The organism is Streptomyces sp. NPDC048192, assembly GCF_043202415.1.
Taxonomy (GTDB): domain Bacteria; phylum Actinomycetota; class Actinomycetes; order Streptomycetales; family Streptomycetaceae; genus Streptomyces.
Window position 1 is genome coordinate 170,265 of the sequence record NZ_JBIDAL010000005.1, and the last position, 55,741, is coordinate 226,005.

A 55,741-nucleotide genomic window follows, 5' to 3' on the forward strand; every position below is an offset into this window, starting at 1 on the left:
CCTGGTCTCCCCCGACGTCGACCACCGCACGCTGGCGAAGGCCGCGCGCACGATGTCGGCGAAGACGCAGGCCCAGCTGAAGGACGTCATGCGGTTCACCGCGGACTACGGCACGGCGGCCAAGGCGATGGCGGGCATGAGCGGGGACTACGGCGCCAAGACGGGCTCCGCCGAGGTCGACGGGCAGAAGAAGCCCAACGGCTGGTTCACCGCCTACAAGGGCGACCTCGCGGCCGCGGGCGTGGTGCAGGCGGGCGGCCACGGCGGCGACACGGCCGGTCCGATCGTGGCGGCCCTGCTCAAGATGGGCGGCTGATCAGCTGCTTACGGGTTCGGCGGTGTAGGTGCGGCGCAGGAACCGCAGCAGCGCCTTCGACTCGAACTGGACCACCTCGACACCGTTGTCGGTGTGGAACTCGACGACGGCCTGCACCCGGCCGCAGGGCCACACCCGTACCTTGCCGCTCTCGGCCGGCGCCCGCAGGCCGCGTTCCAGCAGCGCGCGGGAGAAGGTCCACTCGTGCGGGCCGGGCAGGCCGACCCGGACCGACCGTGGATCGGAGTCGGGGTCGTACCGCAGCACGACGGCCACGGCCCCGGGGTCCTCCTCGTCCGTGACGATGTGGGCGCGTGCGTACTGCTCGACCACAGACATCGGACCGCCCTTTCACCCTGAGTGACCTATGCGAAAGCTGTGAATTTGCTTCCGCTTTCTCCCTAATGTCCCATATTTTCCGATTCACGCCTCGCGGAGAGGTCAGGAGAAGCCGTACAGACGTTCACCTTCCCAGCCGTCGCCCGCGCCAAGCGGCCGCGCGCCCCGATGAGGCCGACGTCACCGTGCCGGCGGCGGGGGCGCGTCCGTGACAATGGGCGCGTGACGAACGAGGACCGCGCCGCCGAGGGGTCGCTGCTGCTGGACGACCAGCTGTGCTTCGCGCTGTACGCGGCGCAGCGCGCGGTCACCGCCGCCTACCGTCCGCTCCTGGAGGACCTCGGGCTCACCTACCCCCAGTACCTCGTGCTGCTGGTCCTCTGGGAGCGCGGCGAGACCAGCGTCAAGGATCTGGCCCGCGCCCTGCGGCTGGACTACGGCACCGTCTCCCCGCTGCTGAAGCGGCTGGAGGGCGCGGGGCTGGTGCACCGGGAGCGCGCGGCCGGCGACGAGCGCTCGGTGCTCGTCGCGTGCACGGGGCGCGGGGAGGAACTCAGGGAGCGCGCGGCGCGCATACCCGGCGCGCTCCTCAGCGCGACGGGCCTCGGCGCGGAGCAGGTCGCGATGCTGCGCGAGGCGCTGTGGGACCTGACCCGGCGGGCCGGCACGGCGGCCGACCGGCCCTGATCCGGCGCACACCGATCCGGCGTTACCCCGGGTTGCCGCCCCCTGGCATGGCTCACCGACCTACCGGCCGGTACCTTGTGCGCGATGCACTTGTGCGCAATCTGTTCGCCATCCGTTCCCGGGAGAGGCCGGCCATGACCGAGGGCACCGCCGTCGAGGAGACCCCCGTCGACACCCGTCCGACGAAGATCATGTACGTCGCCGAGGCCACCGCCCACGGCGGCCGCGACGGCCATGTCACCAGCCAGGACGGCCGGATCCAGCTGAAGGTCGCGATGCCCCCGGAGCTGGGCGGCGACGGCAACGGCACCAACCCGGAACAGCTCTTCGCCGCCGGCTACAGCTCCTGCTTCCACAACGCGCTGATCCTCGTCGGCAACCGCGCGGGCTACGACCTCACCGGGTCGACGGTCGCCGCCAAGGTCGGCATCGGCCCGAACAGGCACCAGGGTTACGGCCTCGCGGTCGCCCTCAGCGTCTCCCTGCCGGTGCTGGACCCCGAGGTCGCGGCCCGGCTGGTGGACGCCGCCCACGAGGTGTGCCCGTACTCCAATGCCACCCGCGGCAACATCGATGTAACGATTCTCCTCGGGTAGCGCCACCAAGGAATCCCAGGCCGCCAGTGGCTGTTGGACGCACTGTCGAAGGTGAGCCGAAGGGATGAAGCGGACGTGGACGTGAACGGCACAGTGGCCGAGGGCTTCGAGCCGGTCAGGGAGGCGTTCGCGGCGAACTTCGCGCAGCGTGGGGAACGCGGCGCGGCCGTCGCCGTCTACCGCGACGGGCACAAGGTCGCCGACCTGTGGGCCGGCTCCCGGGACGTGGACGGCACAGCCCCCTGGGAGCCCGGCACCGCGCAGATCGTGCGCTCAGCGACCAAGGGCGTCGCCGCCGCCGCGCTGCTGCTCCTGCACCAGCGCGGCGAGCTGGACCTCGACGCCCCGGTCGGCGCGTACTGGCCCGAGTACAAGGCGGCCGGCAAGGAGCACACCCTCGTACGGCACCTGCTCGCCCACCGCGCGGGCGTGCCCGTGCTGGACCGCCCGCTGACCCCCGCCGAGGCCGCCGACCCGGACCTGGGCGCCGCGGCCGTCGCCGCGCAGGCGCCGGTGTGGGAGCCGGGCACGGACCACGGCTACCACGCCCAGACCTACAGCTGGCTCACCGGCGAGCTGATCCGGCGGATCACCGGCCGCCCGGCCGGTGCGTGGATCGCGGACGAGATCGCCCGCCCCGTCGGCGCGGACCTGTGGCTCGGCCTGCCGGAGTCCGAGCACGCCCGCGTGGGCCGCGTCGGGCCCGTCGAGGCGCCCGAGGCCGCGGGCGCCCTGAAGACCCGCCCCAAGCGTGCGGTGGCCGAGGCGTACGCCGACCCCGGCTCGCTGACCCGGCGGGCCTTCGCGGCGATCACCCCGCTGCCCGACGAGAACGACCCCGCCTACCGCGCGGCCGTCCTGCCCGCGTCCAACGGCATCGCCACCGCCGACGGACTGGCCCGCTTCTACGCCTCGCTCATCGGCGAAGTGGACGGCGGCACGCGGCTGTTCACCCCGGAGACGGTCCGGCTCGCCCGCGCCGAGCAGTCCGCCGGCCCCGACCGGGTCCTGGTGGTCGGCACCCGGTTCGGCCTCGGCTACATGCTGCACGGCGCGGCGTCGCCGCTGCTCTCCCCCGGCTCCTTCGGCCACCCCGGCCGGGGCGGCGCCCTCGCGTTCGCCGACCCGGAGACGGGCATCGCGTTCGGTTACGTCACCAACGGCTTCCGCACGAGCGTGACGGCGGACCCGAGGGCGCAGGCGCTGGTCCGGGCGGTCCGCACGGCGCTCGCGTAGGCGGGCCGCCGCGCGCACGACGGGCGCGGCGGCGTCACACGTTGATCGTGTGCGACGTCCGTCCGGACGCCGCGTCGATCTCGTCGTGTGCCTTGGCCAGCAGTTCCATGGCCAGTTCGTTGAGGGCACGCGCGCCGGCGATCTCCTCGCCGACCCTCGGCTGGTTGGAGTCGACGCGGTGCCGGGTGGCGTGGCCGTGCGCCCGCACCTCGCTTCCGTCGGGCAAGCGCACCAGGGCCGCCGCCTTCGTGTGCTGATCGTCCTCCATGAACTCGAGCTCGACGTGCCATCCCACAGCGGTGTGCATCATGACGATCACCTCCGAAAACCCTTGCTTCCAGGGTGCGCCCCGGCACCCCGGCCCGTCATGTCGACGCCTGGTCGTCGAAGCTGGCGAAGTACGCGGCGGCCATGTCCTCGTCCGCGTGCCCCTGGGCGGCGGCGCGGGCGAGCCGCTCCGCGGTCGCGGCGGCCACGTCCAGCCGCACGCCGCCGCGCTCGCCGGCCCGCACGATGAGCCGGGCGTCCTTCTCGGCGGTGGCGACGGCGAACGACGCCGGCGTCAGCTTGCCGTCGAGGATCAGCGCGGCCTTGGCGCGCAGGTATCCCATGTCGAGCGGGCCGCCCTCGATCAGCTCGAAGAACGCCTGCGGATCCACGTCCAGGGCACGGGCGAGCGCGAGGACCTCACCGGCGGCCGCGGTGGCCGCGAGCACCCAGCTGTTGGCGACCAGCTTCAGCCGGCTGGCGCTGCCCTCGGCGCCGTCGGACCCGGTCCACAGGGTCTTCGCGCCGATCGCCTCGAAGACGGGCCCGACCGTCCTCCGGCCCTTCTCGGGCCCGGCGGCCAGCACGGTCAACTGCCCGGCCTCGGCGGGCTGCTTCGTGCCGAGGACGGGGGCGTCGTAGAAGACGAGCCCGTGCTCGCGGGCGAACGCCGCGAGGTCGCCGATCAGCTCGGTGCCGGCGGTGGTGCACTGCGCCCACACCAGACCGGGGCGCAGGGCCGGCGCGGCCTCGCGCATGACGTCCAGGACGGTGGCGCCGTCGTACAGCATCGTCAGGACGGCGTCGGCGCCCTCGACGGCCTCCGCGGGCGTGCCGGCGATCCGTGCGCCGTCGGCGGCGAGCGGCTCGGCCTTCTCCCGCGTGCGGTTCCACGCGCGCACGTCCAGTCCGGCGCGGCACAGGTTCCGGGCCATCGCGGCCCCCATGATCCCGGTGCCCAGAACGCTGACGGTCGGCTTGTCGGTCATTGACGGCTCCCTGTCGTCCGGTTGCTGCCCGGCGGCTCTGCCCTGCCGGGCTACCCGGCGTGCAGCATCAACCCGATGCCGAGCACCAGCAACCCGGCCGCCGCGATCCTGGGTGCCCCGAAACGCTCTTTGAAGAACACGGCGCCGATCGCGGCCCCGACGAGGATCGAGGACTCGCGCAGCGCGGCGATCGGGGCGAGTTCCGCGCGGGTCTGGGCCCACAGCACCAGGGCGTACGCGGTCACGGACAGGGCGGCGCCGAGCAGGCCGAGGGCGGCGTACGGGCGCAGCAGCCGGACGGTGCCGGCACGCGCGCGTGCGTACGTGTACGCCGGGATGACGACGCCCTGGATCGCCATGAGCCAGGCGATGTACCCGAGCGGCGAGTGCGCGGCGCGCACGCCGAGTCCGTCGGTCACCGTGTACGCGGCGATGGTCAGCCCGGTCGCGAGGGCCGCGCCGATCGCCGCCCAGTCGGGCCGGCTGCCGCGCAGCCCCCACAGGCTGACGCCGGTCAGCCCCACGCAGGACACGGCGATCCCGGCCAGCGCCCAACCGCCGGGCACCTCGTGGGCGAACACGGCGGCCAGCACGGTGACCACGAGCGGGGCGCTGCCGCGCGCGATGGGGTAGGCCTGCCCGAAGTCGCCGAGCCGGAAGGAGGTCATCAGCAGGGCGTAGTAGGCGATGTGGACGACCGCCGAGGTCAGCAGGTACGGCCACGCGGCCCTCGCCGGGAGCGCCACGAACGGCGCGATGGCGAGCCCGATCAGCACCCCGCCCCCGGAGATCAGGGTGAAGCCGACGAGCTTGTCGGTGATCCGGTGCGCGATGGCGTTCCAGCAGGCGTGGGTCACGGCGGCGAGGAGGACGGCGGCCGTGACGAGCGGGGTCACGCGGTCTGCTCGCGCACGTCCACCAGGTCGGCGCCGGCGTGGGCGACCAGTGCCTTCGGCTCGATCGGGAAGACGGTGTGCGGGGTTCCGGCGGCCGCCCACACCACGTCGTGGGCGAGCAGCCCGCGGTCGGCGAGGACGCGGGTGCGCGTGCGGTGCCCGAAGGGCGGCACGCCCCCGATGGCGTACCCGGTGGTCTCGCGGACGACTCCGGCGTCGGCGCGGCCGACCGTGCCCGCGCCCAGTTCCTGCCGCACCCGCTCGGTGTCCACCCGCGAGGCGCCGTCCATGAGGACCAGCACCGGCACCCCGTCGGCGGCGAAGACCAGCGACTTGCAGATCTGGCTCAGCTCGCACCCGATGGCCGCTGCGGCCTCGGCGGCGGTGCGGGTGCCCTCCGGGAACCTCCGGGCCCGTACGAGCACGTCCTGCAGCCCGAGGGCGCGCAGCGCCTCGGCGAACCGGGGGTGGGCTCCGAAGTCGTCGGCGTCAGTGGCGGCTGTCGTCGTCATGCAGGGCACGCTACGACATCGCGGTCGCCGCGCTCATCCGGGTTTCACCGGCGTGCGCGGATCACCGGCGTGCAGGGAGAAGGCCGGTGAGGGTGCGGCCCCGTCCCCACGGGCACCCTCACCGGCCGGTCCGTCGCCGGAGGCGGTACGTCAGACCCGTACCAGCTCCCGCTCCTCGTCCGGGTCGGCGTCCCTGCCGCCGGCCGCGGACCGTGTGCGCAGGCCCTCGCCCTCCACGTCCACGTTGGGCAGCGCCCGGTCGAGCCACGCCGGCAGCCACCAGGCACGCCGGCCGAGCAGGGCGAGGACCGCCGGGACGACGGCCATGCGGACGATGAACGCGTCGAAGAAGACGGCGACGGCGAGACCGAAGCCGATCATCTTGACCATCGCCTCGCTGGAGCCGATGAAGCCGGAGAAGACGGCGATCATGATGACGGCGGCGGCGGTGACGACCCGTGCGCCGTGCTTGAAGCCGGTGACCACGGCCTGGCCCGGCGTCTCGCCGTGGACGAACGCCTCCCGCATCCGGGTGACGAGGAAGACCTCGTAGTCCATGGCGAGGCCGAACACGACGCCCACCATGAAGATCGGCATCATCGACATCACCGGGCCGGTCTGCTCGACGTTCATCAGGCCGGACAGCCAGCCCCACTGGAAGACCGCGACGACCGCGCCGAGCGCCGCGAGCACGCTGAGCAGGAAGCCGAGCGCCGCCTTCAGCGGGACGAGGACCGAGCGGAAGACCACGATCAGCAGCAGGAAGGCCAGGCCCACCACCAGCGCCAGATAGGGCAGGAGGGCGTCGTTCAGCTTCTGCGAGACGTCGATGTTCATCGCCGTCGAGCCGGTGACCAGCACCTTGGAGCCGGTCTTCGCGGTGATGTCCGCGCCCTTGCCGCGGATGGCGTGCACCAGGTCCTCGGTGGTCTGCGACGACGGCTTGGACTTCGGTACGACGGTGATGGTCGCCGTGTCCCCGGCCTTGTTGGCCACGGCCGGGGTGACCGTGACGACGTCCTTCAGCCCCTTGATCTCGTCGCCGACCTCGGTGAACGCCTTCTTGGGGTGCGCGCTGTCCTTGGCGTCGACCACGACCATCAGCGGGCCGTTGAAGCCGGGCCCGAAGCCCTCGGAGAGCAGGTCGTAGGCGCGGCGCTGGGTGGTGGAGACCGGCTGGGAGCCGTCGTCGGGCAGACCCAGCTGCAGGGAGGCGGCCGGGACCGCGGCCGCGCCGAGGCCGAGCACGCCGAGGAGCAGGACGGCGACCGGGCGGCGCACGACGAAGCTCGCCCAGCGGGTGCCCATGTTCGGGCGGCCCGGCCTGCGAGGCGTACGGCCGCCGCCCAGCAGCCTGCTCTTCTCGCCGGCCGGCTTGATCCTGCGGCCCGCGAAGCCGAGCAGCGCCGGGATCAGCGTCAGCGCGATGAGGACGGCGATGGCGACCGTGCCCGCCGCCGCGATGCCCATCTTGGTCAGCATCGGGATGTTGACGACGGACAGGCCGACCAGGGCGATGACCACGGTGAGACCGGCGAAGACCACCGCCGAGCCCGCCGTGCCGACGGCCCGTCCGGCCGCGTCCTCGCGCTCGCGTCCCTCGGCCAGTTCCCCGCGGTAACGGGAGACGATGAAGAGGGCGTAGTCGATGCCGACGGCCAGGCCGATCATCGACGCCAGCGTGGAGGTCGTGGAGCCGAGATCCAGGGCGCTGGCGAGCGCCGTGATCGTGGAGACGCCGATGCCGACCCCGATGATCGCGGTGAGCAGCGGGAATCCGGCCGCGAGCAGCGAGCCGAAGGTGATGACGAGGACGACGGCGGCGATCCCGATGCCGATGACCTCGCTGGAACCGGTCTCCGGGGTGGCGTTCAGCGCGTCACCGCCGACCTCGACGGTCAGCCCGGCGTCCCGCGCGTGCTGCGCGGCCTCCTTCAGGGCGTCGCGGGAGGAGTCCTTCAGCTCCATGCCGGAGACCTTGTACTTCACCGAGGCGTACGCGATCGTGCCGCTCCGGCTGACCGCGTGCCCGGTGTAGGGGTCGGTGACGGAGGCGACCTCGGAGCCGCTCTTCAGCTCCTTCACCGTCTTCTCGACGGCCGCCTTGTTGTCGTGGCCGGTCATCTTCTCGCCGGCCGGCGCCTTGAAGACGACCCGCGCGGTGGCGCCGTCGGCGCTCATGCCGGGGAAGCGCTGCTGCAGCAGGTCGAAGGCCTTCTGCGCCTCGGTGCCGGGGATGGAGAAGGACGTGTTGCCGGCGGCCGGCGCGGAGGCGGCGCCCACCCCGGCGAGGGTGAGCAGCGCGACCCATATCAGGGCGACGAAGTGCCGTCGCCGGAAGGCGAGACGGCCCAGTCTGTAGAGAAACGTGGCCATTTCTGGCGTACTCCCGGTCAGGTCGTGTGGTTCATCAGGGCAGGGGTGATCAGCCCGACGACGTGAGCGGTGACGTCAGACGATGGGCTTGCTCGGGGAGGGGGTGGGGGTGGGGATGGGTTTCAGGGAAGGCGATCGGGTGGTGATCAGCCGGTGGTGACACCGAGGGCGGGGAGGACCACGGCGTCGATGTACGACAGCAGGAAGGCCTGCGTCGGCGGCTGCTCGTCGATGAGCGAGCGGGCGGCGAACCCGCCGATCATCATGTGCATCACATAGCCGATCGCCGGGTTGTCGGCGCGGACCTCACCGCGGTCGATCGCCCGTTGCAGCACACGGCGGAACGCCGCCAGCTCCGGCTCGACGAGATGCTCCTTGGACGCCCGTAGCAGGTCCGGGTTGCCGTGGACGGCCATCGCCAGGCCCCGCATCAGCGCGGAGTTCTGCTCCATCTCGCAGTCGTCGGAGCGCAGGGTGAGGGCGTGCAGGTCGCCTCTGAGCGACCCGGTGTCGACCTCGTCGGCGAGGCCGCCCGGCTTGTTGTGCCGCACCGCCTTGGCGACCAGCTCGGCCTTGCCGCCCCACTGGCGGTAGAGCGTGGCCTTGCTGGAGCGGGTGCGGGCGGCGACGGCGTCCATGGTCAGGGCGTCGTAGCCGACCTCGCGGAGCAGGTCGAGCACGGCCTCGTACAGCTCGGCCTCGCGCTCGGGCGTGATCCGACTGCGGCGCGCCGTTGCGACGGCGTCGGTCATGCCGTCCACCTCCCCACTCCGGAGCCTCCTGCTTGTGTACACCATGAACATACCCTGAGAGAGTTCGAAACGAAACCGTTTCGTACGTGTGCTGGGTCACGGGTGTGAGGACCGTATAAACGGCCCGTGCCGGTCCCGCGCAGGTCGCGGGCGCCGGTCGCGCACGAGTTGCTGTGCTCCTTCGACGGGAAAAGCATGGGAAGGTGAGCTATCTGCGCCATCCCCACCTCAGCGGCGACCTGCTGTGCTTCGTGGCCGAGGACGACCTCTGGCTGGCCCCGCTCGACACCCCGCGCCGGGCCTGGCGGCTCACGGCGGACCGCACCAAGGCCGGGCACCCCCGCTTCTCGCCGGACGGCAGCCGCATCGCCTACACCAACTGGCACACCCTCGAACCCGAGATCCACCTCGTCGGGGTCGACGGCGGGCCGGAGCGGCAGCTGACGTACTGGGGCAGTTCCGACACCCAGGTCTGCGGCTGGACACCGGAGGGCGACATCCTCGCCGTCGCCTCCCACGGCCAGCCCTTCTCCTACTTCACCTGGGCCTACAAGGTGTCCACCGACGGCGACCCCGGCCGCAAGCTGCCCTGGGGGCCGGTCGCCGACATCCAGGTCGCCGACGTCGACGGCGTGCACAAGACGCTGCTGCTCACCGGCACCCCGCCGCACGAACCGGCCTCCTGGAAGCGCTACCGGGGCGGCGCCATGGGCCGCCTCTGGCTGCACGGGCAGCAGCTCGTGCCCGACATCGGCGGCCATCTGGCCTGCCCGATGTTCGTCGCCGGCCGGATCGCCTTCCTCTCCGACCACGAGGGCGTGGGCAACCTCTACTCCTGCGCCCACGACGGCACCGACCTGCGCCGCCACACCGACCACGACGCCTTCTACGCCCGGCACGCCTCCAGCGACGGCACCCGGGTCGTCTACCAGTGCGCGGGCGACCTGTGGCTCGTCGACGACTTCTCCCCCGGCGCCGTACCGCGCAGGCTGGACGTCCGCCTCGCCGGTCCGGCCAACGGGCGCCGCCGCTACCAGGTGCCCGCCGCGCAGAACGTCGACGGCATCTCCGTGGACGAGACGGGCCGGGCCAGCGCCGTCGTGGTCCGCGGCAGCCTGTACTGGCTCACCCACCGCGACGGGCCCGCCCGCACGATCAGCGACACGCCCGGCGTACGGGTACGGCTCCCGGAGATGCTGGGCACGACCGGGCAGGTCGCGTACGTCACCGACGCGGAGGGCGAGGACGCCGTCGAGATCGCCCACCTGCCCCGAGCGACCGGCGACCGCACCCTGCGCCGCCTGGCCTCCGGCCGCCTGGGCCGCGTCCTGGAGATGGTCTCCGACCCCCTGGGCGAACGGCTCGCCGTCGCCTCGCACGACGGCCGGCTGCTCCTGATCGACGTGACGGAGGTGGGGGGCGAAGAGGCGCTGGAGGCGGGGGAGATCGCGGAGGCCGGGGAAGCCACGGGGACCACCGGAGACGAGCCCGCCGAACCCACCGGAGCCCAGGCCGCGGAGCCCGCCGGCGCCCAGACCACCGAACCCACCGAGCCGGCCGAACCCACCGGAGCCCAGCCCACGGAGCCCAGCGAAGCGACGCGGGCCACGGGCACCCGGCCCACGGAGCCCACCGAAGCCACGGGGACCACCGGCACCCGGCCCACCGAGCCCACCGGTGCGCAGGCCGGCGCCCCGACCGACGCCCCCGAAGACCAGCCCACCGCCCCCACCGAACCCGCCGCCCCCACCGAACCCGCCGCCCCCGCCGCCCCCACCGAACCCGCCGCCCCCGTCCAACCCGGCGGAGGCCAGGTCACCGAGTTGATCCGGTCCATCAACGGGCCCGTGCGCGACCTCGCCTTCTCCCCGGACGGGGCCTGGCTCACCTGGTCCCACCCGGGCATCGGCCGCTCGCTGCGCCAGATCAAGCTGGCCCGGATCAAGGACCGGCTGATCGTGGACGTGACCAACGGCCGTTTCGAGGACGAGAACCCGGTGTTCACCCGGGACGGCCGCTATCTCGCCTTCCTCTCCTGGCGCGGCTTCGACCCGGTGTACGACGTCCACACCGGCGACCTGTCGTTCCCGCTCGGCTGCCGCCCGTACCTCGTGCCGCTGAACTCCGCGACCCCTTCCCCCTTCGCGCTGAGCCCCGAGGGGCGTCCGGCGGCCGGCGGGCTCGACCCGGTCGAGGACGAGGAGACGGGCGAGGCGGGCACGGTGACCGTGGAGGTGGAGGGCCTGGCCAACCGGGTCACGCCGTTCCCGGTGATCGCCTCCAAGTACTCCGCGCTGCACCCGGTGGCGGGCGGCGGACTGGTCTGGCTGCGCTGGCCGATCTCCGGAGCGCTCGGCGAGACCTTCGCCAACCCCTCCGACATCAGCGGCCGCCCCACCCTGGAGTACTTCAACATCACCAAGGCGAAGAAGTCCGAACTGGTCGACCACCTGGACTGGTTCGCGGTCAGCGGCGACAGCACCCGGCTGGTCGTGGTGGACGAGGGCGATCTGCGCGCGGTGCCCGCGACGGAGCTGGGCGACAGCGACACGACCGTCTGGATCGACCTGCGCCGCATCCTGCACGTGGTCGACCCGCCCGCCGAGTGGCGCCAGGCCTTCGACGAGGCCGGCCGGATCATCCGCGCCTACTTCTGGGACCCCGGGATGTGCGGCATCGACTGGGACGGGGTGCTCGACCAGTACCGGCCCCTCGTCGAACGGGTCGCCTCTCCGGACGAGTTCGCGGACCTGCTCCGCGAGGTCCTCGGTGAACTGGGCACCTCGCACGCCTACGTCACCGCCGCCCGCCGCAACGAGGGCCCGCCCCACTACCAGCGCTGGCAGGGCCTGCTCGGCGCCAACCTCGTCCGCCGGGACGGCGGTTGGACGATCAAGCGCATCCTGCCGGGTGACTCCTCGGACTCCAGGGCCCGTTCACCGCTGGCCGGCACGGGCATCCGTGACGGCTCGGTGCTCACCCATGTCAACGGTTCCCCGGTCGACCCGGTGACCGGGCCGTTCCCGCTGCTCGCCGGTTCCGGCGGTACGACCGTGGAGCTGACGTTCCTCCCGCCGGAGGGCGAGCCGGGCCGGGCCCGCCGGGTCGCCGTCGTCCCGCTCATCGACGAACGCCCGCTGCGCTACCAGGACTGGGTCGCCAAACGCCGGGAGGTCGTACGCGAGCTGAGCGGCGGCAAGTGCGGCTATCTGCACATCCCCGACATGGGCGGCTCGGGCTGGGCCCAGTTCAACCGCGACCTGCGCATGGAGGTGTCCCGGCCCGCCCTGATCGTGGACGTGCGCGGCAACGCGGGCGGCCACATCAGCGAACTCGTCATCGAGAAGCTGACCCGGACGATCCTGGGCTGGGACCTGACCAGGGACGCGCAGCCGGTGTCGTACACCTCGAACGCGCCCCGGGGCCCGATCGTCGCCCTCGCCGACGAGGCGACCTCGTCGGACGGCGACATGATCACCGCCGCCTTCAAACTGCTGAAGCTCGGCCCGGTGGTCGGCACGCGCACCTGGGGCGGTGTGGTCGGCATGACCGGCCGGCACCGGCTGGGCGACGGCACGGTCATCACGGTCCCGATGAACGCGGCCTGGTTCGACGCCTACGGCTGGTCCGTGGAGAACCACGGCGTCACCCCCGACCTGGAGATCATGCGCACTCCCCTGGACTGGGCCGAGGGCAGGCACGCCCAGATGGACGACGCGATCCAACTCGCCCTGGAACTCCTGGAGTCCAACCCCGCCGCCATCCCTCCCGACTACAGCGAGGTCCCCGACCGAACCCGCCCCAAGCTCCCGCCGCGGACCTGAAGAGAAAAAGACGCAGGGCACCCTCCGCGAAGAAGGGCGCCCCACGCCAACCGGCCAAAGCCGAGCGCAGCGACTAGGCGTCGTAGTCCCGGTCGAAGCGGTCTTCCATCTCCGACTCGGTGTCCTCGATGTCGCGCAGGTTCTCGCGGCCGCGCTGCGGCTGCTGCCCGCCACGCTGGGGCTGCTGCTGGCCGCCGCGCTGGGGCTGCTGGCCGGCACGCTCGCGCGCCTCACCGAGCTTCTGCTTGCCCTGTTCCTGCCACTCGTTGGCCTTGTCCTTCATACCCATGTGGGTTCACTCCCGTGGTGGGTGAGGTGGGGAATCGGCCCCTCAGTTCCTCAGTGGGGCCTCACCCAGATTCACACGGGCGACCACGGAGCGCATGTGGATCAGTCACGCTGAGTAGCGCGGGCTGCCTCGTCGGCCGCCCCACCTGCACCGACGAGTCCTGAGCGCATCCCCTGCAGCCGCGGTGCGAACCGCTTCATCTCGCGCTGCCCGACCGTCCCGATGAGCGCCGGCAGATAGCCGCGCACGCCCTGCATGCCGCGCAGCCACCACTGCCCGTACACATGCGCCGAGCGCCGCTCGATCCCGGCGACCAGCCGGTCCACCGCCGGACCCAGCGGATAGGTCTTGTTGGACGGCCACGGCAGCCGCTGCCGCAGCTCCCGCATGACGTCGTCCTGGTCGGCGCCGCGCACCATGTCGGTGTCGGTCCAGGACAGGTACGCGACGCCGACCCGCACGCCCTGGTAGCCGACCTCGGCGCGCAGGCTGTGCGCGTACGCCTCCACGCCCGACTTGGACGCGCAGTACGCCGACATCATGGGCGCCGGGGTGATCGCGGCGAGGGAGGCGATCTGCAGCAGATAGCCCCGGCTCTCCACCAGCACCGGCAGGAAGGCCCGCGCGGTCACCGCCGATCCGATCAGGTTGACCTCGATCACCCGCCGCCAGGCCTGCGGATCGGAGTCGATGAACGGACCGCCCGTCGCCACCCCGGCGTTGGCGACCACGATGTCGACCTTCCCGAACCGCGCCTTGACCTCCTGCGCGACCCGGCTCATGGCCTCGTGGTCGGTGACGTCGGCGTACCAGTGGGCGCTCTCGCTGTGCAGCCGCGAGGAGACGTCCTTGAGGGCGTCCTCCTCCAGACCGACCAGCGCGACCTTCGCGCCGCGCGCGGAGAGCTTGCGGGCCAGCAGCTCACCGACGCCGCGCGCCGCCCCGGTGACGACCGCGACCTGTCCTTCGAGGCTCACCCTGCTCATGCGCCCTCCTTGATCTGTGCGGGGCCGGCCCCCGTGGCTTCGGACGTGGTGTGTGCGGTGACGTACGTGGTGACGAGTTCCCGGATCCGGCCGGTCACCCGGTCGGGGGCCTCGATCGGGGTCATGTGGCCGACGCCCGCCAGTTCGGTCAGGCCGACGCACTGCGGCAGCGCGGCGACCAGCGCGTGGGCGTGCACCACGGGCGTGAGCCGGTCGGACGCGCCGTGCACGATCGCGGTGGGCGTGTGCAACTCCCGTACGCCGTGGTCGAGATCGAGCGACTCGAGGACGGCGGCCCAGGCGTGGCGTACGGCGCGCGGGCAGGCGTGCACGATCCGGGCGCACGCCTCCACCATGTGCGGGGCCGAACCGGCGCCCATGGTGGCGTACTTGAGGATGCGCTTGGCGACCGGCGTGACCGGCCCGAGGGGGGCGCGCGAGCCGAGGATGCGCCCGGTGATCCAGGTGCGCACCCGCCCGGCGCCCAGCGGCAGCACCCGCGACTGGGCGACCAGCCGCGAGCTGCCGGTGCTGCACAGCAGGACGGCGGCGGCGTGCTCCCGGAAGCGGGGGCGCGCGGCGGCGGCCATGACCGTCATCCCGCCCATGGAGTGGCCGACGATCAGCGCCTTCTCGCCGGGCGCGAGCGTCTGCGCGAGCACCGCTTCGAGGTCGTCCGCCAGCGCCTCGGTGGTGCACGCGGGGCTCACGGGGCTGCGCCCGTGCCCCCGCTGGTCGTATGCGATCACCCGGTGGTCGGCGGCGAGGTCCCGTATCTGCGCGGCCCAGAAGGCCGTCGAGCAGGTCCAGCCGTGGGAGAGGACGACGGGCGGCGCGTCCTCGGGGCCGTGCACCTCGACGTGCAGCGGGGCGCCGTCGGCGGAGACGACGGTGAGTTCGCGGGCGGGAGCGGGCGGGGCGTACGGCCCGGAGGTGACCCAGGCGGCGGGGGCGGGCCGGCTCATGCGGCGCCCTCGCTCTGCCCGGCGGCGGCCACCGTCTTCGGCGCGGCCGTGCCGGACGGCTCGGCGCTCGGTGCGGTGGTGCCCGACGGCTCGGCGCTCGGTGGGGTGGTGCCCGACGGCTCGGCAGTCGATGCGGCCGGGCCCGACGACCGGGCGGCGGACCCGCGGACGACCTCGTACTCGGCCAGGTCCACCCGGCGGGTCGCGCGCCGGAACTCCGACGTCGTACCGGGCCAGATGGTGGTGTTGCGGCCGCTGTCGTCGAGGTACCAGCTGGTGCAGCCGCCGGTGTTCCACACCGTGCGCTTCATCCGCTCCTGGACCCTGCGGTTCCAGTCCTCGACGGCCGCCGGCCGGGCATCGAGGGCCGTACGGCCGCCGAGGACGTTCAGTTGGCGCAGATAGTCGGCCATGTAGTTCAGCTGCGACTCGATCATGAGGATCATCGAGGAGTTCCCGAGGCCGGTGTTGGGCCCGATGATCGTCATCCAGTTGGGGAACCCGGCGGCCGCGGCGCCGCGCAGCGCCTGCATGCCGTTCTTCCAGGACTCGGCGAGGGTGATCCCCTCGGCGCCGACCACCCGCTCGGCGATCGGCATGTCCGTGACGTGGAAGCCCGTACCGAAGATGATCGCGTCGACCTCGGCCTCGGTGCCGTCGGCGGCCACGACGGTCGAGCCGCGGATCTCGCTGAGTCCGCTGGCCACGACGTCCACGTTCGGCCGGGCCAGCGCCGGGTAGTACTCGCTGGACAGCAGGATCCGCTTGCAGCCGATCCGGTAGTCGGGGGTGAGCTTGGCGCGCAGGGCCGGGTCCTTGATGGCGCGGGCCATGTTGCGCTTGGCGAGCTGTTCGACCAGGCCGAGTTCCTCGGGGTGCTTGGTGAACGCCTGCACCTGCAGCTCGCGGATGCCCCACAGCAGCCCGCGCCGCAGCTGGGTGGTGAAGGGGAGCATCCGGTGCAGCCGGCGCTCGGCGCCGCTGATGGCCCGGTCCATGCGGGGCATCACCCACGGCGGGGTCCGCTGGAAGAGGGTGAGCCGGCCGACCTTGGGCTGGATGGAGGGCACGATCTGGATGGCGGAGGCGCCGGTGCCGACCATGGCGACGCGCTTGCCGGCGAGGTCGTAGTCGTGGTCCCAGCGGGCGGAGTGGAACACCTTGCCGGGGAAGGTCTCCAGGCCCGGGATCTCGGGGATCTTCGGGTCGGACAGCGGCCCGGTGGCGGAGACGACGACGTCGGCGGTGAGCGTGCCCCGCACGGTCTCGATCTCCCACCACAGCTTCTCGGTGTCCCAGGTCATCAGCTTGACCTCGGAGTCGAAGCGGATGTGCGGGCGCAGCCCGAACAGGTCGGTGACGTGCTCCAGATAGGCGCGGATGTGCCGCTGCCCGGAGAAGGTGCGCGGCCAGTCGGGGTTGGGCGCGAAGGAGAAGGAGTAGAGGTGGGAGGGCACGTCGCAGGCGCACCCGGGGTAGCTGTTGTCCCGCCAGGTGCCGCCCACGCTGTCCGCCCGCTCCAGGACGACGAAGTCGGTGATCCCTTCGCGGCGCAGCCGCACGGCGGCTCCCAGACCGCCGAACCCGGACCCGATCACCGCCACCCGTACATGCTCGTGCTGGGCCATCCCGAAGCCTCCACGCATCGCCTTCGACTCTGCCAGTGAACACTGGCGCAATGGGACTGTAGAGCAGCTCCGTACTGAGCGGTAGGGGTCGGGGAAGGAAAGTTACCGGCGGTACAACATAGGCTTCGGGCGTGGCAGAGGACACGGAGCACCCGGAGGCACGGCCGCCAGGACGGCGCGAGTACCGCATGGAGGAGCTGGCGCGGCTCGCCGGCATCACCGTGCGCACCCTGCGCTTCTACCGTGAGCGCAAGCTGATCCCGCCGCCCCGCCGCGAGGGCCGCATCGCCTGGTACGACGACCACCACCTGGCCCGTCTGCGCACCATCGCCGCCCTGCTGGAGCGCGGCCACACCCTCAGCGGCATCGCCGAACTCGCCGAGGCCCTCGACCAGGGCCGCGACGTCGCCGACCTGCTCGGCGTCGGCACGCCCACGGAGGAGGAGCCGGTCCGCCTCACCCCGGAGGAACTCGCCGCCCGCTTCGAGGGCGAGGTCACCCCGGAGAACCTCGCCGCCGCCATGGAGCTGGGCTATCTCGGCACCGACGGCGACGAGATCGTCCACATCAGCCGCCGTCTGCTGGACGTGTCCTCCGCGCTGGTCCGCGAGGGCATCCCGCTCGCCGAGGTCCTCGCGGCCGGCGCCCGCGTCCGCGAACACGCCGACGCCCTGGCCGGACTCTTCACCGACCTGATCCTGCGCCACGCCCCCGAGGAGGACCTCCACCGCCTGCGCCCCCTGGCCCGCAACGTGGTGGAGGCGGAACTGTCCCTGGCCCTGGACCGGCGGATCAGCAAGCGGGACTGAGGGTCCGGAACTACAGGTCGTAGACGACCGTCACCGGCGCGTGGTCCGACCAGCGCTCGGCGTGCGTGGCCGCGCGCTCGACGAAGCCCTTAACGGCCTTCCCGGCGAGCTTGGGCGTGGCGACGTGGTAGTCGATGCGCCACCCGGAATCGTTGTCGAACGCCCTCCCCCGGTACGACCACCAGGTGTACGGCCCCTCCGTCCCGGGATGCAGGGCGCGCACGACGTCCACGTAGCCGCCCTCCTCGGCGGCGAACACGCGGCCGAGCCAGGCGCGTTCCTCGGGCAGGAAGCCGGAGTTCTTCGTGTTGCCGCGCCAGTTCTTCAGGTCGGCCTGCTGGTGGGCGATGTTCCAGTCGCCGCAGACGACGACCTCGCGGCCCTCGGCGGCGGCCCGCTCGCGCAGCGCCCTGAGGTGGGCGAGGAACTCGTCCATGAACCGGATCTTCTCGTCCTGCCGCTCGGTGCCGGCCTCGCCGGAGGGCAGATAGAGGGAGGCGACCGTGACGCCGGGCAGATCGGCCTCGGCGTAGCGCCCGCTGCCGTCGAACTCGGCCGAGCCGAAGCCGACGCGGACGGCGTCGGGTTCGCGCCGGGTGTAGAGGGAGACGCCCGCGCGGCCCTTGGCGGCGGCCGGGGCGTGCAGGACGTGCCAGCCGTCGGGCCGGCGCACCTCCTCGGGCAGCTGGTGCGGCTCGGCACGCACCTCCTGCAGGCAGACGACGTCCGCGTCCGTCTGCGCGAGCCACTCCACGAAGCCCTTCCTGGCGGCGGCTCGCAGCCCGTTCACGTTCACCGAGGTCACAGTCAGCACCCGGGCACGATACCGGCACACTGGTCGGAGCCCGCACCAGCCCGGGGCCCACCGACTGCATAGAAGTACGATGCCCAGCATGATTATTCGCCGAGTCCGTTTCGATCACCCCGACGCCGTGAAGCTCAACGACGAGGTCCAGGCCGAGTACGCCGAGCGGTACGGCGACGAGGGGGACGCCACCGTCCTCGCCCCGACGGACTTCGACCCGCCGAACGGCGTCTACCTGATCGTCTACGACGAGTTCGACCGCCCCGTGGCCACCGGCGGCTGGCGCAGCCAGGACCGCAACGAGGAGGGCAACGAGGACGGCGACGCGGAGCTGAAGCGCATGTTCGTCGTCGCCGAGATGCGCGGCCGGGGCCTCGCCCGCCGCATCCTCGCGGCCCTGGAGGAGGACGCCCGGGCGGCCGGGCGGGTCCGGATGGTGCTGGAGACGGGCACCAAGCAGCCGGAGGCCATCGCGTTGTACACCTCCAGCGGCTACGAACCGTGCGCAAAGTTCGGCTACTACCGCCACCACGCGGACAGCCTCTGCTTCGCCAAGCGGCTGTAGAGACGATGAAGCCCCGGTCGGCTTTCGCCGACCGGGGCTTCATGCTGCGTGGACCTGAGGGGATTTGAACCCCTGGCCCCCTCGATGCGAACGAGGTGCGCTACCGGACTGCGCCACAGGCCCTTGCAACGAGTGAAACTTTAGCATCCCGATCCGGGTGCTTGGAAATCCGTTCCCGGACTGGTCAGCGCGGCTTCGGGAAGTGTGGCGGGCGTCACTCGTTCGCCGCGCGCGGGCGGTCGCGGTCCTCGTACTGGTCGAACAGGGGCGTGCGGCCGCGCTCGCGCGACCGGCGCGCGGAGGCGCCGGGGCCCTGCCCGCGGGAGCGGTTGCGGGCCGGGGGAAGCGCGTCCTTGCGGCCACCGGCCGGCGCGTCCGGGGAGGCGGACGCCTGCTCGCCGGCCTCCGCCTGCGGCGCGTGGTCCGGCTCCTGCTCCGGCGCGACCGAGCTGGAACGCGCCGAGCTCCAGGTGTCGGGCGCGCCGAGATCCACGTCGGACGTGGCGCGCGGCGCGACCGGCGCGGTCACGTACGTCGGCAGGGGCACCGGCACCGGGTCCCAGCTGTCGCCGCCGGGCCGCCGCTGCCGCTCCCGCTGCTGGTCGACCCACTCGGCGTGGTCCGTCTGCTCGACCAGGGCGCGCCGGTCGGCGGCGAGCGCGGCGAGTCCGGGGTCCGTCGCCGTCTCGGGGGCCTCCTCCGGTTCGTCGGCGCCGGGGCCGGCGTCCAGGGGGGCACGGCGGCGCGGCTGGCGCTCCCGCTCGCGCAGCCGCTGGGCGGCGACCTCCGCGCGGCGGCGGTCCATCTGGTAGGCGAAGCGGCGGCGCTCCTGGGAGCGCAGATAGGCGATGTAGGCGCTGAGCAGCACGGCCGGTACGGCGGGCGCCCACAGGAAGGCGAGTCCGCCGACGGCGGCGACGATCGCGCCCAGGGTGAAGGCGAGGAAGAGCACCACGGTGGTACGCCGGCGGCGCGCGAGAACCTTCGAGCGCCGGGCGCGTGCCGCGGCCGCCTGCGCGGAGGGCGTCGGCCGCGCGGATCCCGTCCGTTCCCGCGGGGGCGGGGAAGAGGACTTGGGCGAGGGCGCGGCGGCCTGCTCGTGCGCCGGTTCCGCCCTCTGGGGTGACTCGGGCTCGACGCCGGCGTCGGGCTGACGGCGGGTGGGAGGCACGGCGAAGGCCCGGACGTCCACCGAGTCGGTGACGGCGTCCGGTTCGCCGGTGTCCGGCTCCCCCTCCTGGGCGGAGCGTGCCCGCAGGTCCCTGGCGTACCGGCGCTCCATTCCCGCCCGTCCGGACAGCAGCCGGATGGCGGTGCTGAAGCGTTCCGTCGGACGGGCCTCGTTCAGCTCGTCCTGCCTACGGAGCCACATCGGCACCAAGTAGGCGGCCCAGGCCCCGACAATGACTGCGTAGATGAGGCCGCTGCTGCTCACGTCTCACACCGTAGAGGGGTTTACGCGAGGCCATCCGCCAATTGGGCCGGTGTGTCGCACGATCTGGCTGATATTTCCAGCTTTTTTTGCGACCGATGCGATCAGTGGACCAGCGCAGACGGGAATTCAATGCCCCTGAGACGGTCAACAACCGATCAATTTCGAACACACATTCAATTACGTCCGCCGGTGCGCGGCTAGGCGCGATTCTCCGGCGTGTTCTGCGGATTGCGGCGCTCCGCCTGAGAGCGTGCCCGCTTCCACCGCGCCAGCAAACCGTCGGGCACCTCTTCGGCGGTGAGCGCGAACACCAGGTGGTCCCGCCAGGCGCCGTCGATGTGCAGATAGCGCGGCCGGAGCCCCTCCTCGCGGAATCCGAGTTTCTCCACGACCCGGCGGCTCGGCCGGTTCTCGGGGCGAATGCAGACCTCGACGCGGTGCAGCCCGACCGTGCGGAAGCAGTGGTCCACCACGAGCGCGACCGCCGTCGGCATCACCCCGCGCCCGGCCACCGCCTCATCCACCCAGTAGCCCACGTGGCCCGAGCACATCGATCCCCAGGTGATCCCGGCGACCGTCAGCTGCCCGACGAGCCGGCCCTGGTACTCGATGACGAACGGCAGCATCCGGCCGGCGCTCGCCTCGGACCGCAGGTGCCGGACCATCTGCCGGTAGGTCGGCCGGTGCGCTATCGGCCCGCTCGGCGTGGGCGGCGGGATGGTCGCCTCCCAGGGGCGCAGCCAGTCGCGGTTGCGCCGGTTCACCTCGCGCCAGGCCCGCTGGTCGCGCAGCCGTATCGGCCGGAGGACGACATCGCCGTCCGCCAGCACGACGGGCCAGGATGGGCTGTTCAGCTCGCACCCCCGCTTCCGGATCCGGCGTGGTCGCCGCCGCGGATCTGGTCGACGGCGTGCACCAGCAGAGTCTCCAGCACGGCGAGGCCGTCCTTCACGCCGCCCGTGGAACCGGGCAGGTTGACGATCAGGGTCCGGCCCGCCACCCCGGCCAGTCCCCGGGACAGCGCCGCGGTCGGCACCTTCTGCAGGCCGAACGCCCGGATGGCCTCCGCTATGCCCGGCACCTCGCGGTCGATCACCGCGCGGGTCGCCTCCGGCGTGCGGTCCGTCGGGGAGATGCCGGTGCCGCCGGTGGTGACGATCGCGTCGTAGCCGGCGTCGACCCCCGCGCGCAGGGCCGCCTCGACGGGCTCCCCGTCCGGGACGACCCGGGGGCCGTCGACGGCGAACCCGAAGCGCTTCAGGCCGTCGGCGACCAAGGGGCCGCCCCTGTCCTCGTAGACACCCGCGGCGGCCCTGTTGGACGCGGTGACCACCAGAGCCCGGTAGCTCATGCCCGGCTCCAGTCGCCCGACTTGCCGCCCGTCTTCTCCTCCACGCGCACGTCCGTGATGACCGCCTTCTTGTCGACCGCCTTGACCATGTCGATCACGGTGAGCGCGGCGACCGTCACGGCGGTGAGGGCCTCCATCTCGACGCCCGTACGGTCCGTGGTCTTCACGGTGGCCTGGATCTCCACGGCGTCGTCCGCGACCGACAGGTCCAGTTTCACACCCGACACCGACAACGGGTGGCACAGCGGGATCAGGTCCGGGGTGCGCTTGGCGCCCATGATCCCGGCGATACGGGCGGTGGCGAGGGCGTCGCCCTTGGGCATCCCCTCGCCGCGCAGCAGCTCCACCACGCGCGGGGAGACGAGGACGCGGCCGCTGGCGCGGGCGGTGCGCGCGGTCACGTCCTTGCCGGAGACGTCGACCATGCGGGCGGCGCCCGCCTCGTCGATGTGCGTCAGGCCGTCCTGCACAGAGGGTCCGGGGGTCTCCCCCCGGAAAGACTCAGTCATGCTGTGTGCCGCTCCCGGTCCGGGCCCGGCGCACTGCGCTGCGCGGGCCTGTTGTGCGCGACACGCTACCGCCCTGTCCGCACGCGCACCGGTCCAGGGACCCCGGCCGGCCGCACGTACGCGCGCGTGCCTCAGCCGAGCAGCACGACCTCCACCTCGGCGCCGGGCTCGACGGACTCCACGTCCTCGGGGACCACGATCAGCGCGTCGGCGTGCGCCAGGGCCGCGATCAGGTGCGAGCCGGCGCCGCCGACGGGGGTCACCTCGCCGTCGCCGTAGGCGCCGCGCAGGAACTGCCGGCGCCCCTTGGGCGAGCGCAGCGCCTCGCCGGCTGTCAGGGTGGCCCGGGTGCGGGGCCGGTGCACGTCCGGCAGGCCCATCAGGGTGCGGATGGCGGGGCGGACGAACAGCTCGAAGGAGACGTACGACGACACGGGGTTGCCCGGCAGGGCCAGCAGCGGCGTGTGGTCGGGGCCGATGGTGCCGAAGCCCTGGGGCTTTCCGGGCTGCATGGCGAGCTTGCGGAACTCCACCCCGCCGCCCGCCTCGTCCTCGTCGCCGGCGTGCGACAGCGCCTCCTTGACGACGTCGTACGCCCCGACGCTGACCCCGCCGGTGGTCACCAGCAGGTCGGCGCGGACGAGCTGGTCCTCGATGGTGGAGCGGAGGGTCTCGGCGTCGTCGGCGACGGCGCCGACCCGGTAGGCGATGGCGCCCGCGTCCCTGGCGGCGGCGGTGAGCGCGAAGCTGTTGGAGTCGTAGATCTGGCCGCGGCGCAGCTCCTCGCCGGGCTGGACGAGTTCGCTGCCGGTGGACAGGACGACCACGCGCGGGCGCGGGCGCACGCGCACCGTGCCGCGGCCGATCGCGGCGAGCAGCGCGATCTGCGACGGGCCGAGGATCGTCCCGGCCTCGAGGGCGCGGTCGCCGGCCCGCACGTCGCTGCCCGCCGCCCGCACGTGTGCGCGCGGCTCGGCGGTGCGGTGCACACGCACCTGCCCCTGAGCGCCCTCGGGCGCCAGGCTGCGGGCCCGCATGCCGCTCACCGGACCCGCGCCGAGTCCGCCGTCGGTCCACTCCACCGGGACGACGGCCTCGGCGCCGGGCGGCAGCGGGGCGCCGGTCATGATGCGGGCGGCCTGGCCGGGACCGACCCGCACCGGGTCGGCCGCACCCGCCGCGACGTCGCCGACGACCTCCAGGGCGGCCGGGAACTCCTCGCTGGCGCCCGCCACGTCCGCGACCCGTACCGCGTACCCGTCCATGGAGCTGTTGTCGAACGGCGGCAGGGACACCTGCACCGTGACGTCTTCGACCAGGACGCAGCCCTGGGCGTCGAGCAGGTGCAACTCGATGGGTTCCAGGGGGCGGACGGTGGAGAGGACGTCCTCCAGGTGCTCGTCCACCGACCACAGGTGGTCCGGGCCGGCGGGGCGGGTCGCGGCGGTGCTCAACGTTGCTGCATCTCCTCGGCTACGTAACTGCGAAGCCAGGTCCGGAAGTCCGGGCCCAGGTCTTCACGTTCGCACGCGAGTCTGACAATGGCACGCAGATAGTCGCCACGGTCGCCGGTGTCGTAGCGGCGGCCCTTGAAGACGACGCCGTGCACCGGGCCGCCGACCTTCTCGTCGTCCGCGAGCTGCTGCAGGGCGTCGGTGAGCTGGATCTCCCCGCCGCGGCCGGGTTCGGTCTTGCGGAGTATGTCGAAGATGTGCGGGTCGAGGACGTACCGGCCGATGACCGCGTAGTTCGACGGGGCGTCCGCCGGGTCCGGCTTCTCGACCAGCCCGGTCACCCGCACCACGTCGCCGTCGGCGGTCGCCTCCACGGCCGCGCAGCCGTAGAGGTGGATCTGCTCGGGCGCGACCTCCATGAGGGCGATCACGGAGCCGCCGTGGTTCTCCTGGACCTCGATCATGCGCTGGAGCAGCGGGTCGCGCGGGTCGATCAGGTCGTCGCCCAGGAGCACCGCGAAGGGCTCGTGGCCGACGTGCGGGGCGGCGCACAGCACGGCGTGGCCGAGGCCCCTGGGGTCGCCCTGGCGGACGTAGTGCATGGTCGCCAGGTCGCTGGACTCCCGCACCTTCGCGAGCCGTTCGGCGTCGCCCTTCTTCTCGAGGGCCGACTCCAGCTCGTAGTTGCGGTCGAAGTGGTCCTCGAGGGGGCGCTTGTTGCGTCCGGTGACCATGAGAACATCATCGAGCCCCGCCGATACGGCTTCCTCGACCACGTACTGGATCGCGGGCTTGTCGACGACCGGCAGCATCTCCTTGGGAGTGGCCTTGGTGGCCGGCAGGAAGCGGGTGCCGAGGCCGGCCGCGGGAATGACGGCCTTGCTGATCCTGGGGTGCGACTGAGTCATGCCCGCAACCATATCCGGTGCCTTTGTGCGCAATCTGTGGCTCGGCTTGGTTGACCCTTTATGACTGCATTCAAGAAGGGTGCGAGGACGACCCGTGGAACACGACGGACGCGCGAGAGAGCCTGACAAGCGAACGTTGCGGCGCGAGTTCCTCTCGGTGAGGAACAGGTTGACGGACGATGACGTCGCCGCGACGTCCCGCGCCCTGGCCGAGCGCGCCCTGGAGCTGCCCGAACTGGCGCGGGCGCGCACGGTGGCGGCGTACGTCTCCGTGGGGACCGAGCCGGGCACCCCCGCCCTGCTGGACGCGCTGCGCGCGCGGGGCGCACGGGTGCTGCTGCCCGCGCTGCTGCCCGACAACGACCTCGACTGGGGCGAGTACGCCGGCCCGGACTCCCTCGCCCGGGTCCGGCGCGGCGGAAAAATGGCGCTCCTCGAGCCGTCCGGCGCGCGGCTCGGCCCGGACGCGGTGGCGGCGGCGGACGTCGTCCTGCTGCCCGGGCTCGCTGTCGACGCGCGCGGGATGCGGCTGGGGCGGGGCGGAGGGTCGTACGACCGCGTGCTCGCCCGGCTGGAGCGCGCGGGCGCCCGTCCCCGGCTCGTGGTGCTGCTGTACGACACGGAAGTGGTCGCGCACGTCCCGGCGGAGGCGCACGACAAGCCCGTGCACGCCGTGGTGACCCCGTCCGGTGTGCGCCGCTTCCCGGACGCCTGACGGCCCGTACGGCGAAAACGGCCCTCCACGCGCGCGTGGAGGGCCGTTTTCCGATTCCGTCAGCCGGTCACGGCTTGAGGACGAGGGTGTCGCTGGTGCTGTCGTCGACCGCCTTGGCCGTGAACGACCAGGGCAGCAGCTCGCCCTTGGCCCACAGGCTGGTCTGGTCCGTGTAGTGCGCGCTGAACGCGTGCCCGGAGGCGCCGGTCAGGTTGATCCACCTGGACTTGTCGAGGTCGGCGAGGTTGACGACCATCCGCATGGACGGCACCCACACGACGCCGTAGCCGCCGGCGGCGTTCCAGCCGGTCGCGTTCACCGTGGCCTCGCCGCCGCTGAGCTTCCAGGGGCCGCGGTTGAGGATGTACTGCAGCGCCTCGGGGCCGTCGGTGCCGAGCGTCTGGTTCTTCAGGAACAGGCGGTGCAGCCGGCCCCAGCTCCAGGTGTCGATGTCCTTGCCGAGCTTGGCGGTCAGCTCCCAGCGGGCGTCGATCATGGCCCGGGCGAAGAGCTGGTCCATGTTGTTCGCCGCGGGGCGGGTGCCCGACCGGGGGGTCTTCCACCAGTCGCTGTCCGGCTTGTCCATCAGCTTCCGCACCACCTCGAACCAGCGGTCGCCGCCGTCCGGCTGCGCCTGGTCGGCGTCGCGCTGGCCGCACTCACGCACCTTGGTGTCGTCGTCGACCGGGCCGGTGCTGTCGATCTTGTCGACCCACAGGCACTGGCCCTGGACGCGCAGCTCCTTGGGGAGCTTGTTGCCGAACGCGAGCTTGAGGATGTTGCGCCAGACCGCGTTGAAGTAGGCGGCCGCCGCGGAGTCGGACTCCTGGGTGTAGTCCCAGCCCTCCAGCAGCTTCTGCGCGTCGCGCACGTCCTTGTCGCCGAGGTTGATCTTCAGCAGCTTGGGCACCAGGAGCTTGGCGATCTCGCTGCTGTTGTCCAGCTGCATCTGGCGCATGTCGTCGGTCGAGATCTTGCCGCCGTCCTTGATCTTGGACTCGATCAGGTCGGTGATGCGCTGGCTGCGGGTGCCGTAGCCCCAGTCGGTGGTGAGGGTGTACGGGTACGCGTCCTTGCCGACCACGGCCTGGTTGGCGGTGACGATGTAGCCGCGCTCGGGGTTGTACTCGTAGGGCAGCTCGTCCTGCTTGATGAAGCCGGTCCAGCGGTACTTGGAGTCCCAGCCCGGCGCCGGGATGGAGCCGTCGTCCGCCGAGGAGCGGGTCGGGATCTTCCCGGGCAGGGTGTAGCCGATGTTGTTCTCGGTGTCGGCGTAGATCAGGTTCTGCGAGGGCACGTCGAACAGGGCGGCCGCCTGGCGGAAGCCGTGCCAGTCCGCCGCCTTGTCGAGGGCGAAGACGGCGTCCATGGAGGTGCCGGGGTCGAGCGCGGTCCACCGCAGCGCGATGCCGTAGCCGTCGCCGCGGTCGGGGGCGGCGGTGTTGACGGTGGCCCGCTTGCCGACCTGGACGAGTTCGTCGTCGCGGTCGGACAGCAGGGGCATCCCGTCCTGGGTCTGGCGCACGACGATCTTCTTGGCGGAGCCGCCGGCGACCTTGATGGTCTCCTCGCGCGTCCTGAAGGGCCGGATCTTGCCGTCGTACAGGTAGCCGTTCGCGGTCACCTTCTCCAGGTAGAGGTCGGTGACGTCGACGCCGGAGTTCGTCATGCCCCAGGCGATGTTCGCGTTGTGGCCGATGACCACGCCGGGCATGCCGGCGAAGGTGTAGCCGCTCACGTCGTACTGGCAGGTGCTGGAGACGGTGCGGCAGTGCAGGCCCATCTGGTACCAGACGCCCGGCAGGGACGCCTCCAGGTGCGGGTCGTTGGCGAGCAGCGGCTTGCCGGTGATGGTGTACTTCCCGGCCACCACCCAGGAGTTGGAGCCGATGCCCTGGCCGTTCACGCCGACGGCGGTCGGGAGACCGTCCAGGACGTCGTGCAGGCCCGCCAGCTGGCTCGTGAGCGACGATCCGGTCGTGCCCGAGGCGGAGGAGCCGGTCGTGCCCGTCGTGGTCCCGGAGGCGCCCGTGGCGCCGCCGGTCGTCCCGGCCGTGCCCGTCGTTCCTGCCGTGCCCGTGCCCGTCGTGCCGGCGGTTCCGGTGGCGCCGCCCTGCTCGAAGGCCTTGGTCACCGCGTTGTACTGGCCTTCCTGCACGATCGGCTTGTTGCGGCCGTACGGGTACTGCGGGTACAGGTCCGCGATCTGCTGGGGGCCGAGACGGCTGGTCATCAGGGCGCGGTCGATCTCGTCCTGCATGTTGCCGCGAAGGTCCCAGGCCATCGCCTTCAGCCAGGCCAGGGAGTCGACCGGGGTCCACGGCTGCGGCTTGTAGTCGTTGGTGAAGCCCAGGGCGGCGTACTCCAGGGAGATGTCCTTGCCGTCCTTGCCCTTCAGGTAGGCGTTGACACCCTTGGCGTACGCCTGGAGGTACTTCTTCGTGGAGGCCGACAGCTTGGTGTCGTACTCCTGCTTCGCGACCCGGTCCCAGCCGAGGGTGCGCAGGAACTCGTCGTTCTTGACCTGGCTCTTGCCGAACATCTCCGACAGGCGCCCGGAGGTCATGTGCCGGCGCACGTCCATCTCCCAGAACCGGTCCTGCGCCTGGACGTAGCCCTGCGCCATGAACAGGTCCGCGTCGGAGGACGCGTAGATCTGCGGGATGCCGTTGCCGTCCCGCTTGACGTCGACCGGCCCCGACAGGCCCGGGAGCGCGATCGTCCCCTTGGTCTGCGGGAAGGAGGCACGGACGGTGCTGACCGACCAGTAGGCGCTGAAGGCGATGCCGGCGACGACGGCCAGGACCAGCACGAGCACGATCAGTCGGGCTTTGCGCCCCTTCTTCCTGCCGGACTTGGCGGGCGCGGCACCGGCGGTGGCGGTGTCTCCCGTTGTGGCGGTGGTGTTGGGGGGCATCGCTGTCCTTGCTGTCCTAACGCGAGCGGCAGGTCGGGCTGTGACTTTGAATGAGCGCTGGAGCAACCATAGGCGCAGGGCCCTGTGCCGCTTGACGCGGAGTCGGGAACCGGCGCGCACGGGCGTTCGATCTTGCCCCGTCGAGCGTCAAGAAAGCGTCAAGAGTTAGGTAAGGTAACGAAGTACTTGGATGCGGTGCGCCGCAGCCCCGGGTCTTGTGCACGTGAGCTCGCGCCCCCGGTGCGCGAGCCGAGGAAGGGAGTCGCCGCTGACCGTTCACCACCTCAACCAGCTCCTGCTCGTCTGCTCCGTGGTCCTGCTCGTCGCCGTAGCGGCCGTGCGCATCTCCTCCCGCAGCGGGCTCCCCAGCCTGCTCGTCTACCTGGCCATCGGCACCCTCATGGGCCAGGACGGCATCGGCCACATCCACTTCAACAGCGCCGCGCTGACCCAGGTCATGGGGTACGCGGCCCTGGTCGTGATCCTCGCCGAGGGCGGTCTCGGCACGAAGTGGAAGGAGATCAGGCCGGTCCTGTCGTCCGCCTCCGTCCTGGCGACCCTCGGAGTCGCCGTCAGCGTGGGCGTCACCGCGGCGGGCGCGCACTACCTGGTCGGTCTGGGGTGGCGGCAGGCGCTCATCATCGGCGCCGTGGTGTCCTCGACGGACGCGGCGGCCGTCTTCTCCGTCCTGCGCCGCATCCCCCTCCCCGCGCGCGTGACGGGCACGCTGGAGGCGGAGTCCGGCTTCAACGACGCCCCGGTGGTCATCCTGGTCGTCGCCTTCTCCACGGCCGGCCCGGTCGAGCACTGGTACGTCCTGCTCGGCGAGATCGTCCTGGAACTCGCCATCGGCGCCGCCGTGGGCCTCGCGGTCGGCTGGTTCGGCTCCTGGGGCCTGAAGCACGTGGCCCTGCCCGCGTCCGGCCTGTACCCCATCGCCGTGATGGCGATCGCCGTCACCGCCTACGCCACCGGCGCGCTGGGGCACGGCAGCGGCTTCCTGGCCGTCTACCTGGCCTCGATGATGCTCGGCAACGCCAGGCTCCCGCACTGGCCGGCCACCCGCGGTTTCGCCGAGGGGCTGGGCTGGATCGCCCAGATCGGCATGTTCGTCCTGCTCGGCCTGCTGGTCACCCCGCACGAACTCGGCGACGACGTCTGGCCCGCGCTGGTCATCGGCCTGGTGCTGACCATGGTGGCCCGCCCGCTGAGCGTGGTGCTCAGCCTGGCGCCGTTCCGCGTGCCCTGGCGGGAGCAGACGCTGATGTCCTGGGCGGGGCTGCGCGGCGCGGTGCCCATCATCCTGGCGACCATCCCGATGGTGAACGGCGTTCCCGCCAGCCGCCGCATCTTCAACATCGTCTTCGTCCTGGTCGTCGTCTACACCCTCGTGCAGGGACCGACCCTGCCCTGGCTGGCGCGCACGCTGCGGCTGGGCGAGAAGGGCGAGGCGGCCGACCTCGGCATCGAGTCGGCGCCTCTGGAGCGGCTGCGCGGCCACCTGCTGTCCGTGGCGATCCCCGAGGGCTCCCGGATGCACGGCGTGGAGGTCAGCGAGCTGCGCCTGCCGCCCGGAGCCGCCGTCACCCTCGTCGTACGCGAAGGAAAATCGTTTGTTCCGCTGCCCTCGACCGTGCTGCGCCGGGGCGACGAACTGCTCGTCGTCGCCACCGACCCGGTCCGCGACGCGGCGGAACGGCGCCTGCGCGCGGTCGCCCACGGCGGCAAGCTGGCGGGCTGGCTCGGCACGAACGGCACGGCGAGCGGGCGGTGACGGCACGCGTGGACGGCACCGGTGCGCTCGACCGTGGATTGCCAGGCGGCCACGCGCGCGGTGCTCGTTTTCACAGCCGGGACAGCAGGTGATCCCTGTACGATGAAGCCGCACCCTGATCGAACCAACTCTGCCTGACGCAGAGCTGGCGCGACCGTATGGCGGCCGGGTCGCCCCCACCCGCAGTGGGCGCCGGTATCTACCGCAGTCCGCGCAAGAGGACAGCTCTCGGCGCCCGGCCCCACACACGGCCCGCGCGCTACCAGGCGGCAGAAAGGCACGGGCCGTGGGATCCACGGTCACCACCACCGAACCGGAGAAGACCTCGCCGGCTCCGTCCCGCCCGGGATACGGGCCGCTGCTGCGCACCCGCGGCGCCTGGACCTTCCTGCTCCCCGGCTTCGCGGCACGCCAGCCGTTCGCGATGCTCACCCTCTCCATCGTGCTGCTCGTGCAGCACACCACCGGCTCGTACGGCGCCGCGGGCGCCACCGCCGCCGTCACCGGTGTCTCCATGGCGCTGTTCGCGCCCTACAGCGGCCGCCTCGCCGACCGCCACGGCCAGCGCGCCGTGCTGATCCCCGGCGTGCTCGCGCACACCCTGGCGGGCCTGTCGCTGACGGCGCTCGCCCTGGCCCACGCGCCCCTGTGGGCGCTGTTCCTGGCGGCCGTGCCCACCGGCGCCTCGGTCCCCCAGGTCGGCCCCATGGTGCGCGCCCGCTGGGGCGTGAAGCTGCAGGGATCGCCGCTGATGGCCACGGCGGCGGCGTTCGAGTCGGTCACCGACGAGCTGACCTTCGTGGTCGGCCCGCTGCTCGCGACGGCGCTGTGCACCGCCGTGACACCGGCGGCCGGCCTGGTCACGGAGGGCGCGCTGACCCTCGTCGGCGGGCTGCTGTTCGCCGCCCAGAAGAGCACGCAGCCACCGGTGAGGCGGGACGGCGGGCACGCGCGCGCGGGGCAGACCTCCGCCCTGCGCGTGCCGGGCGTGCGCGTGCTGATCGTGACCTTCCTGGGCATCGGCTCCGTCTTCGGCGGGATGCAGGTCTCCCTGGCGGCGTTCACCGAGTCGATCGGCGAGCCGGGCCTGAACGGCGTCCTGTACGGCGTCTTCGCCGCCGGCAACATGCTCTCCGGCGTCGTCTGCGGCGCCGTCGCCTGGAAGGCCGCCCCGCAGCGCCGCCTGGCCGTCGGCTACACGGCGCTCGCGGTCGTCGCGTCGGCCCTGTGGACGGCGCACTCCGTGCTGCTGCTCGCCGGGCTCGGCCTGCTCGTCGGCATGTGCATCGCACCGGCGCTGATCACCGGCTACACGCTGGTCGAGGGCCTGGTCCCGGCCGGCGCCCGCACGGAGGCCTTCACCTGGCTGACCGGCGCGGTCGCCCTCGGCCAGGCGGCCGCCGTCACGGTCGCCGGGCAGCTGGAGGACCGGCTGTGGGGCGGCGCGGGCTTCCTGGTGCCGATGGCCGGCACGCTGCTCGCCCTGGCGACCCTGCTGGCGCTGCGGTCGCGGCTGGCGCCGAGGCCGCAGCACCGCACCGTCGCACGTGGCGTCCATCACCGCGTGCCGATGACGGTGGACTGATCCGAGGGAATGCGTCACTATGGATGGTCGTTAGCACTCATCGAGTGAGAGTGCCAGGAGGAAGACAGTGCCGACCTACCAGTACCAGTGCACCGAGTGCGGCGAGGGCCTCGAGGCGGTGCAGAAGTTCACCGACGACGCCCTGACCGACTGCCCGAGCTGCGGTGGCCGCCTGAAGAAGGTGTTCTCCGCGGTCGGCATCGTCTTCAAGGGCTCCGGCTTCTACCGCAACGACTCCCGCGGCTCCACGTCGAGCAGCAGCCCGGCGTCGAAGTCGTCGAGCGCGTCGTCGTCCGACTCGAAGTCGTCGAGCTCCTCGTCCGACTCCGGGTCGTCCGCGTCGAGCTCCGCCAGCAGCTCCGCGGCCTGACCGCTTTCCCCACCGGGCCCTGCCGTCGTACGACGGCGGGGTCCCGGGCGTATCCCGGCGCCACTCCCCCGCGGTCCCGCCGCCCGCTAGTGTGCTGGTCATGGCGAACGCAGAGATCGGCGTAATCGGCGGCTCGGGTTTCTACTCGTTCCTCGACGACGTGACCGAGGTGCAGGTGGAGACCCCCTACGGGCCGCCCAGCGACTCTCTCTTCCTCGGCGAGGTCGCCGGCCGGCGGGTCGCCTTCCTGCCCCGGCACGGCCGCGGCCACCATCTGCCGCCGCACCGCATCAACTACCGCGCCAACCTGTGGGCGCTGCGCTCCGTCGGCGTCCGCCAGGTGCTCGCCCCCTGCGCGGTGGGCGGCCTGCAGCCCGAGTACGGCCCCGGCACCCTGCTCGTGCCGGACCAGTTCGTGGACCGCACGAAGTCCCGGATGCAGACGTACTTCGACGGGCTGCCGCTGCCGGACGGCACCGTGCCGAACGTCGTGCACGTCTCCATGGCCGACCCCTACTGCCCCACCGGACGCGCCGTCGCCCTGAAGGCGGCCCGGGGGCGGGACTGGGAGCCGGTGGACGGCGGCACGCTGGTCGTGGTCGAGGGACCGCGCTTCTCGACGCGTGCCGAATCGTTGTGGCACCGGGCGCAGGGCTGGTCGGTCGTGGGCATGACCGGCCACCCGGAAGCGGCGCTCGCCCGGGAACTGGAGCTCTGCTTCACCTCGCTGACCCTCGTCACCGACCTGGACGCCGGCGCGGAGACCGGCGAGGGCGTCTCGCACGAGGAGGTGCTGCGGGTGTTCGCCGCCAACGTGGACCGACTGCGCGGCGTGCTGTTCGACGCGGTGGCCGCACTGCCGGAGAACGCCGACCGCGACTGCCTGTGCGTGAACGCGCTCGGCGGGATGGACCCCGGGTTCACGCTGCCGTAGGGCCGGGCCGGCCGGGCTTGCGGTGCGGGCCGGGTTTCTTGCGGTGGCGGCGCCGGCTCCGAGGGGGCGCGGGCAGTGAGCGAGGGGGCGGTGCGGTCACCTCGGGCGCTGTGGACGACGCCGAGGGCGCGCCGGGGTCAGTCGGTACGGAACTCCCCGTTCGGGTGACCGAGTTGTCCACAGTCCGCCCGTGATCCACCGGCTCCCGCGGAATCCGGCGCGAGGCCTCATCGTGGCATCGCAAGCCGAACTCCTCGTCGCAGGCGGTGATCTCCGTGCCGTGGCCCTCGTCGTCCCCGAACCCGTCTCCCCGTCCTTCCCCGTCGCCTGGGGAGGCGTCCCCTCGCCAGTCCTCTTCGTTCCCGTCGTCGTCGTTCACGTCCTCACCGTTCACGTCCTCGCCGATCCCTGACGCGTCCGCTCCCCCCTCCCCGCCCTCGCCCGCTCTCCCGCCTCCCCTCCGGCTTCCGCGTCCGCTGGGCACGGACGCCCCGGCGACCTGCGGGGTCCCGCAGTTCCCGCCGGTGCGGGTGCGCGGCGGGCGGTACCGGCTGCAGCGGCTCGTACGGCACCGCAGGCGGGCCGTCGCGGCGGGCCTCGCGGTGACCGCGGCCGCGCTGGTCGCCGCGGGGCCGCGCACCGGGTCCGCGCCGCACCGCCTGGACCAGGCCCGAGACCACCCGGTGACGGCGCCCGTACGCCGGCACACGCGCGTGGACGTGGTGACGGCGCCGGTGCGGATCTCCGACGCGGCCACGGTCCGGCTGCTCCGGCCCGGCGACCGTGTCGACGTGATCGCCGCCGAGGATCCGTCGGCCGGAGGCGGTGCCCGGGTGCTCGCGCGAGGTGTGCGGGTGACCGAGGTGCCCGAGCCGCTGGAGGGCGGCGCCGAGAGCGGGGCGCTGGTCGTGCTGTCGGTGCCGCGCGCCACGGCGACCCGTCTCGTCGGCGCGAGCGCCACGGCGCGCCTGGCGGTGACGCTGTGCTGAACGGACTCGTACGCGTTCCCGGCGGCTCGCCGTCGAGCCCCTCGATCGATGGACGGGATTGGACAGGATGGCCGCACCGTGCCGTAGGTTGCGGAGCGTTTTGTTCCACAGCCTGTGTATACGAGGAGAGTCCCCGAGGTGAGCGAGAAGAGGGAACCGAGCGTCTGGCAGGGCTTCAAGGCCTTCCTGATGCGCGGCAACGTCGTCGATCTGGCAGTCGCGGTGGTCATCGGCGCGGCCTTCACGAACATCGTCAACTCAGTGGTGAAGGGGATCATCAATCCGCTGGTCGGCGCGATCGGAACGCAGAACCTGGACAACTACAGCTCGTGTCTGAGCAGCTCCTGCCACGGGACGCACGGCATCCGGCTGATGTGGGGCTCCGTCCTCGGAGCGACGCTGACCTTCCTGATCACCGCGACGGTCGTCTACTTCCTGATGGTCCTGCCGATGTCGAAGTACCTGGCGCGCCAGGCGGCCCGCAAGGCGGCGCGGGAGGGCACCAAGGAGGTCGTCGAGGTGAGCGAGCTGGAGGTGCTCAAGGAGATCCGCGACGCGCTGGTCGCGCAGCGCGGGTCGGGCCACGACCGCTAGCGGCGCCGCCGGGGGCGGCTCACAGGTGGTGGGGCGGCTTCTCGTCGAGGAAGCGCTTGAGGTCGGCGGCGCTGTCTCCGTCCGCGCGCTCGCCCCACCCGCGGTCGGTGTCGTCCGAGGTCTGCTGGTCCAGCGGGTCGTCGAAGACCAGCGCGGGCTTCGGGTCGCGGGGCTCGGATGCGGGGGCGGTGCTCATGCCTCAAGAGTACGGCCCGGGTGAACGCCGCCCGCCGACGCCACCGGGGCCGGCGGAGGGCCCCGGGGAGCGCCGTACGCCCTCCCCATCGCGTGAGGGATCTTGTGAAGGCATTCACAAGATTTCGGGGCGGTTTTCTGCTGTGCTGGGAGGCATGACGTCGAGTCCCGCTCCGGCGCCCTCCTCTCCGGGCGCACCCCAGCCCCCGGGACCGCTGCGGCGGCTCACCGCGCGCGGACGCGACGAGGCCCACCGGGTCTCCTCGCCGCTGGAACTCTTCTTCGATCTGTGCTTCGTCGTGGCGATCGCGCAGGCCGGCGTCCAACTGGTGCACGCCGTCTCCCAGGGGCACGCGGGCGACGGGATCCTCAACTACGCCATGCAGTTCTTCGCGATCTGGTGGGCGTGGATGAACTTCACCTGGTTCGCCTCGGCGTACGACAACGACGACGTGCTCTACCGGGTGGTCACCCTCGTGCAGATCGCGGGCGTCCTGGTGCTGGCCGCCGGTGTCTCCCGGGCGTTCCAGCACCACGACTACCTGGTGGTCTGGCTCGGCTATCTGATCATGCGGCTGGCGATGGCCGCGCAGTGGCTGAGAGCCGCGAGATCGGCCGAGGGCGCCGAAAGGACCATGGCGGTGCGGTACGCGTCCGGCGTGCTGGCGTGCCTGGTCGGCTGGCTCGGACTGGTGCTGCTGCCCGGACCCGCCCGGCCGTGGGTGTTCCTGGTGATGGCCATGGCGGAGATGTGTGTGCCGCTGTTCGCCGAGAAGGACTACGAGACCTCCTGGCATCCGCACCACATCGCCGAACGCTACGGCCTGTTCACCATCATCGTGCTCGGCGAGACGATCGCCTCGGCCACGGCCGCCGTGAAGGGCGGCTTCGACGAGCACGGCGCGCTGGGCGAGCTGCTGCCGATCGCGGCGGGCGGGCTGCTGATCGTCTTCTCCGCGTGGTGGATCTACTTCGTGGTGCCCATCCACGGCCATCTGCGCGCCAACGGGCAGGCCTTCCTGTGGGGTTACGGCCACTACCTGATCTTCGCCTCCGCCGCCGCGATCGGCGCGGGCCTGGAAGTGGCCCTGGAGCACGCGGTCGGCAAGAGCCACATCTCCACGCTGTCCGCGTCCGCGGCCGTGACGCTGCCCACGGCGCTGTATCTGCTCACCGTCTGGGCGCTGCACTCGCGGCACTTCAAGGTCGGCATCGCCCAGCAGCTGGTGCTGCCGGTCACGGCGCTGCTGGTGATCTGCTGCACCTTCCTCGGCGGCTGGGCGGTGCTCGCGGCGGGGCTGGTGTGCGCGGCCGCGGTGGCGACCGGGGTGACGCTGACGGCGCGCACGGCAGGCCGGGAGCGCACGGCGGGCGCCACCGCGCCGGCCGGCTGACCCCTGACGGGCGCGGGGTCCGGTCCAGACTGTCCCCCATGACAGTTGACGCGATCACGGACGTCGCCGGCCTGCGCGTGGGTCACGCCACCCGCAGCGGGGGCGGCCTGCTCACCGGCACCACGGTCGTCCTCGCTCCGGAGGGCGGCATGACCGCCGCCGTGGACGTGCGCGGCGGCGGCCCCGGCACCAAGGAGACCGACGCGCTCGATCCGCGCAACGTGGTGGAGCGGGTCGACGCGGTCGTGCTGACCGGCGGCAGCGCCTACGGGCTCGACGCGGCGTCCGGGGTGATGGCCTGGCTGGAGGAGCAGCGGCGCGGCGTGCGGGTGGGGCCGGACCCCGCGCATGTGGTGCCGGTCGTGCCCGCCGCGTGCGTCTTCGACCTGGGCCGCGGAGGCGACTTCCGTGCCCGGCCCGACGCGGCGACGGGCCGGGCCGCGGTGGAGGCGGCCGCGGCGAGCCCGCCCGGCGCCCCGGTGCCGCAGGGGTGTGTCGGGGCGGGCACGGGCGCCGTGGCGGGGCGGCTCAAGGGCGGGGTGGGCACGGCGAGCACGGTGCTCGAGTCGGGGATCACCGTGGCCGCGCTGGTGGTCGTGAACGCCGCGGGCTCGGTGCTCGAGCCCGACACCGGCGCGCTGTACGGGGAGTTGTGCCAGGGGCGCGTGACGTATCCGGAGACGCGCGTGCACCAGGCCGCGCGCCGGCGCCTGGACGAGACCGCCGCCAGGAACGCGCCACCCCCGCTGAACACGACGCTGGCGGTGGTCGCGACCGACGCGGACCTCTCCAGGGCGCAGGCGCAGAAGCTGGCGGGCACGGCGCACGACGGGATCGCGCGCGCCGTACGGCCGGTGCACCTCATGAACGACGGGGACACGGTGTTCGCGGTGGCGACCGGCGAACGGGCCCTTGCCGGGCATCCGCTGGAGATGAACGGCGTTCTCGCGGCCGGCGCGGATGTGGTGACCCGCGCGATCGTCCGGGGGGTGCGCGCCGCCGAGTCGGTCGACGGGGCGGGCGGAGTGTGGCCGTCGTACGGGGAGTTGTACGGGCGAGTGTGAGGCGGGGCCGGCTCGTCGGGCCTCGATTGTCGCGGTTCTGTCACGTGACGGCGTCAACGGGAGCCGGCGGGAACCTTCGAGGTCGCCCGCGCACTCCTTCTTCCCGTACGGAACGGATCACGCACATCACACGAACTGGGAGCAGCCCGTGACAACGCCGGACATTGCAGCGCGGCGCGTACTGGGGGCCTGTGCCGCCCTGATGGTCGGCAGCCTCACCCTGACCGCTTGCGGTGGCAGCGCGAACGCCACCGACGACGGCAGGGGCGGCAAGGACTCCCCCAAGGCGTCGGCGGCACGGATCGTGATCTCGGCCAAGGACGGTTCCACCGGCGCGTCCATCAACGCGACCGGGGTGAAGGTCAGCGGCGGCAGGCTGACCGACGTGAAGATGACCGTCGCCGGGACGGGGCAGGCCGTGGCCGGGGCGATATCGGCGGACGGCGGCAGCTGGAAGCCGAAGCAGCAGCTGGAGCGGGGGACGAAGTACGAGATCGACGCGACCGCGAAGGACGCGGCCGGGCGCGCCACCGTGACCAGGTCGGTCTTCACCACGGTCACGTCGGCGAACAGTTTCATCGGCACCTACACCCCGGACAACGGCACCACGGTCGGGGTGGGCATGCCGGTGTCGTTCACCTTCGACAAGTCGATCACCGACAAGAAGGCCGTGCAGTCGCACATCTCGGTCGACTCCAGCAGCGGTCAGCAGGTGGCCGGGCACTGGTTCGGGGACCGCCGGCTGGACTTCCGGCCGCAGCAGTACTGGAAGTCGGGCTCCAAGGTCAGTGTGAAGATCGACCTGGACGGCGTCCAGGGCGCGCGGGGCGTCTACGGGGTGCAGAAGAAGACCGTCTCCTTCACCATCGGACGCTCGCAGGTCTCCACGGTCGACGCCGGCACCCAGACCATGACCGTGGTGCGGGACGGCACGACGATCAAGACGGTCCCGATCTCCACCGGCGACCCGCAGCACACCACGTACAACGGGCAGATGGTGATCTCGGAGAAGTTCACGCAGACGCCCATGGACAGCCGGACGGTCGGCCTCGGCAACGCCTACAACATCCCGGACGTGCCGCACGCGATGCGCCTGACCGGCTCGGGCACCTTCATCCACGGCAACTACTGGTACAACAAGGGCAATCCGCCCTTCGGCCGCGAGGGCACCAGCCACGGCTGCGTCGGGCTGGCGGACGTCCAGGGCGGGCAGAGCGCCACCCCGGCCAAGTGGTTCTTCGACAACTCCCTCATCGGCGACGTGGTGATCGTGAAGAACTCGCCGGACTCGACGGTCGCCCCGGACAACGGGCTCAACGGCTGGAACATGTCGTGGAGCGCCTGGACCGCGGGAAGCGCCCTCTGAGCGGCAGGTTTTGACGGCACGTGGGGCCGCGCGGGAACTTTTCGCGCGGCCCGCGCGTTTTCCCGGCGTACGTTTTCTCGGTTCCCGGACATGATGTCCGACCGAGGGGCTACGGTATGCACCCACAAGGTGACATGCAGCAACGCCGGGAGAAACCTTGAGCGTTCCGTACGAGACGGCAGCGTACGAACCAGCCGAGTCGCCCGAGTCTCCGGAGGAGCATCTCGCGCGGCTCCTCGGCCGCGCCCTGAACTCCTTCGAGCTGCCCGACGAGGTGATACGGCGGCTCGACTGCGCCCTGGCGCACGACAGTTCGCTGCACTCGGCGTACCACAGCGCGGGGCTGCACCGGGAGACGTACCGGCACACCTGGCTGCTCGCCGACGGCTCCGCGCTCACGCTGTGGGAGCTGGTGCACAATTCCACGCCGGGCGCCGCCCCGGAGAGCGAGGTGTACGTCGACGAGGAGGAGCTGCAGGCGGCCACGGCGCGGCTCGGGGTGCCGCCGCAGACGCCGGAGTTCGAGCTGCCCGCGCTGATGCGTCTGTGGGCGATCCCCGAGCCGAGGCACGTGTTCGCCTCGGAGGACTCGGCGGACCACGCGCGCCGGCTTCTGCGGCGTGCGGAGAACCCGGACCGGCCCGGCGCCGAGACGGCGGCGCTGCTGGCCACCGCCACGGCGTACGAGATCACGCAGGCCTTCGGCCGCCCGGGACGCGCCGGACGCGTGGGACTGAGCTACGCGCTGTACGAGCACGCGTTCCTGCTGCCGGACGGCGGCCAGATCTCCCTGTGGGAGGTGGAGCACACGGCGACGCCCGACGGGCGGCACATGTGCGAGGTGTACTTGTCGGAGGACGCGGCCCGCGACGCCATGGAACGGCGCGCGGCACGGCAGGGCTAGCGCCCGCGACGGCGTGCGCGCGGCTCGCGAGACCGCGCCACGCGACCAGGGGATCGCGGCCAGGGGGTCGCAGCCAGGGGACCGCGGCCACGGGACGGTGGCTCGTGGGACGTCCGGGCGCCCCGGCGCCCTGCGCCGTCAGCCGCTCGTGAACCGCCGGGCCAGGCCCGCGAAGGCGTCCTGTTCGGCGGGCGTCAGCTCGACGGACTCCAGCTCGGGACCCGTACTCCGCTGCCGCGGCAGGGCCGTGAGGAGCGGCGCGGTGGCACGGCGGGGCGGGGTCAGGGGGCCCATGCGGCGCAGCAGGCGGATCAGGACGACGGCCCACGCGACGGCCGCCACAGCGAGGACGGCCACGCCGGTCAACTGGAGAGTCGGGACGTGCTCAGGCATGCGTCCCAGTACACATCACGGTCCGGGACTTTGGTCCCGGACCGTGACGTATCTCGCAGGTGGCGTGAACAACTCACAGCGAACTAAAGGGACAAGACGCGGCGGTGCGGCGGTCAGGCCGCGACCGGCTGCTTGGGCTCCTTCGCCGTGGCGGCCGCGTTCGCGGCGGGGTCGGTGGACGCGGACTCCGGGGCCTGCTTGCGCATGCCCTTGAGCAGGACGACCAGGGCCGTGGTGGCGCAGACGCCGGCGGCGATGGCGATGAGGTACAGCAGGGGGTTGCCGATCAGCGGGACCACGAAGATGCCGCCGTGCGGGGCGCGCAGGGTGGCGCCGAAGGCCATCGACAGGGCGCCGGTGAGCGCGCCGCCGACCATGGACGACGGGATCACCCGCAGCGGGTCGGCCGCCGCGAACGGGATCGCGCCCTCGGAGATGAAGGAGGCGCCCAGGACCCAGGCGGCCTTGCCGTTCTCGCGCTCGGCCCGGGTGAAGAGCCTGCCGCGCACGGTGGTGGCCAGGGCCATCGCCAGCGGCGGGACCATGCCGGCCGCCATCACCGCGGCCATGATCTTCATCGCGGAGTCGCTGGGATTGGAGACCGCGATGCCGGCGGTGGCGAAGGTGTAGGCGACCTTGTTGACCGGGCCGCCCAGGTCGAAGCACATCATCAGGCCGAGCAGGGCGCCGAGCAGGATCGCGTTGGTGCCGGTGAGGCCGTTCAGCCAGTCGGTGAGGGCGCGTTGGGCGGTGGCGATGGGCTTGCCGATGACGACGAACATCAGGAAGCCGACGACCGCCGAGGAGATCAGCGGGATCACCACCACCGGCATGATGCCGCGCAGGGCCGGCGGGATGGTGACCTTCTGGATGGCCATCACCACGCCACCGGCGATCAGGCCGGCCGCCAGGCCGCCGAGGAAGCCGGCGTTGATGGTCAGGGAGATCGCTCCGCCCACGAAACCGGGGACGAGGCCGGGCCGGTCCGCCATGCCGTACGCGATGTATCCGGCCAGGACCGGGACGAGGAAGCCGAAGGCGACGCCGCCGATCTGGAACAGCAGGGCGCCCCAGCTGTCGGCCTGGGTCCATATGAAGTGGTCCATCACCGACGGCGCTTTGTTGATCTTGTAGCCGCCGATCGCGAAGCCCAGGGCGATGAGGAGGCCGCCTGCGGCGACGAACGGGACCATGTAGCTCACGCCGCTCATCAGCCACTTGCGGAGCTTGGTGCCGTACCCCTCGGTGGAGTCTCCGGCCCGCTCGACCGGCGTGCCGGCCGACGCGGACGCCGGCGCGCTCGTCTCTCCGCGCGCCGCCTTCTCGCGCACCTCCGCGATGAGCTGGGCGGGGCGGTTGATGCCCGCCTTCACGCCCACGTCGACGGTCGGCTTGCCGGCGAAGCGGTCCTTGTCACGGACCGGGACGTCGTGCGCGAAGATCACGGCGTCGGCCGCCGCGATCACCGCCGGGTCCAGCCGGGTGAAGCCGGCCGAGCCCTGCGTCTCGACGACCAGTTCGACGCCCGCCTCACGGCCCGCGTTCTCCAGGGACTCGGCCGCCATGTAGGTGTGGGCGATGCCGGTCGGGCAGGAGGTCACGGCGACGATACGGAAGGGGCGCTCGGCGGAGTCCCCACCGGAGCCGGCGCCGGTGTCCGCGGGGGCGGCCTGGGCGGGGGCGGATGCGCCCGGCGCCTGCGCGGTGGTGCCCGCTGCGGCGCCGGCGGAGGCCGCCACCGGCGCCGCAGCGGTGTCTTCGGAGCCGTTCCCGGCGTCCACGGCGCCCCCGACGGCCTGCGCGGAGGCGCCCTGAGCAGCGCCCGCGGAAGCGTCCGCGCCCGTACCCGCGCCCCCAGCGCTCGCCGTGTCATCCGTGCCGGTGTGCGCGCCCGCGCCTTCCTCGGGCGAAGCCGCCTGCGCCGCGCTCGGCGTCTCCTCCCCGCGGATCAGCGCCGCCGCCCTCTCCGCGTCGGTCACCGCGCGCAGCGCCGACGTGAACTCGGTGTTCATCAGCTGGCGGGCGAGCGAGGAGAGGATCGTCAGGTGGGCGTCGTCGGCGCCGGCCGGGGCCGCGATCAGGAAGATCAGGTCGGCCGGGCCGTCCGGGGCGCCGAAGTCGATGCCGGCCGTGCTGCGGCCGAAGGCGAGCGTCGGCTCGGTGGCGTGGGCGCTGCGGCAGTGCGGGATGCCGATACCGCCGTCCAGGCCGGTCGGCATCTGGGCCTCGCGGGCCGCCACGTCGGCGAGGAAGCCCTCCAGGTCGGTCACCCGGCCCTGGGCCACCATGCGCTCGGCGAGGGCGCGCGCCGCCGCTTCCTTGGTGTCGGCGGACAGGTCGAGATCGACCAGGTCCGCGGTGATCATGTCACTCATCGCGGGCTCCTCTGCACGCGTATCGCCCGGGGAGAGGGGTGGGCGGAGGTGGGGACGGGGGTGCGGTGGGGGGAGACGGTGGAAGTCGGGACGGTGACCGCGGCGGAGGACGGGGAGTTCCGCGACGGCCGGTGGGGAGAGACGGTGCCGGCCGGGGCGGTGACCGTGGCCGAGGACGGGGAATCCCGCCACAGCCGGTAGGGAGAGACGGTGCCGGCCGGGGCGGTGACCGAGGACGGGGGCTCCCGCCACGGCCGGTAGGGGAAGGCGGCCGGGGCGATGACCCCGGCGTACGACAGGGACTCCCGCCACGGCCCGTGGGCAGCGGTCGTGCGACGACGGCCCAGGGGGTTCACGGCACCGGCTCCGTCAGCTCGCGGTCGAGGGGGATCTCGGCCGTGACGGTCACCGCCGACGGGTCCAGGTCGGCGGGGGTCGGCATGACGCTGCCGGGCAGTTGTACGGCGGCGGCGCCGTGGGCGACGGCGGAGGCGAGGGCCTCGGGGCCGCTGCCGCCGGCGATCAGGAAACCGGCGAGGGAGGAGTCGCCGGCGCCGACGTTGCTGCGGACGGCGTCCACGCGCGCGGTGGCGTACCAGGCGCCCGTGTCCTCGACGAGGAGCTGCCCGTCCGCGCCCAGGCTCGCGAGGACGGCGCGCGCGCCCATGGCGCGTACCTCCTCGGCCGCCTTCAGGGCGTCGCCCACGGTCGCCAGGGGGCGCCCGACGACTTCGGCGAGTTCCTCGGCGTTGGGCTTGACCACATCGGGCCGGGCGCGCAGCGCCTCCAGCAGCGCGCGCCCCGAGGTGTCCAGGGCAATGCGCGCGCCCCCGGCGTGCGCCTCCGTGACGACATCGGCGTACCAGGAGGGCGCGAGCCCCCGGGGCAGGCTGCCGCAGCACGCGATCCAGTCGGCGTCGCGCGAGTGCTCGCGGATGGCGGCCAGGAGCAGGGCCTGCTCGGGCGCCGACAGTTCCGGCCCCGGCGCGTTGATCTTGGTGAGGATGCCGTCGGACTCGGCGAGCGCGATGTTGGAGCGGGTGTCTCCGGCGACCGGTACCGGCGCGACCTCGATGCCCTGCGCGTCGAGCAGGTCGGCGACGAGCGCGCCCGGCGCACCACCCAGGGGCAGAACGGCGACCGTGCGCCGCCCGGCGGCCGCGACCGCGCGCGAGACGTTCACGCCCTTGCCGCCGGGATCCATGCGCTCGGTCTCGGCACGGACGACCTCGCCGCGCTTGAGGGCCAGGACCTCGTAGGTGCGGTCCAGCGAGGGGTTGGGGGTGACGGTGAGGATCATGCGCGCACTACTTCCGTGCCGCCGCGCTCGATGACGGCGGCGTCTTCAGGGCTCAGTCCGGTGTCGGTGATCAGCAGATCCACGTCGCCCAGGTCGCCGAACCGGGCGAAGTGCTCCTGGCCGTGCTTGGCGGAGTCGGCCAGCAGGACCACGCGGCGGGCGGCGGCGACCGCGGCCCGCTTGACCGCGGCCTCGGCGAGGTCCGGGGTGGTCAGCCCGTGCTCGGCGGAGAAGCCGTTCGCGGCCACGAACAGCACGTCGGCGCGGATCTCGCCGTACGCGCGCAGCGCCCAGGCGTCCACGGCGGCGCGCGTACGGTGCCGTACGCGCCCCCCGACCAGGTGGAGCTGGATGCCCGGGTGGTCGGCGAGGCGGGCGGCGATCGGCAGGCTGTGCGTGACCACGGTCAGGGAGGCCTCCAGCGGGATCGCGGCGGCGACCCGGGCGACCGTCGTGCCGGCGTCGAGGATCATCGTGCCCTCGGCCGGCAGTTCGGCGAGGGCCGCCTTGGCGATGCGGTCCTTCTCGTCGGCCGCGGTGGACTCGCGCTCGGCGAGGTCCGGTTCGAAGTCGAGCCGGCCGACCGGTATGGCGCCGCCGTGCACCCGGCGGACGAGGCCGGCGCGGTCGAGGGCCTTCAGATCGCGGCGGATCGTCTCAGCGGTGACCTGGAACTCCTCGGCGAGCGACAGGACGTCCACCCGGCCGCCGTCACGCGCGAGCCGGAGGATCTCCTGCTGCCGTTCCGGTGCGTACATCTCGCTGGCCTCCGACTCGGTGTCCGTTCGCTTCTGAGTGATGCCCGAACGTGTGGTTTCAGTTGGGAGGCTACGCCGGGATTTCCGGAAAGTAAACAGGTTCGGGCTTCAGTCGGACATGATCGGGCGTCCGGCCGGACACAGCGGCACGCGAAGGGCCCGGCACCCCGCGGGTGCCGGGCCCGGGTGGGCGCGGTTCTCAGTGCACCAGTTCCGGCTCCCGCGCCGGGGCCGGGGCGTCCGCTCCCTCCACGTGCTGCGCCGGCCGCTTCGGCAGGGCGGACATCAGCAGGAAGATCGCGGCCATGATGCCGGCGACCCACCACAGCGCGTGCTGGAAGGCGTGCACGAAGGCCGGGCCGACCTGGGCCGGGGCGAGCCGGTCGCCGATCTCGCCGAAGAACACCACCGACACCAGGCCCAGGCCGAGCGCGTTGCCCATCTGCTGCACCGTGTTGATCAGCCCGGACGCGGACCCGGCGTGCTCACGCGGCACCTCCGAGAGCACCGCATCCGTCAGCGGGGCGACGATCAGCCCCATCCCCGCGCCCATCACGACCAGCGGCAGGGCCATCTGCCAGGACGCGATGGCGAGGCCGTACCGGTGCGCCTCCCACAGATAGAGCAGGACGCCCACGGCCATGATCAGCGCCCCCGCCCGGAGCACCTTCCGCCCGAACCTGGGGACCAGCTTCTGCACCGACATCCCGGCCGCCGTGGACACCGCCAGCGAGAACGGCACGCCGGTCAGCCCCGCGCGCAGCGGGCTCCAGCCCAGACCGATCTGCATGTACAGCGTCCAGACCAGGAAGAAGATGCCGAGCGCGACCCCGAAGACGGTCTGCACGGCGATGCCCGCGGCGAAGCTCTTCACCCGGAAGAGGGACAACTCGACGAGCGGGGAACCGTCCTTGGCCGCCTTCCGTTTTTCGTACGACACCAGCGCGGCGAAGACCACGAGTGCACCGGCCATGCAGAGGTGGCCCCACAGCGGCCAGCCCAGCTCGCGCCCGCGGGTGAGGGGGTACAGCAGCATCAGCAGGCCCAGCGAGACCAGGGCGACACCGACCAGGTCCAGCTTCAGCGCCTTGGGGGCCTTCGATTCGGTGATGAAACGGCGTCCGAGCAGCCAGGCGACGACGCCCACGGGGAGGTTGATGAGGAAGATGGGCCGCCACTCGAGTCCGAACAGGTTCCACTCCGTCAGCAGCGCGCCCAGCAGCGGTCCGGAGACCGCGCCGAGGCCGACGATCGCGCCGAACAGGCCGAAGACCTTGCCGCGTTCGTGCGCCGGGAAGGTGGCGTGCACGATCGACAGCACCTGCGGCACCATCATCGCCGCCATGCCGCCCTGCAGCACCCGCGAGGCGACCAGCATCTCCGGGTTCACGGCGAAGCCGCACAGGGCGGAGGCGAGGGTGAAGCCACCGACCCCGATCAGGAACAGCCGCTTGCGGCCGTGGATGTCGCCGAGACGGCCGCCGGTGACGAGACCCGCGGCGAAGGCCAGCGCGTAACCGGCCGTTATCCACTGGATCTGGCTGACCGAGGCGTGGGCGGTCCGCTCGATGGACGGGATGGCGATGTTGACGATCGTGACGTCGACGAGGTCCATGAAGGCGGCGGCCATGACGATCGCCAGCGCGAACCAGCGGCGGCGGTCACCAGGCTCCTGCCGAGCGCTGAGGGTCTGTTCCGTGGAGGTCATGCCGTCACGCTAGGACCCCATTAGGTCAGATCATGTCCTAGAGGTACGGCATCCTCGACAGCATGACGACGGACACACCGGCACGGCTGCTGCAGCTCCTCTCACTCCTCCAGACGCCCCGCGAGTGGCCCGGCGGCGAGCTGGCCGAGCGGCTGGGGGTGTCTCGCCGGACCGTGCGGCGGGACATCGACCGGCTGCGGGAGCTGGGCTACCCCGTACAGGCCACGAAGGGCTCCGACGGCGGGTACCGGCTGGTGGCGGGCAAGGCGCTGCCGCCGCTGGTGCTGGACGACGAGGAGGCGGTGGCGATCGCGGTGGGGCTGCGGGCCGGCGCCGGACATGCCGTGGAGGGGGTGGACGAGGCCTCGGTGCGGGCCCTGGCCAAGCTGGAGCAGGTGCTGCCGTCCCGGCTGCGCCACCGGGTGTCCACGCTGCAGGCGGCGACCACGGCACTGACCAGCGGCGACGGACCGAGCATCGCCCCGGAGACGCTGACCGTGATGGCCTCGACGGTGGCGGGGCACGAGCGGCTGCGGTTCGCCTACCGCGACAAGGACGGCGGCGAGTCGCGGCGGCTGACCGAGCCGCACCGGCTGGTGTCGACCGGGCGGCGCTGGTACCTCGTCGCCTACGACCTCGACCGCGCCGACTGGCGGACCTTCCGGGTGGACCGGGTGAGCGAGCCGTTCGCGACCGGAGCCCGGTTCACACCACGGGAGTTGCCGACGGGAAGCGCCGCGGAGTATCTGCGGCAGTCCATCCAGGGCCGGCACGACACCTACGAGTTCGCGGTGCGGTTCGCCGCACCTTCGGAGCAGGTCTCCGCGCGGGTGCCGGCCTGGCTCGGAGCGCCGGAGGACGACGGGAAGGGAGGCTGCGTCCTACGGGGCGCCTTCGGCGGCCCCTTGGAGTGGCTGGCTGTGCGGCTGGCGATGACGGGGTACGACTTTACGGTGTGGGGGCCGGACGAACTTGCTGAGTGTGTACGGGAGTTGGGCGGGCGGTTGAGCCGGGCGGGGGGTGGGTGAACTGACAGGATGTGTGGCAGCCTGGTTCTGTTCGGGGTGACGGCCTGACACGGCTCGTCGGTGACGGCCCGGTCCTGTCCGCGGGTGACGGCCCGACACGACTCGTCGGTGACGGCCCGGTCCTGTCCGCTGTCCGTGGGGCGGCCAAGCGCTGTCCGTGAAGGACGGCTGGCGGTGTCCGTGAGGGGACGGCTAGTGCTGTTCGCCGGCCTGCTCGCCGCCCCAGCGGAAGTTGCGCAGGGAGGCGAGGTTGCGCAGCGCGAGGGCCGCGGGGCCGTCCGGTCCCGTGGGCGGGGCGGTGGTGGTGGCCCAGGACTCCACGGCCACGCGGACGGCGGCCCCGGCGACGGCGGCGGCGAAGCGGAGGTCGGGGGTGACCGGCGTCGACGGGGCATCGCCGCCGTTTGACGCCATGCGGCTCGCGAGGATCTCGGCCAGGGTGCGCTCCGAGGCCTGGCACACCTCGGCCCAGACCTTGCGCAGGGCGGGGCCGGCCTCGGCGAGGCGGATCAGGGTGCGGACCCATTCCCAGGACGCCGTGGAGACTCCGGCGCCCGGGGTGAGGGTGTGACGGACGGCGTGCTCCAGGGCCTCGGGGACGCCGAGGCCGGCCGGGGCCGAGCGGACCGCCTCCGCCCAGCGCTGGGCGCCCGCCGCGTAGAGGGGGGCGACCGCTTCCTCCTTGGTGGCGAAGTAGCGGTAGAACGTGCGCGGTGCGATGCCCGCGGCCTGCGCGATGTCCTCGGCGCGGGTAGCGCGCAGGCCCTGGCGGACGAACAGGGCGGCCGCCGCCCGTGCGATCTCCATCCGGGTCTCGGCCTTCCGGCGTTCGGTCAGCGAGACCGGTGCGGGAGCGGAATGCGGCTGGTCGGAGGTGCCTGAGAGGGGACCGCGGGCGGGATCGGGGGTGGTGCTCATCCCGGCAGGCTATGCCTCTGTGGCAGAATCTGCCATCCGACGGTCCACCCCGGGGTTCAGGTACGGGGTGGACCGTCGTCTCCAGGATGCGGACGCCTTCGCGCTGCTCCCCCATGCGCTGGCCAGATGTGGACGCTCGGGCAGCGCCCCCGTTGGCCCAGGCATGCGGCACGCGATCAGTGAGGCCCAGGTACTGGCCGCCGAGCGGTAGTTGGCAGCGGATGCACGATGAAGCCGGGCCTCGGCACCCGGGGGGGATAGATGCCGAGGCCCGGCTGGGAAGGTCCCGGCGCCGGGGGGTGTGCGTCGGGACCTGGCTCTGTGGCCTGGGTGGTGCGGTGTGGGCCCGTGGGGTCGGCCCGGTCGGCGTGCTGCGTGGGGAGTGCGGTTCCCGGGCCCGGCTGCTGTGGGGCCCGGAAGGGTTTTTCCCGTGGGCCCGGGAGTTGAAGCGACGGGACAGCGCCATGTTTGCGCCGTCTTCTGCCCCCGGCGTGCGCTCCCCCCAGGCACCGTACGCCCAAGGGCAACACCCGCCCCGAGCGGCGTACCCGACAGGTCACGCACCCCGAGGGGCATGCCTGCAGCCGCCCCTGCCCCGCTACGCCGCCGCGTCGAAGCCGGTCTGGCGGGCCAGCTTCTTCAGTTCCAGGAGGGCGTGCTTCTCGATCTGGCGGATGCGTTCGCGGGTGAGGCCGTGCTCCTTGCCGACCTCGGTCAGAGTGCGCTCGCGGCCGTCCTCGATGCCGTACCGCATCTTGATGATGGAGGCCGTGCGCTGGTCGAGGCGGCCGATCAGGTCGTCCAGCTCCTCGCTGCGCAGGAGGGTGAGGACGGACTGCTCGGGGCTGACCGCGGACGTGTCCTCCAGCAGGTCGCCGAACTGGGTCTCGCCCTCGTCGTCCACCGACATGTTGAGCGAGACCGGGTCGCGGGCCCAGTCCAGGACGTCGATGACGCGCTCAGCCGTCGCGCCCAGCTCCTTGGCGATCTCCGCGGGCTCCGGGTCGCGGCCGTGCTCGCGGTTGAACTCGCGCTGCACGCGGCGGATGCGGCCCAGCTCCTCCACCAGGTGGACGGGGAGCCGGATGGTGCGGGACTGGTCGGCGATGGAGCGGGTGATGGCCTGGCGGATCCACCAGGTGGCGTACGTGGAGAACTTGAAGCCCTTGCGGTAGTCGAACTTCTCCACCGCGCGCACCAGGCCGGCGTTGCCCTCCTGGATCAGGTCGAGCAGGGGCAGGCCGCTGCGCGGGTAGCGCCGGGCCACGGCCACGACCAGCCGGAGGTTGGAGCGGATGAAGACGTCCTTGGCCCGCTCACCGGCGGCCACCAGCGCCTCCAGCTCCTCGCGGGAGGCGTTCGTCGCCGACTCCTCCTCGCCGTCGAGGATCTGCTGCGCGAACACACCCGCCTCGATGGTCTGGGACAGCTCGACTTCCTTTGCGGCGTCGAGCAGCGGCGTACGCGCGATCTCGTCGAGGTACATGCCGACCAGGTCGCGGTCCGCGATCTCGCCGCCATGAGCGCGAACACTGCTTGCCGAGTCGGCCGTCTCGCCGGTGGCGGACTGACGACGGGCGACGGCACGGGTTGCCATGCGTGCTCCCTTGCGATGGTGGGCTGGCGGGTGGTCCTGATGAACGCTCGGCACCGAGGGAAGGGTCTGTGGGACCCTCTCCGAGTGCCCTGCATCCGTGGGAAACAACGACTGGAATCCGGACAGAATTCCCAACCCGCCCCCCAATTTTTCTGATCATGCAGTATCCTGTCCGCCCGATCTCCTCCCACACGGGGGACGTGATGCCGACGCGACGTTCAGAAGTGCAGGTCAGGCCGGGAGCCGAGGAGGATCTCGGCGCCCTCACGGCGATCTACAACCACTACGTGCGTGAGACGGCCATCACTTTCGATACCGCGATCTTCACTCCGGAAGAGCGCCGCCCTTGGCTGCTCTCCCACCCGGAAGACGGCCCGCACCGCCTGATGGTTGCCACGGACGCGGAGTCACAGGAGATCCTGGGGTACGCCACATCCAGCCCTTACCGGCCGAAGCCCGCGTACGCCACCTCCGTGGAGACGTCGGTGTACGTCGCCCCGGACACGGGCCGGCGCGGCGTCGGCACGCTGCTCTACGACGCCCTCTTCAAGGCGCTCGCGGACGAGGACGTGCATCGCGCCTACGCCGGGATCGCCCAGCCGAACGAGGCCTCCGAGCGGCTGCACGCCGGCTTCGGCTTCCGGCACGTGGGCACGTACCGCGAGGTGGGCCGCAAGTTCGGCCGCTACTGGGACGTGGCCTGGTACGAGAAGGAGCTGTGAGGCGCCTCCGGCCCGCACGGGGACCGTGAAAGGCCCCCCGGCTCAGCCGAACTGCACGGACCGCTTCGCCATGCCCATCCAGAACCCGTCGATCACGGACTTCTGCGCGGCCGGCTCGCCGCCCGCGTCCGCAGCGCCCATGGTGACGAAGAGCGGGGCGAAGTGCTCGGTGCGCGGATGGGCGTAACGGCCGGCCGGGGCCTTGTCCAGGAAGTCCAGCAGGGCGTCCCAGTCGCGGGCCTCCAGGGCGCGCCGGCCCCAGTCGTCGAACTCGGAGGACCAGCTGGGCACGCCGCCGCCCGTGTGGCGCAGGGCGGCCAGGTTGTGGGTGAAGAAGCCGGAGCCGATGATCAGCACGCCCTCGTCGCGGAGCGGGGCGAGCCTGCGGCCGATGTCCATCAGGCGCACCGGGTCGAGGGTGGGCATGGAGATCTGCAGCACCGGGATGTCGGCGTCGGGGAACATCTCGACGAGGGGGACGTAGGCGCCGTGGTCGAGGCCGCGGTCGGGGATGTCCTGGACGGGGGTGCCGGGGGCGCGCAGCAGCTTGCGCACGGACTCGGCGAGCTCGGGGGCGCCCGGGGCGGGGTAGCGGACCCGGTAGTAGTGCTCGGGGAAGCCCCAGAAGTCGTAGACGAGCGGGACGGTCTCCACGGCGCCCAGCGCGAGCGGGGCCTCCTCCCAGTGGGCGGAGACCATGAGGACGGCCTTCGGCCGGGGCAGCCCTGCCGACCAGGCGGCGAGCTGGCCGGGCCAGACGGGGTCGTCGGCGAGCGGCGGGGCGCCGTGGCTGAGGTAGAGGGCGGGCATGCGCTCCTTGGCGGTGGTCATGACGGCTCCCCTGCTCTCCTGTCCATTGCTTTCATTTCACTGCCTGAACTGCTTTAACTCTCAAGCTCTCATCACGAGAGTACGCCCCACTTGGTTCAATTTTCAAGGAGCTGCCTCGTACAGTGGAACACATGAACACGGCACCGGACTCCGCCGCACGGCACCGCTGGCTCACCGACGAGGAACAGCGCGTCTGGCGCGCCTATCTGCACGCCACCACCCTGCTGGAGGACCACCTCGACCGGCAGTTGCAGCGGGACGCGGGCATGCCGCACATCTACTACGGCCTGCTCGTCGGCCTCGCCGAGGCGCCCCGGCGCCGGCTGCGGATGACCGAGCTGGCGATGCAGGCGAAGATCACCCGCTCCCGGCTGTCGCACGCGATCGCCCGGCTGGAGAAGAACGGCTGGGTGCGGCGTGAGGACTGCCCGTCCGACAAGCGCGGCCAGTTCGCGGTGCTGACCGACGAGGGTGCCGAGGTGCTGCGGCGCACCGCGCCCGGCCATGTGGCCGCCGTACGCCAGGCGCTGTTCGAGCGGCTGTCCCCGGAGCAGCAGAAGGCCCTCGGCGAGATCATGGAGATCGTCGCCGAGGGCCTCCAGCCCGACGAAGCGGGTGCGGACCTTCCCTGGCTCCGCTAGGTCCGCCAGGTCACCGTACGGCCGCTCAGTGGGCCACCACCGGCACCGGCACCTCGTCCTCGATGCCCTCGCCCTGTCCGGAGGCGACCGGGGTGGAGCCCGGACGGCCGGCGTTGACGAAGGTGAAGGCGATCAGGGAGGCGAGGGCGAGGATGCCCACGGCGAACCAGATCGCGGTGCTGTAGCCGTGCACCATGCCCTGGAGCCCGACCAGCTGCTGCTGCGGCTTGGAGGCGGCCTGGGCGATGTGGTCCTTGACGTACGAGGTGGTCGCCGAGGCGGCGATGGTGTTCAGCAGGGCGGTGCCGATCGCGCCGCCCACCTGCTGCGAGGTGTTGACCATCGCGGAGGCGACACCGGCGTCCCGGGGCTGGACACCCGCGGTGGCCAGGGACATCGCCGGCATGAAGGCCGTACCCATGCCGAGGCCGAGCAGCACCATCGCGGGCAGCAGCTGGGTGCCGTACGAGGAGTCGATCTTCAGCTGGGTCAGGATCAGCATGCCGAGCGCGGCGACCAGGAAGCCGGGGCCCATCAGGAAGCGGGCCGGGATCCGGGTCATCAGCCGGGTGCCGATCTGGGTGGAACCGGTGATCATGCCGGCCACCATGGGGAGGAACGCGAAGCCGGTCTTGACCGGCGAGTAGCCCTTCACGACCTGCAGGTAGTAGGTCAGGAAGAGGAACAGGCCGAACATGCCGATGATCGCGAGGCCGAGGGAGAGGTAGATCCCGCCGCGGTTGCGGTCGGTCACCACGCGCAGCGGCAGCAGCGGGGCCTTGACCCGGGCCTCGACGAAGGCGAAGGCGCTCAGCAGCACCGCGGAGGCCACGAACATCGCGATGGTGACGCCGTCGCCCCAGCCGTCGGACTCGGCGCGGGTGAAGCCGTAGACCAGGGCGATCAGGCCGAGGGAGGACAGGACCACACCGGGGATGTCGAGCGGGGAGCGGTTGCGGCCGCCCTCGGGCTCACGGATGACGAAGTAGGCGCCGGCCGCGGCGACGACGGCGAACGGGACGTTGACGAAGAAGGTCCAGCGCCAGTTCAGGTACTCGGTGAGGAAACCGCCGAGGATCAGGCCGACGGCACCGCCGCCGCCCGCGATCGCGCCGTAGATGCCGAAGGCCTTGGCGCGCTCCTTGGCGTCGGTGAACATCACCGCCAGCAGCGACAGGGCGGCCGGGGCGAGCAGCGCGCCGAAGACGCCCTGCAGGGCGCGGGCGCCGAACATCATCGGGCCGGTGGTGGCGGCGCCGCCCAGCGCGGAGGCGAGGGCGAAGCCGGCCAGGCCGGTGACGAAGGCGCGCTTGCGGCCCCACTTGTCGGCGATACGGCCGCCGAAGAGCAGCAGACCGCCGAAGGCGAGGGCGTAGGCGGTGACGACCCACTGCCGGTTGCCGTCGGATATCCCGAGGTCGGTCTGGGCGGAGGGCAGGGCGATGTTCACGATGGTGGCGTCGAGGACGACCATCAGCTGGGCGAGCGCGATGAAGACGAGCGCCTTCCAGCGGTTGGCGTCGCCGCCCGGGGCGACGGCGCCGGGAGCCTTGAGGGCTGTTTCGGACATGGAGGTACCCACTTCGGGACTTCGTGACGGAAAAGTCGGATCAGGATGCGATGACGAAAGATCGGGGTGTGGTGCGGGAAAGCCAGGATGTGGTGGTGGAACGGTCGGAGTAGGCGGATAAAACGGCCGGTGAGCAATCGGCGAATGCCGGCGGCGGACGACCGTCTGCGAACGACGACGGACGAACCACCGACGAACAACGACGGTCGAACCGCCTTCGAACGGCGGCGGAGCAGCAGGGCACCGGCCCGGCGGCTCGTCGACGCTGACGGCCGGCAGTCGGGTGCAGTGATGGACTCGGGTCGGGGGCCGAACTAATCGGTCAGCACGCGCGCAGCTCCTGGACGGTGACGGCCCTGCCCGGCAGGGCGGAGCGGGCGGGCGCCCGCAGGCCGTCGAGGAAGATCTGAAGGTGGCGGTGGACGAAGCGGTCGCCGCGCAGGCAGTCCGTGCCGGCCGGGGGCCGGCTCAGCTGGGCCACGGCGATCAGCAGGTCGCCGACGCCCACGTCGGCCCGCAGCTGACCGGCCGCCACGGCCCGGCGCATGACCTCCTCGACGAGCTGCTCCACGCGCCGGCGCGAGGCCTCCAGGTCGGGGTGGTGCTGGTCGAAGGTGCTGGAGATCATCGGGCACAGCGCGCTGATCCGCTCGTCGGCGGCGGTGTGCACGAAGTGCTCCAGCGCGGAGAAGGCGTCCCCGCTCTCCGCGAGGGCGACCTCGGCCGCCTCGGCCGTACGGTCCATCACGGAGCAGACGACCTCGCGGACGAGGGCCTCGCGGTCGGGGAAGTTGCGGTACACCGTGGCGTTGCCGACCCCGGCGCGGCGGGCGATCTCGTCCAGCGGCACGTCCGGGCCGTGCTCGACGAACATCTCCCGGGCGGCGGCGACGATCCGCTCCCGGTTGCGCACGGCGTCGGCACGGGGCCGGGACACCTTGCGCGGTGCGGGGCTGGTCGCGGTCGGCACGTCGTACTCCTCGTGGTGTGGAACTGGGTCGACTGGTCCTTAGCTCGTACGCCCTGAGGATCCGGGGAAGCAGTCCCCGTTTCGCTCGGACACAGGTCTAAACGGGGAGAGGATCCCCGGTTATTTCCCCTACCGGAAAAGAGTCGCTGTGACCTGAGACACACTCACATCCCGCCAGGATTCACTCCGGTGCAGGCCCGCATTCCCACGATCGGTCTCCTCCAGCGCGCGACCCGCACACCGCCGACACAGGGTGAGCGCAAGGGTGCAGCCGGAGACCTGCGGCTGCCGTGGAGCGAAGGGTCCATGCATGCCGCCGCAGCCGCCCCGCCGCATATCCCTTCCCGCAGGAGCCCCCAGGGGCGGTTTCCGGCGCGCCGCGCGGAACGTGCGCGCCGACGGCATGAGCACGGTGGACGGAGTCACCGAGACGGACGGCGCCGCCGAGACGGGCAGCGCCGCCGAGACGGGCGGCCGGAGCGGAAGGGGCGAGGTGCGCCGGCGCGCACGCCGTCGCATACGCCCGCGCCGGGTGGCCGCCCTGGCCGTGGTGACCGCACTGACCCTCACGGTCAGCACCTCGGCCGGGACCGGACACCTGATGGCGCCCACCACCGCGGGCCCCGTCGGCTCGGCCCGCTCCCTCCTCGTCCCCTGCGCCGTCCACGGCGGTGTCGACGTGCAGATGACCGAGGGCATGCCAACCCCGCACGGCTACGCCCGCTCCACGGGCACGCTCCGCGCCCTGACCCTGATGATCGACTTCTCCGACGCGCCCGGTGAGGGCAGCGCCATGGACCGCTTCCACGAGTTCTTCCCGCAGACCCAGCAGTGGTTCCGGACCGCGTCGTACGGCCGTCTGGACTACCGGCCGCAGACACCCATCCCCACCTGGCTGCGAATGCCCAGGCCCTTCAAGGAGTACGGCATAGACCGGGGCGCGCCCTTCGACCCCGGTTACCGGCAGCTGGTGCAGGACATCGTGGCCGCCGCCGACCCGAGGGTGAACTTCCGCGACTACGACATCCTCAACGTCCTGGTCACCCCGAACGCCGGTCCCTCCGCCCTGGACACGGTCCTGTCCGTCACGTTCGCCGGCAACGGCGACGCCCCGGTCGCCGACGGGGTCCCCGTCGCCAACGCGTCCTTCGTCTACTCCCGGCAGGACGACGGCTCCGGCTCCTACTCCCGCACCGGCTACCGGGTGCTGCCGCACGAGAACGGCCACACCTTCGGCCTGCCCGACCTGTACACCCAGGACGGCGGGGGCGCGGTCGGGCACTGGGACATCATGAGCGAGGACTGGGGGGCCGACAACGATCTCCTCGGCTGGCACAAGTGGAAGCTGGGCTGGCTGGACGGCTCCCAGGTGGGCTGCGTGGCGGGCCGGGGCACCGTGGAGTACCAGCTGACACCGCTGTACAAGCCGGGCGGCGGCAAGCTGGTCCTCGTCCCCCTCAGCTCCCGGAGCACCTACGCCCTCGAGGTGCGGGAGCAGGGCGGCAACGACGAAGTGGTCTGCCGGCCGGGCCTGCTCGTCTACAAGGTGGACGGCGGCATCGACACCGGCCGCGGCCCGATCACGGTCTACGACAGCCACCCGCACAGCACCGGCTGCACCCACAGCCCCAACGT

General features: G+C 72.3%; 53 protein-coding genes, 1 tRNA gene and 1 pseudogene (2 of these 55 only partly in view). 23 read left to right on the plus strand and 32 right to left on the minus strand.

From position 1 onward, the window contains the following. Positions 1-316: the final stretch of a penicillin-binding transpeptidase domain-containing protein gene (locus ACGFZN_RS11550; RefSeq protein ID WP_393858249.1), read on the plus strand. The gene continues 1,352 nt to the left of window position 1, outside the view; the window shows 316 of its 1,668 coding nt (coding positions 1,353-1,668); the start codon falls outside the window, past its left edge; the stop codon is at positions 314-316. Here ACGFZN_RS11550 and ACGFZN_RS11555 read toward each other — a convergent pair whose 3' ends face one another. Continuing rightward, the gene (locus ACGFZN_RS11555) at positions 317-655 is read right to left on the minus strand and encodes an SsgA family sporulation/cell division regulator (protein ID WP_393858250.1); all 339 of its coding nucleotides are present in this window, start codon (positions 653-655) and stop codon (positions 317-319) included. 222 nt (positions 656-877) lie between these two features. Between ACGFZN_RS11555 and ACGFZN_RS11560 the strand changes: the two genes are divergently transcribed. The 3 genes from ACGFZN_RS11560 to ACGFZN_RS11570 all read left to right on the plus strand — a co-directional run bounded on the left by ACGFZN_RS11560 (position 878) and on the right by ACGFZN_RS11570 (position 3,174). Beyond that, a complete protein-coding gene (locus ACGFZN_RS11560) occupies positions 878-1,342 on the plus strand; it encodes a MarR family winged helix-turn-helix transcriptional regulator (RefSeq protein WP_393858251.1) in 465 nt (154 codons plus the stop codon). Positions 1,343-1,476: 134 nt separating this feature from the next. Beyond that, positions 1,477-1,938: an organic hydroperoxide resistance protein gene (locus tag ACGFZN_RS11565; RefSeq protein WP_393858252.1), complete on the plus strand. Its 462-nt coding sequence runs from the start codon at positions 1,477-1,479 to the stop codon at positions 1,936-1,938. A gap of 75 nt (positions 1,939-2,013) precedes the next feature. Further along, the gene (locus ACGFZN_RS11570) at positions 2,014-3,174 is read left to right on the plus strand and encodes a serine hydrolase domain-containing protein (protein ID WP_393858569.1); all 1,161 of its coding nucleotides are present in this window, start codon (positions 2,014-2,016) and stop codon (positions 3,172-3,174) included. Positions 3,175-3,208: 34 nt separating this feature from the next. Here the strand turns inward: ACGFZN_RS11570 and ACGFZN_RS11575 are convergent, their stop codons facing one another. The 6 genes and pseudogenes from ACGFZN_RS11575 to ACGFZN_RS11600 all read right to left on the minus strand — a co-directional run bounded on the left by ACGFZN_RS11575 (position 3,209) and on the right by ACGFZN_RS11600 (position 8,966). Next, positions 3,209-3,484: a DUF1876 domain-containing protein gene (locus ACGFZN_RS11575; RefSeq protein ID WP_393858253.1), complete on the minus strand. Its 276-nt coding sequence runs from the start codon at positions 3,482-3,484 to the stop codon at positions 3,209-3,211. Positions 3,485-3,539: 55 nt separating this feature from the next. Continuing rightward, positions 3,540-4,517, minus strand: a pseudogene (locus tag ACGFZN_RS11580) (NAD(P)-dependent oxidoreductase); the annotation flags it as partial. Next, a complete protein-coding gene (locus ACGFZN_RS11585; protein WP_393858254.1) occupies positions 4,481-5,326 on the minus strand; it encodes an EamA family transporter in 846 nt (281 codons plus the stop codon). The gene ACGFZN_RS11585 and the pseudogene ACGFZN_RS11580, both read right to left, overlap by 37 nt. After that, positions 5,323-5,838, minus strand: coding sequence for a YbaK/EbsC family protein (locus ACGFZN_RS11590; protein ID WP_393858255.1), 516 nt, complete (start codon positions 5,836-5,838; stop codon positions 5,323-5,325). The genes ACGFZN_RS11585 and ACGFZN_RS11590 overlap by 4 nt, the downstream gene beginning before the upstream one ends. Before the next feature lie 150 nt (positions 5,839-5,988). Continuing rightward, a complete protein-coding gene (locus ACGFZN_RS11595; protein ID WP_393858256.1) occupies positions 5,989-8,214 on the minus strand; it encodes an MMPL family transporter in 2,226 nt (741 codons plus the stop codon). A gap of 146 nt (positions 8,215-8,360) precedes the next feature. Continuing rightward, positions 8,361-8,966 carry a TetR/AcrR family transcriptional regulator gene (locus ACGFZN_RS11600; RefSeq protein WP_393858257.1) on the minus strand — a complete coding sequence of 202 codons (606 nt, stop codon included), beginning with the start codon at positions 8,964-8,966 and terminating at the stop codon, positions 8,361-8,363. A 203-nt stretch (positions 8,967-9,169) separates the two neighbouring features. On the opposite strand from ACGFZN_RS11600, the gene ACGFZN_RS11605 reads away from it, so the two are divergent. After that, the gene (locus ACGFZN_RS11605; protein ID WP_393858258.1) at positions 9,170-12,790 is read left to right on the plus strand and encodes a S41 family peptidase; all 3,621 of its coding nucleotides are present in this window, start codon (positions 9,170-9,172) and stop codon (positions 12,788-12,790) included. 73 nt (positions 12,791-12,863) lie between these two features. Here ACGFZN_RS11605 and ACGFZN_RS11610 read toward each other — a convergent pair whose 3' ends face one another. The 4 genes from ACGFZN_RS11610 to ACGFZN_RS11625 all read right to left on the minus strand — a co-directional run bounded on the left by ACGFZN_RS11610 (position 12,864) and on the right by ACGFZN_RS11625 (position 16,658). Then, positions 12,864-13,079, minus strand: a complete 216-nt coding sequence (locus tag ACGFZN_RS11610) for a hypothetical protein (protein ID WP_393858259.1) — start codon at positions 13,077-13,079, stop codon at positions 12,864-12,866. Positions 13,080-13,180: 101 nt separating this feature from the next. After that, complete coding sequence (locus ACGFZN_RS11615; RefSeq protein WP_393858260.1) at positions 13,181-14,065, minus strand: SDR family oxidoreductase; 885 nt, start codon at positions 14,063-14,065, stop codon at positions 13,181-13,183. Further along, positions 14,062-15,030, minus strand: a complete 969-nt coding sequence (locus tag ACGFZN_RS11620; RefSeq protein WP_393858261.1) for an alpha/beta fold hydrolase — start codon at positions 15,028-15,030, stop codon at positions 14,062-14,064. Before ACGFZN_RS11620 ends, ACGFZN_RS11615 begins: the two co-directional genes overlap by 4 nt. After that, positions 15,027-16,658: an NAD(P)-binding domain-containing protein gene (locus tag ACGFZN_RS11625; RefSeq protein ID WP_393858262.1), complete on the minus strand. Its 1,632-nt coding sequence runs from the start codon at positions 16,656-16,658 to the stop codon at positions 15,027-15,029. The genes ACGFZN_RS11620 and ACGFZN_RS11625 overlap by 4 nt, the downstream gene beginning before the upstream one ends. Positions 16,659-16,846: 188 nt before the next feature. On the opposite strand from ACGFZN_RS11625, the gene ACGFZN_RS11630 reads away from it, so the two are divergent. Continuing rightward, complete coding sequence (locus tag ACGFZN_RS11630; protein WP_393858570.1) at positions 16,847-17,467, plus strand: MerR family transcriptional regulator; 621 nt, start codon at positions 16,847-16,849, stop codon at positions 17,465-17,467. A 10-nt stretch (positions 17,468-17,477) separates the two neighbouring features. Here ACGFZN_RS11630 and ACGFZN_RS11635 read toward each other — a convergent pair whose 3' ends face one another. Further along, entirely contained in the window at positions 17,478-18,281 is an 804-nt protein-coding gene (locus tag ACGFZN_RS11635) for an exodeoxyribonuclease III (RefSeq protein ID WP_393858263.1), read from the minus strand. 79 nt (positions 18,282-18,360) lie between these two features. On the opposite strand from ACGFZN_RS11635, the gene ACGFZN_RS11640 reads away from it, so the two are divergent. Then, positions 18,361-18,837 carry a GNAT family N-acetyltransferase gene (locus tag ACGFZN_RS11640; RefSeq protein WP_393858264.1) on the plus strand — a complete coding sequence of 159 codons (477 nt, stop codon included), beginning with the start codon at positions 18,361-18,363 and terminating at the stop codon, positions 18,835-18,837. A 49-nt stretch (positions 18,838-18,886) separates the two neighbouring features. Here ACGFZN_RS11640 and ACGFZN_RS11645 read toward each other — a convergent pair. The 7 genes from ACGFZN_RS11645 to galU form a co-directional block, all read right to left on the minus strand. Then, positions 18,887-18,960 (minus strand) — tRNA-Ala (locus ACGFZN_RS11645). 91 nt (positions 18,961-19,051) lie between these two features. Next, positions 19,052-20,272 carry a gephyrin-like molybdotransferase receptor GlpR gene (gene glpR / locus ACGFZN_RS11650; RefSeq protein ID WP_393858265.1) on the minus strand — a complete coding sequence of 407 codons (1,221 nt, stop codon included), beginning with the start codon at positions 20,270-20,272 and terminating at the stop codon, positions 19,052-19,054. Positions 20,273-20,469: 197 nt separating this feature from the next. After that, a complete protein-coding gene (locus tag ACGFZN_RS11655) occupies positions 20,470-21,102 on the minus strand; it encodes a GNAT family N-acetyltransferase (protein WP_393858266.1) in 633 nt (210 codons plus the stop codon). A gap of 20 nt (positions 21,103-21,122) precedes the next feature. Next, on the minus strand, positions 21,123-21,623 hold the full coding sequence (locus ACGFZN_RS11660; RefSeq protein WP_393858267.1) for a molybdenum cofactor biosynthesis protein B: 501 nt from the start codon (positions 21,621-21,623) through the stop codon (positions 21,123-21,125). Continuing rightward, positions 21,620-22,132, minus strand: coding sequence for a cyclic pyranopterin monophosphate synthase MoaC (gene moaC, locus ACGFZN_RS11665; RefSeq protein ID WP_393858268.1), 513 nt, complete (start codon positions 22,130-22,132; stop codon positions 21,620-21,622). The genes ACGFZN_RS11660 and moaC overlap by 4 nt, the downstream gene beginning before the upstream one ends. Before the next feature lie 131 nt (positions 22,133-22,263). Next, positions 22,264-23,586 carry a gephyrin-like molybdotransferase Glp gene (glp, locus tag ACGFZN_RS11670; RefSeq protein ID WP_393858269.1) on the minus strand — a complete coding sequence of 441 codons (1,323 nt, stop codon included), beginning with the start codon at positions 23,584-23,586 and terminating at the stop codon, positions 22,264-22,266. Further along, positions 23,583-24,494 (minus strand): UTP--glucose-1-phosphate uridylyltransferase GalU, encoded by a 912-nt coding sequence (gene galU, locus ACGFZN_RS11675; protein ID WP_393858270.1) that lies wholly within the window; start codon positions 24,492-24,494, stop codon positions 23,583-23,585. The genes glp and galU overlap by 4 nt, the downstream gene beginning before the upstream one ends. Before the next feature lie 94 nt (positions 24,495-24,588). Here galU and ACGFZN_RS11680 point away from each other — a divergent pair, with 94 nt between their 5' ends. Beyond that, a complete protein-coding gene (locus ACGFZN_RS11680; RefSeq protein WP_393858271.1) occupies positions 24,589-25,209 on the plus strand; it encodes a 5-formyltetrahydrofolate cyclo-ligase in 621 nt (206 codons plus the stop codon). 67 nt (positions 25,210-25,276) lie between these two features. Here ACGFZN_RS11680 and ACGFZN_RS11685 read toward each other — a convergent pair whose 3' ends face one another. Beyond that, positions 25,277-28,126: a penicillin acylase family protein gene (locus tag ACGFZN_RS11685; RefSeq protein ID WP_393858272.1), complete on the minus strand. Its 2,850-nt coding sequence runs from the start codon at positions 28,124-28,126 to the stop codon at positions 25,277-25,279. Positions 28,127-28,316: 190 nt separating this feature from the next. On the opposite strand from ACGFZN_RS11685, the gene ACGFZN_RS11690 reads away from it, so the two are divergent. The 7 genes from ACGFZN_RS11690 to mscL all read left to right on the plus strand — a co-directional run bounded on the left by ACGFZN_RS11690 (position 28,317) and on the right by mscL (position 34,372). Then, positions 28,317-29,900: a potassium/proton antiporter gene (locus tag ACGFZN_RS11690; RefSeq protein WP_393858273.1), complete on the plus strand. Its 1,584-nt coding sequence runs from the start codon at positions 28,317-28,319 to the stop codon at positions 29,898-29,900. Positions 29,901-30,186: 286 nt separating this feature from the next. After that, positions 30,187-31,485, plus strand: coding sequence for an MFS transporter (locus ACGFZN_RS11695; RefSeq protein ID WP_393858274.1), 1,299 nt, complete (start codon positions 30,187-30,189; stop codon positions 31,483-31,485). 67 nt (positions 31,486-31,552) lie between these two features. Continuing rightward, positions 31,553-31,855: an FmdB family zinc ribbon protein gene (locus ACGFZN_RS11700; RefSeq protein ID WP_393858275.1), complete on the plus strand. Its 303-nt coding sequence runs from the start codon at positions 31,553-31,555 to the stop codon at positions 31,853-31,855. Between the two features lie 100 nt (positions 31,856-31,955). Then, on the plus strand, positions 31,956-32,789 hold the full coding sequence (locus tag ACGFZN_RS11705; RefSeq protein ID WP_393858276.1) for an S-methyl-5'-thioadenosine phosphorylase: 834 nt from the start codon (positions 31,956-31,958) through the stop codon (positions 32,787-32,789). Positions 32,790-33,021: 232 nt separating this feature from the next. Beyond that, on the plus strand, positions 33,022-33,201 hold the full coding sequence (locus ACGFZN_RS11710; protein WP_393858586.1) for a hypothetical protein: 180 nt from the start codon (positions 33,022-33,024) through the stop codon (positions 33,199-33,201). After that, positions 33,194-33,778: a hypothetical protein gene (locus ACGFZN_RS11715; RefSeq protein WP_393858571.1), complete on the plus strand. Its 585-nt coding sequence runs from the start codon at positions 33,194-33,196 to the stop codon at positions 33,776-33,778. Before ACGFZN_RS11710 ends, ACGFZN_RS11715 begins: the two co-directional genes overlap by 8 nt. Before the next feature lie 138 nt (positions 33,779-33,916). Beyond that, positions 33,917-34,372, plus strand: coding sequence for a large conductance mechanosensitive channel protein MscL (gene mscL / locus ACGFZN_RS11720; protein ID WP_393858277.1), 456 nt, complete (start codon positions 33,917-33,919; stop codon positions 34,370-34,372). A 19-nt stretch (positions 34,373-34,391) separates the two neighbouring features. Here the strand turns inward: mscL and ACGFZN_RS11725 are convergent, their stop codons facing one another. Further along, the gene (locus ACGFZN_RS11725) at positions 34,392-34,568 is read right to left on the minus strand and encodes a hypothetical protein (protein ID WP_194294174.1); all 177 of its coding nucleotides are present in this window, start codon (positions 34,566-34,568) and stop codon (positions 34,392-34,394) included. Between the two features lie 154 nt (positions 34,569-34,722). Here ACGFZN_RS11725 and ACGFZN_RS11730 point away from each other — a divergent pair, with 154 nt between their 5' ends. From ACGFZN_RS11730 to ACGFZN_RS11745, 4 genes are all read left to right on the plus strand, one after another. Next, on the plus strand, positions 34,723-35,961 hold the full coding sequence (locus ACGFZN_RS11730; RefSeq protein WP_393858278.1) for a low temperature requirement protein A: 1,239 nt from the start codon (positions 34,723-34,725) through the stop codon (positions 35,959-35,961). 38 nt (positions 35,962-35,999) lie between these two features. Then, positions 36,000-37,025 carry a P1 family peptidase gene (locus ACGFZN_RS11735; RefSeq protein WP_393858279.1) on the plus strand — a complete coding sequence of 342 codons (1,026 nt, stop codon included), beginning with the start codon at positions 36,000-36,002 and terminating at the stop codon, positions 37,023-37,025. Between the two features lie 148 nt (positions 37,026-37,173). Further along, positions 37,174-38,391, plus strand: coding sequence for an Ig-like domain-containing protein (locus ACGFZN_RS11740; protein ID WP_393858280.1), 1,218 nt, complete (start codon positions 37,174-37,176; stop codon positions 38,389-38,391). Between the two features lie 157 nt (positions 38,392-38,548). Continuing rightward, on the plus strand, positions 38,549-39,295 hold the full coding sequence (locus ACGFZN_RS11745) for a DUF6227 family protein (protein ID WP_393858281.1): 747 nt from the start codon (positions 38,549-38,551) through the stop codon (positions 39,293-39,295). Between the two features lie 138 nt (positions 39,296-39,433). Here the strand turns inward: ACGFZN_RS11745 and ACGFZN_RS11750 are convergent, their stop codons facing one another. From ACGFZN_RS11750 to ACGFZN_RS11775, 6 genes are all read right to left on the minus strand, one after another. Next, positions 39,434-39,688 carry a hypothetical protein gene (locus tag ACGFZN_RS11750; protein WP_393858282.1) on the minus strand — a complete coding sequence of 85 codons (255 nt, stop codon included), beginning with the start codon at positions 39,686-39,688 and terminating at the stop codon, positions 39,434-39,436. Positions 39,689-39,801: 113 nt separating this feature from the next. Further along, a complete protein-coding gene (locus tag ACGFZN_RS11755; protein WP_393858283.1) occupies positions 39,802-42,063 on the minus strand; it encodes a fructose-specific PTS transporter subunit EIIC in 2,262 nt (753 codons plus the stop codon). Continuing rightward, a complete protein-coding gene (locus ACGFZN_RS11760) occupies positions 42,060-42,419 on the minus strand; it encodes a hypothetical protein (RefSeq protein WP_393858284.1) in 360 nt (119 codons plus the stop codon). The genes ACGFZN_RS11755 and ACGFZN_RS11760 overlap by 4 nt, the downstream gene beginning before the upstream one ends. Continuing rightward, positions 42,416-43,363 (minus strand): 1-phosphofructokinase, encoded by a 948-nt coding sequence (gene pfkB / locus ACGFZN_RS11765; protein WP_393858285.1) that lies wholly within the window; start codon positions 43,361-43,363, stop codon positions 42,416-42,418. Before pfkB ends, ACGFZN_RS11760 begins: the two co-directional genes overlap by 4 nt. Beyond that, entirely contained in the window at positions 43,360-44,121 is a 762-nt protein-coding gene (locus tag ACGFZN_RS11770) for a DeoR/GlpR family DNA-binding transcription regulator (protein WP_393858286.1), read from the minus strand. The genes pfkB and ACGFZN_RS11770 overlap by 4 nt, the downstream gene beginning before the upstream one ends. A gap of 199 nt (positions 44,122-44,320) precedes the next feature. After that, complete coding sequence (locus ACGFZN_RS11775) at positions 44,321-45,829, minus strand: MFS transporter (RefSeq protein ID WP_393858287.1); 1,509 nt, start codon at positions 45,827-45,829, stop codon at positions 44,321-44,323. A 62-nt stretch (positions 45,830-45,891) separates the two neighbouring features. Here ACGFZN_RS11775 and ACGFZN_RS11780 point away from each other — a divergent pair, with 62 nt between their 5' ends. After that, complete coding sequence (locus ACGFZN_RS11780) at positions 45,892-46,857, plus strand: helix-turn-helix transcriptional regulator (protein ID WP_393858288.1); 966 nt, start codon at positions 45,892-45,894, stop codon at positions 46,855-46,857. Positions 46,858-47,049: 192 nt separating this feature from the next. Here ACGFZN_RS11780 and ACGFZN_RS11785 read toward each other — a convergent pair whose 3' ends face one another. Further along, positions 47,050-47,775, minus strand: coding sequence for a TetR/AcrR family transcriptional regulator (locus ACGFZN_RS11785; protein WP_393858289.1), 726 nt, complete (start codon positions 47,773-47,775; stop codon positions 47,050-47,052). A 598-nt stretch (positions 47,776-48,373) separates the two neighbouring features. After that, positions 48,374-49,372, minus strand: a complete 999-nt coding sequence (locus tag ACGFZN_RS11790) for an RNA polymerase sigma factor RpoD/SigA (protein WP_393858290.1) — start codon at positions 49,370-49,372, stop codon at positions 48,374-48,376. A 203-nt stretch (positions 49,373-49,575) separates the two neighbouring features. On the opposite strand from ACGFZN_RS11790, the gene ACGFZN_RS11795 reads away from it, so the two are divergent. Beyond that, a complete protein-coding gene (locus ACGFZN_RS11795) occupies positions 49,576-50,094 on the plus strand; it encodes a GNAT family N-acetyltransferase (protein WP_393858291.1) in 519 nt (172 codons plus the stop codon). Positions 50,095-50,136: 42 nt separating this feature from the next. Here ACGFZN_RS11795 and ACGFZN_RS11800 read toward each other — a convergent pair whose 3' ends face one another. After that, entirely contained in the window at positions 50,137-50,925 is a 789-nt protein-coding gene (locus ACGFZN_RS11800) for a dioxygenase (RefSeq protein ID WP_393858292.1), read from the minus strand. Between the two features lie 131 nt (positions 50,926-51,056). Between ACGFZN_RS11800 and ACGFZN_RS11805 the strand changes: the two genes are divergently transcribed. After that, positions 51,057-51,566 carry a MarR family winged helix-turn-helix transcriptional regulator gene (locus tag ACGFZN_RS11805; RefSeq protein ID WP_393858293.1) on the plus strand — a complete coding sequence of 170 codons (510 nt, stop codon included), beginning with the start codon at positions 51,057-51,059 and terminating at the stop codon, positions 51,564-51,566. Positions 51,567-51,591: 25 nt separating this feature from the next. Here the strand turns inward: ACGFZN_RS11805 and ACGFZN_RS11810 are convergent, their stop codons facing one another. Beyond that, on the minus strand, positions 51,592-53,136 hold the full coding sequence (locus ACGFZN_RS11810; RefSeq protein WP_393858294.1) for an MFS transporter: 1,545 nt from the start codon (positions 53,134-53,136) through the stop codon (positions 51,592-51,594). Between the two features lie 322 nt (positions 53,137-53,458). After that, complete coding sequence (locus ACGFZN_RS11815; protein WP_393858295.1) at positions 53,459-54,106, minus strand: TetR/AcrR family transcriptional regulator; 648 nt, start codon at positions 54,104-54,106, stop codon at positions 53,459-53,461. A 403-nt stretch (positions 54,107-54,509) separates the two neighbouring features. Here ACGFZN_RS11815 and ACGFZN_RS11820 point away from each other — a divergent pair, with 403 nt between their 5' ends. Next, positions 54,510-55,741 carry the 5' portion of a M6 family metalloprotease domain-containing protein gene (locus ACGFZN_RS11820; RefSeq protein ID WP_393858296.1) on the plus strand. 130 nt of this gene lie beyond the right edge of the window, so the window shows 1,232 of its 1,362 coding nt (coding positions 1-1,232); the start codon lies at positions 54,510-54,512; the stop codon falls past the right edge of the window.

Coding starts and splice junctions, on each gene's coding strand:
- ACGFZN_RS11595 (WP_393858256.1), bottom strand. CDS start 8,214: ATGGCCACGTTTCTCTACAGACTGGGCCGTCTCGCCTTCCGGCGACGG.
- ACGFZN_RS11735 (WP_393858279.1), top strand. CDS start 36,000: ATGACAGTTGACGCGATCACGGACGTCGCCGGCCTGCGCGTGGGTCAC.
- ACGFZN_RS11565 (WP_393858252.1), top strand. CDS start 1,477: ATGACCGAGGGCACCGCCGTCGAGGAGACCCCCGTCGACACCCGTCCG.
- ACGFZN_RS11555 (WP_393858250.1), bottom strand. CDS start 655: ATGTCTGTGGTCGAGCAGTACGCACGCGCCCACATCGTCACGGACGAG.
- ACGFZN_RS11625 (WP_393858262.1), bottom strand. CDS start 16,658: ATGGCCCAGCACGAGCATGTACGGGTGGCGGTGATCGGGTCCGGGTTC.
- ACGFZN_RS11730 (WP_393858278.1), top strand. CDS start 34,723: ATGACGTCGAGTCCCGCTCCGGCGCCCTCCTCTCCGGGCGCACCCCAG.
- ACGFZN_RS11620 (WP_393858261.1), bottom strand. CDS start 15,030: ATGAGCCGGCCCGCCCCCGCCGCCTGGGTCACCTCCGGGCCGTACGCC.
- ACGFZN_RS11725 (WP_194294174.1), bottom strand. CDS start 34,568: ATGAGCACCGCCCCCGCATCCGAGCCCCGCGACCCGAAGCCCGCGCTG.
- ACGFZN_RS11770 (WP_393858286.1), bottom strand. CDS start 44,121: ATGTACGCACCGGAACGGCAGCAGGAGATCCTCCGGCTCGCGCGTGAC.
- ACGFZN_RS11705 (WP_393858276.1), top strand. CDS start 31,956: ATGGCGAACGCAGAGATCGGCGTAATCGGCGGCTCGGGTTTCTACTCG.
- ACGFZN_RS11630 (WP_393858570.1), top strand. CDS start 16,847: ATGGAGGAGCTGGCGCGGCTCGCCGGCATCACCGTGCGCACCCTGCGC.
- ACGFZN_RS11640 (WP_393858264.1), top strand. CDS start 18,361: ATGATTATTCGCCGAGTCCGTTTCGATCACCCCGACGCCGTGAAGCTC.
- ACGFZN_RS11805 (WP_393858293.1), top strand. CDS start 51,057: ATGAACACGGCACCGGACTCCGCCGCACGGCACCGCTGGCTCACCGAC.
- ACGFZN_RS11690 (WP_393858273.1), top strand. CDS start 28,317: ATGCGGTGCGCCGCAGCCCCGGGTCTTGTGCACGTGAGCTCGCGCCCC.
- ACGFZN_RS11660 (WP_393858267.1), bottom strand. CDS start 21,623: ATGAGCTACCGGGCTCTGGTGGTCACCGCGTCCAACAGGGCCGCCGCG.
- ACGFZN_RS11795 (WP_393858291.1), top strand. CDS start 49,576: ATGCCGACGCGACGTTCAGAAGTGCAGGTCAGGCCGGGAGCCGAGGAG.
- ACGFZN_RS11790 (WP_393858290.1), bottom strand. CDS start 49,372: ATGGCAACCCGTGCCGTCGCCCGTCGTCAGTCCGCCACCGGCGAGACG.
- ACGFZN_RS11575 (WP_393858253.1), bottom strand. CDS start 3,484: ATGATGCACACCGCTGTGGGATGGCACGTCGAGCTCGAGTTCATGGAG.
- ACGFZN_RS11600 (WP_393858257.1), bottom strand. CDS start 8,966: ATGACCGACGCCGTCGCAACGGCGCGCCGCAGTCGGATCACGCCCGAG.
- ACGFZN_RS11615 (WP_393858260.1), bottom strand. CDS start 14,065: ATGAGCAGGGTGAGCCTCGAAGGACAGGTCGCGGTCGTCACCGGGGCG.
- galU (WP_393858270.1), bottom strand. CDS start 24,494: ATGACTCAGTCGCACCCCAGGATCAGCAAGGCCGTCATTCCCGCGGCC.
- moaC (WP_393858268.1), bottom strand. CDS start 22,132: ATGACTGAGTCTTTCCGGGGGGAGACCCCCGGACCCTCTGTGCAGGAC.
- ACGFZN_RS11780 (WP_393858288.1), top strand. CDS start 45,892: ATGACGACGGACACACCGGCACGGCTGCTGCAGCTCCTCTCACTCCTC.
- ACGFZN_RS11610 (WP_393858259.1), bottom strand. CDS start 13,079: ATGGGTATGAAGGACAAGGCCAACGAGTGGCAGGAACAGGGCAAGCAG.
- ACGFZN_RS11800 (WP_393858292.1), bottom strand. CDS start 50,925: ATGACCACCGCCAAGGAGCGCATGCCCGCCCTCTACCTCAGCCACGGC.
- ACGFZN_RS11750 (WP_393858282.1), bottom strand. CDS start 39,688: ATGCCTGAGCACGTCCCGACTCTCCAGTTGACCGGCGTGGCCGTCCTC.
- ACGFZN_RS11785 (WP_393858289.1), bottom strand. CDS start 47,775: ATGAGCACCACCCCCGATCCCGCCCGCGGTCCCCTCTCAGGCACCTCC.
- ACGFZN_RS11755 (WP_393858283.1), bottom strand. CDS start 42,063: ATGAGTGACATGATCACCGCGGACCTGGTCGATCTCGACCTGTCCGCC.
- pfkB (WP_393858285.1), bottom strand. CDS start 43,363: ATGATCCTCACCGTCACCCCCAACCCCTCGCTGGACCGCACCTACGAG.
- ACGFZN_RS11775 (WP_393858287.1), bottom strand. CDS start 45,829: ATGACCTCCACGGAACAGACCCTCAGCGCTCGGCAGGAGCCTGGTGAC.
- ACGFZN_RS11810 (WP_393858294.1), bottom strand. CDS start 53,136: ATGTCCGAAACAGCCCTCAAGGCTCCCGGCGCCGTCGCCCCGGGCGGC.
- ACGFZN_RS11590 (WP_393858255.1), bottom strand. CDS start 5,838: ATGACGACGACAGCCGCCACTGACGCCGACGACTTCGGAGCCCACCCC.
- ACGFZN_RS11685 (WP_393858272.1), bottom strand. CDS start 28,126: ATGCCCCCCAACACCACCGCCACAACGGGAGACACCGCCACCGCCGGT.